At 61.2% G+C, this 57,671-nt stretch carries 49 protein-coding genes and 1 pseudogene (1 of these 50 running past the window's edge); 14 read left to right on the forward strand and 36 right to left on the reverse strand.

Translation table 11 applies throughout. From position 1 onward, the window contains the following. Positions 1-103 precede the first annotated feature (103 nt). Complete coding sequence (locus EU811_RS15005) at positions 104-2,497, reverse strand: ATP-binding cassette domain-containing protein (protein WP_187697205.1); 2,394 nt, start codon at positions 2,495-2,497, stop codon at positions 104-106. Between the two features lie 131 nt (positions 2,498-2,628). On the opposite strand from EU811_RS15005, the gene EU811_RS15010 reads away from it, so the two are divergent. From EU811_RS15010 to EU811_RS15020, 3 genes are read left to right on the forward strand one after another with little or no spacing between them, the layout of a single operon-like run. Beyond that, positions 2,629-3,765, forward strand: coding sequence for a type III polyketide synthase (locus tag EU811_RS15010; RefSeq protein ID WP_142939144.1), 1,137 nt, complete (start codon positions 2,629-2,631; stop codon positions 3,763-3,765). Next, positions 3,762-4,475 (forward strand): class I SAM-dependent methyltransferase, encoded by a 714-nt coding sequence (locus tag EU811_RS15015; protein WP_142939145.1) that lies wholly within the window; start codon positions 3,762-3,764, stop codon positions 4,473-4,475. Before EU811_RS15010 ends, EU811_RS15015 begins: the two co-directional genes overlap by 4 nt. Beyond that, positions 4,468-5,598 (forward strand): FAD-dependent oxidoreductase, encoded by a 1,131-nt coding sequence (locus EU811_RS15020; protein WP_142939146.1) that lies wholly within the window; start codon positions 4,468-4,470, stop codon positions 5,596-5,598. Before EU811_RS15015 ends, EU811_RS15020 begins: the two co-directional genes overlap by 8 nt. A 16-nt stretch (positions 5,599-5,614) precedes the next feature. Here the strand turns inward: EU811_RS15020 and EU811_RS15025 are convergent, their stop codons facing one another. Then, on the reverse strand, positions 5,615-6,022 hold the full coding sequence (locus EU811_RS15025; protein WP_142939147.1) for a nuclear transport factor 2 family protein: 408 nt from the start codon (positions 6,020-6,022) through the stop codon (positions 5,615-5,617). A 53-nt stretch (positions 6,023-6,075) separates the two neighbouring features. Here EU811_RS15025 and EU811_RS15030 point away from each other — a divergent pair, with 53 nt between their 5' ends. Continuing rightward, positions 6,076-6,750: a peptide deformylase gene (locus EU811_RS15030; protein ID WP_142939148.1), complete on the forward strand. Its 675-nt coding sequence runs from the start codon at positions 6,076-6,078 to the stop codon at positions 6,748-6,750. A gap of 6 nt (positions 6,751-6,756) precedes the next feature. Here EU811_RS15030 and EU811_RS15035 read toward each other — a convergent pair whose 3' ends face one another. Continuing rightward, complete coding sequence (locus tag EU811_RS15035) at positions 6,757-8,772, reverse strand: S9 family peptidase (RefSeq protein ID WP_142939149.1); 2,016 nt, start codon at positions 8,770-8,772, stop codon at positions 6,757-6,759. Positions 8,773-8,840: 68 nt separating this feature from the next. Between EU811_RS15035 and EU811_RS15040 the strand changes: the two genes are divergently transcribed. The 4 genes from EU811_RS15040 (at position 8,841) to EU811_RS15055 (ending at position 11,898) form a co-directional block, all read left to right on the forward strand. Then, positions 8,841-9,683, forward strand: coding sequence for a putative RNA methyltransferase (locus EU811_RS15040; protein ID WP_142939150.1), 843 nt, complete (start codon positions 8,841-8,843; stop codon positions 9,681-9,683). An 80-nt stretch (positions 9,684-9,763) separates the two neighbouring features. Next, complete coding sequence (locus EU811_RS15045) at positions 9,764-10,225, forward strand: NfeD family protein (protein WP_105691804.1); 462 nt, start codon at positions 9,764-9,766, stop codon at positions 10,223-10,225. A 91-nt stretch (positions 10,226-10,316) separates the two neighbouring features. After that, a complete protein-coding gene (locus tag EU811_RS15050; protein WP_142939151.1) occupies positions 10,317-11,294 on the forward strand; it encodes an SPFH domain-containing protein in 978 nt (325 codons plus the stop codon). 256 nt (positions 11,295-11,550) lie between these two features. Then, on the forward strand, positions 11,551-11,898 hold the full coding sequence (locus EU811_RS15055; RefSeq protein WP_011774875.1) for an RNA polymerase-binding protein RbpA: 348 nt from the start codon (positions 11,551-11,553) through the stop codon (positions 11,896-11,898). A 100-nt stretch (positions 11,899-11,998) separates the two neighbouring features. Here EU811_RS15055 and EU811_RS15060 read toward each other — a convergent pair whose 3' ends face one another. From EU811_RS15060 to EU811_RS15145, 18 genes and pseudogenes are all read right to left on the reverse strand, one after another. Further along, positions 11,999-12,742, reverse strand: coding sequence for a polyprenol monophosphomannose synthase (locus EU811_RS15060; RefSeq protein WP_142939152.1), 744 nt, complete (start codon positions 12,740-12,742; stop codon positions 11,999-12,001). A 149-nt stretch (positions 12,743-12,891) separates the two neighbouring features. Beyond that, a pseudogene (locus EU811_RS15065) lies at positions 12,892-14,539 on the reverse strand (amidohydrolase). Positions 14,540-14,586: 47 nt separating this feature from the next. Then, entirely contained in the window at positions 14,587-17,562 is a 2,976-nt protein-coding gene (locus tag EU811_RS15070; RefSeq protein WP_142939153.1) for a DEAD/DEAH box helicase, read from the reverse strand. Positions 17,563-17,586: 24 nt separating this feature from the next. Beyond that, positions 17,587-18,423, reverse strand: a complete 837-nt coding sequence (gene tatC / locus EU811_RS15075) for a twin-arginine translocase subunit TatC (RefSeq protein WP_142939154.1) — start codon at positions 18,421-18,423, stop codon at positions 17,587-17,589. A gap of 6 nt (positions 18,424-18,429) precedes the next feature. Beyond that, positions 18,430-18,699, reverse strand: coding sequence for a Sec-independent protein translocase subunit TatA (gene tatA, locus EU811_RS15080; RefSeq protein ID WP_142939155.1), 270 nt, complete (start codon positions 18,697-18,699; stop codon positions 18,430-18,432). A gap of 36 nt (positions 18,700-18,735) precedes the next feature. Continuing rightward, entirely contained in the window at positions 18,736-19,086 is a 351-nt protein-coding gene (locus EU811_RS15085; protein ID WP_142939156.1) for a hypothetical protein, read from the reverse strand. Positions 19,087-19,095: 9 nt separating this feature from the next. Beyond that, entirely contained in the window at positions 19,096-21,114 is a 2,019-nt protein-coding gene (locus EU811_RS15090) for a helix-turn-helix transcriptional regulator (RefSeq protein ID WP_187697207.1), read from the reverse strand. 97 nt (positions 21,115-21,211) lie between these two features. Beyond that, positions 21,212-21,607 (reverse strand): FKBP-type peptidyl-prolyl cis-trans isomerase, encoded by a 396-nt coding sequence (locus EU811_RS15095; RefSeq protein WP_017200957.1) that lies wholly within the window; start codon positions 21,605-21,607, stop codon positions 21,212-21,214. Between the two features lie 70 nt (positions 21,608-21,677). Further along, positions 21,678-22,610, reverse strand: a complete 933-nt coding sequence (locus EU811_RS15100) for an FKBP-type peptidyl-prolyl cis-trans isomerase (protein ID WP_238703419.1) — start codon at positions 22,608-22,610, stop codon at positions 21,678-21,680. Between the two features lie 129 nt (positions 22,611-22,739). Beyond that, entirely contained in the window at positions 22,740-24,104 is a 1,365-nt protein-coding gene (pafA, locus tag EU811_RS15105) for a Pup--protein ligase (protein WP_142939159.1), read from the reverse strand. A gap of 1 nt (position 24,105) precedes the next feature. Beyond that, on the reverse strand, positions 24,106-24,813 hold the full coding sequence (gene prcA / locus EU811_RS15110; RefSeq protein ID WP_142939160.1) for a proteasome subunit alpha: 708 nt from the start codon (positions 24,811-24,813) through the stop codon (positions 24,106-24,108). A 1-nt stretch (position 24,814) separates the two neighbouring features. Beyond that, a complete protein-coding gene (gene prcB, locus EU811_RS15115) occupies positions 24,815-25,624 on the reverse strand; it encodes a proteasome subunit beta (protein ID WP_142939161.1) in 810 nt (269 codons plus the stop codon). A 79-nt stretch (positions 25,625-25,703) separates the two neighbouring features. Continuing rightward, positions 25,704-25,907 carry a ubiquitin-like protein Pup gene (locus EU811_RS15120; protein ID WP_142939162.1) on the reverse strand — a complete coding sequence of 68 codons (204 nt, stop codon included), beginning with the start codon at positions 25,905-25,907 and terminating at the stop codon, positions 25,704-25,706. Positions 25,908-26,026: 119 nt separating this feature from the next. Next, positions 26,027-27,646: a depupylase/deamidase Dop gene (gene dop / locus EU811_RS15125; protein WP_142939248.1), complete on the reverse strand. Its 1,620-nt coding sequence runs from the start codon at positions 27,644-27,646 to the stop codon at positions 26,027-26,029. A gap of 50 nt (positions 27,647-27,696) precedes the next feature. Beyond that, on the reverse strand, positions 27,697-29,505 hold the full coding sequence (gene arc, locus EU811_RS15130; protein ID WP_187697209.1) for a proteasome ATPase: 1,809 nt from the start codon (positions 29,503-29,505) through the stop codon (positions 27,697-27,699). A 97-nt stretch (positions 29,506-29,602) separates the two neighbouring features. Continuing rightward, positions 29,603-30,667 (reverse strand): tRNA (adenine-N1)-methyltransferase, encoded by a 1,065-nt coding sequence (locus EU811_RS15135; RefSeq protein WP_142939163.1) that lies wholly within the window; start codon positions 30,665-30,667, stop codon positions 29,603-29,605. 118 nt (positions 30,668-30,785) lie between these two features. Continuing rightward, positions 30,786-31,952, reverse strand: coding sequence for a site-2 protease family protein (locus tag EU811_RS15140; RefSeq protein ID WP_142939164.1), 1,167 nt, complete (start codon positions 31,950-31,952; stop codon positions 30,786-30,788). Next, complete coding sequence (locus tag EU811_RS15145; RefSeq protein ID WP_142939165.1) at positions 31,953-32,765, reverse strand: HAD family hydrolase; 813 nt, start codon at positions 32,763-32,765, stop codon at positions 31,953-31,955. It lies immediately after the preceding gene. A 30-nt stretch (positions 32,766-32,795) separates the two neighbouring features. Here EU811_RS15145 and EU811_RS15150 point away from each other — a divergent pair, with 30 nt between their 5' ends. Then, a complete protein-coding gene (locus EU811_RS15150; protein WP_142939166.1) occupies positions 32,796-33,701 on the forward strand; it encodes a PAC2 family protein in 906 nt (301 codons plus the stop codon). Between the two features lie 74 nt (positions 33,702-33,775). Here the strand turns inward: EU811_RS15150 and mshC are convergent, their stop codons facing one another. Both mshC and EU811_RS15160 read right to left on the reverse strand, forming a co-directional pair. Beyond that, positions 33,776-35,053: a cysteine--1-D-myo-inosityl 2-amino-2-deoxy-alpha-D-glucopyranoside ligase gene (gene mshC / locus EU811_RS15155; protein ID WP_142939167.1), complete on the reverse strand. Its 1,278-nt coding sequence runs from the start codon at positions 35,051-35,053 to the stop codon at positions 33,776-33,778. 15 nt (positions 35,054-35,068) lie between these two features. Then, a complete protein-coding gene (locus EU811_RS15160; RefSeq protein ID WP_142939168.1) occupies positions 35,069-35,902 on the reverse strand; it encodes an undecaprenyl-diphosphate phosphatase in 834 nt (277 codons plus the stop codon). Between the two features lie 52 nt (positions 35,903-35,954). Here EU811_RS15160 and EU811_RS15165 point away from each other — a divergent pair, with 52 nt between their 5' ends. After that, the gene (locus EU811_RS15165; RefSeq protein ID WP_142939169.1) at positions 35,955-36,887 is read left to right on the forward strand and encodes an aldo/keto reductase; all 933 of its coding nucleotides are present in this window, start codon (positions 35,955-35,957) and stop codon (positions 36,885-36,887) included. A 6-nt stretch (positions 36,888-36,893) separates the two neighbouring features. Here the strand turns inward: EU811_RS15165 and rfbA are convergent, their stop codons facing one another. Further along, positions 36,894-37,760 carry a glucose-1-phosphate thymidylyltransferase RfbA gene (gene rfbA, locus EU811_RS15170; RefSeq protein ID WP_142939170.1) on the reverse strand — a complete coding sequence of 289 codons (867 nt, stop codon included), beginning with the start codon at positions 37,758-37,760 and terminating at the stop codon, positions 36,894-36,896. Positions 37,761-37,813: 53 nt separating this feature from the next. Here rfbA and rfbB point away from each other — a divergent pair, with 53 nt between their 5' ends. The 4 genes from rfbB (at position 37,814) to EU811_RS15190 (ending at position 43,148) form a co-directional block, all read left to right on the forward strand. Further along, entirely contained in the window at positions 37,814-38,812 is a 999-nt protein-coding gene (gene rfbB, locus EU811_RS15175; RefSeq protein ID WP_142939171.1) for a dTDP-glucose 4,6-dehydratase, read from the forward strand. Positions 38,813-38,815: 3 nt separating this feature from the next. Next, the gene (locus EU811_RS15180; RefSeq protein WP_142939172.1) at positions 38,816-40,225 is read left to right on the forward strand and encodes a sugar nucleotide-binding protein; all 1,410 of its coding nucleotides are present in this window, start codon (positions 38,816-38,818) and stop codon (positions 40,223-40,225) included. Between the two features lie 191 nt (positions 40,226-40,416). Next, entirely contained in the window at positions 40,417-42,315 is a 1,899-nt protein-coding gene (locus tag EU811_RS15185) for a WecB/TagA/CpsF family glycosyltransferase (RefSeq protein ID WP_238703427.1), read from the forward strand. Further along, complete coding sequence (locus EU811_RS15190; protein WP_142939174.1) at positions 42,312-43,148, forward strand: glycosyltransferase; 837 nt, start codon at positions 42,312-42,314, stop codon at positions 43,146-43,148. Before EU811_RS15185 ends, EU811_RS15190 begins: the two co-directional genes overlap by 4 nt. Here the strand turns inward: EU811_RS15190 and EU811_RS15195 are convergent, their stop codons facing one another. The 12 genes in view from EU811_RS15195 to EU811_RS15250 are tightly spaced (at most 58 nt apart) and all read right to left on the reverse strand, a layout consistent with a single transcriptional unit that may run on beyond the window. Then, entirely contained in the window at positions 43,149-44,483 is a 1,335-nt protein-coding gene (locus EU811_RS15195) for a hypothetical protein (protein ID WP_142939175.1), read from the reverse strand. It abuts the gene before it with no gap. Continuing rightward, positions 44,480-45,745, reverse strand: coding sequence for an exopolysaccharide biosynthesis GT4 family glycosyltransferase EpsE (epsE, locus tag EU811_RS15200; RefSeq protein WP_142939176.1), 1,266 nt, complete (start codon positions 45,743-45,745; stop codon positions 44,480-44,482). Before epsE ends, EU811_RS15195 begins: the two co-directional genes overlap by 4 nt. A gap of 58 nt (positions 45,746-45,803) precedes the next feature. Next, on the reverse strand, positions 45,804-46,682 hold the full coding sequence (locus EU811_RS15205; protein ID WP_142939177.1) for a chain-length determining protein: 879 nt from the start codon (positions 46,680-46,682) through the stop codon (positions 45,804-45,806). After that, entirely contained in the window at positions 46,670-48,118 is a 1,449-nt protein-coding gene (locus EU811_RS15210) for an O-antigen ligase family protein (protein WP_142939178.1), read from the reverse strand. Before EU811_RS15210 ends, EU811_RS15205 begins: the two co-directional genes overlap by 13 nt. Continuing rightward, a complete protein-coding gene (locus EU811_RS15215; RefSeq protein WP_142939179.1) occupies positions 48,115-49,362 on the reverse strand; it encodes a rhamnosyltransferase WsaF family glycosyltransferase in 1,248 nt (415 codons plus the stop codon). The genes EU811_RS15210 and EU811_RS15215 overlap by 4 nt, the downstream gene beginning before the upstream one ends. Next, positions 49,359-50,282, reverse strand: a complete 924-nt coding sequence (locus tag EU811_RS15220) for a DUF6492 family protein (protein WP_238703420.1) — start codon at positions 50,280-50,282, stop codon at positions 49,359-49,361. Before EU811_RS15220 ends, EU811_RS15215 begins: the two co-directional genes overlap by 4 nt. Beyond that, positions 50,275-52,830, reverse strand: coding sequence for an oligosaccharide flippase family protein (locus EU811_RS15225; RefSeq protein ID WP_142939180.1), 2,556 nt, complete (start codon positions 52,828-52,830; stop codon positions 50,275-50,277). The genes EU811_RS15220 and EU811_RS15225 overlap by 8 nt, the downstream gene beginning before the upstream one ends. After that, positions 52,827-54,017 carry a glycosyltransferase family 4 protein gene (locus EU811_RS15230; RefSeq protein WP_142939181.1) on the reverse strand — a complete coding sequence of 397 codons (1,191 nt, stop codon included), beginning with the start codon at positions 54,015-54,017 and terminating at the stop codon, positions 52,827-52,829. The genes EU811_RS15225 and EU811_RS15230 overlap by 4 nt, the downstream gene beginning before the upstream one ends. After that, complete coding sequence (locus EU811_RS15235; protein ID WP_142939182.1) at positions 54,014-54,676, reverse strand: acetyltransferase; 663 nt, start codon at positions 54,674-54,676, stop codon at positions 54,014-54,016. Before EU811_RS15235 ends, EU811_RS15230 begins: the two co-directional genes overlap by 4 nt. Then, the gene (locus EU811_RS15240) at positions 54,673-55,836 is read right to left on the reverse strand and encodes a DegT/DnrJ/EryC1/StrS family aminotransferase (protein WP_142939183.1); all 1,164 of its coding nucleotides are present in this window, start codon (positions 55,834-55,836) and stop codon (positions 54,673-54,675) included. Before EU811_RS15240 ends, EU811_RS15235 begins: the two co-directional genes overlap by 4 nt. Next, on the reverse strand, positions 55,833-56,852 hold the full coding sequence (locus tag EU811_RS15245; RefSeq protein WP_142939184.1) for an NAD-dependent epimerase/dehydratase family protein: 1,020 nt from the start codon (positions 56,850-56,852) through the stop codon (positions 55,833-55,835). The genes EU811_RS15240 and EU811_RS15245 overlap by 4 nt, the downstream gene beginning before the upstream one ends. Continuing rightward, a protein-coding gene (locus EU811_RS15250) for a Gfo/Idh/MocA family protein (protein WP_142939185.1) crosses the window boundary here: on the reverse strand, positions 56,849-57,671 show its 3' portion. 287 nt of this gene lie beyond the right edge of the window; only the last 823 of its 1,110 coding nucleotides appear in the window; its start codon lies off the right edge, out of view; it ends in the stop codon at positions 56,849-56,851. The genes EU811_RS15245 and EU811_RS15250 overlap by 4 nt, the downstream gene beginning before the upstream one ends.

The raw sequence follows: 57,671 nt of genomic DNA on the forward strand, positions 1-57,671 counted from the left end.
TCATTACAACGCGACATAATGTAGATTATCGGCGTTCAAAGCGCGGGAGTAGAAGTAGCTGCCGGCCAGCGGGTTCTATGCCAGCCGGCAGCTCGCGGAGGTGTCAGGCGCCTACGTACGCTGCCAGGTGTTTGCCGGTCAGCGTCGATTTCCCGGCCACAAGCTCTGCGGGCGTTCCGGCGAAAACGATCGTGCCGCCGTCGTGACCCGCGCCAGGTCCGAGATCTATGATCCAGTCCGCGTGTGCCATTACAGCTTGGTGGTGTTCGATCACAATCACTGATTTTCCCGACTCCACCAGTCGATCCAGCATGCCCAGCAGGTTCTGGACATCGGCCAGGTGCAAGCCGGTGGTTGGCTCGTCGAGAATGTAAATGTCACCTTTTTCAGACATTTGCGTGGCCAACTTGAGTCGCTGGCGCTCACCGCCGGACAGTGTGGTGAGGGGCTGGCCGAGTGTTAGGTAACCGAGCCCAACGTCGGCAAGGCGATCGAGAATTTTGTGGGCAGCCGGGGTTCGGGCCCCCCCCTCGCTGAAAAAGACTTCCGCCTCATCTACAGACATTGCAAGCACCTCTGCAATATTCCGGCCCCCCAACTGATACTCAAGAACAGCCGCCTGGAAGCGCTTTCCTTCACATTCTTCACAGGGTGATTCAACGGTGGCCATGACGCCGAGATCCGTGTAGATGACACCTGCACCATTGCACGTGGGGCAGGCGCCTTCGGAGTTCGAACTAAAGAGCGCCGGCTTAACGCCATTGGCTTTGGCGAATGCCTTTCGGATAGGTTCCAGCAGTCCGGTATACGTGGCGGGATTACTCCTGCGCGAGCCCCGAATGGCACCCTGATCGATCACGAGGACGCCGTCCCGCTTGGCTACGGAACCATGAATCAGGGAACTCTTGCCGGAGCCGGCCACCCCGGTGAGGACACAATGAACGCCAAGGGGGATGTCGACGTCGACGTTCTTGAGGTTGTTCGTTGAGGCGTCCCGGATTTCCATGTGGCCCGTAGCGGAACGAAAGCTGTCCTTGATGGCCGCCCGGTCGTCCAGATGGCGTCCCGTGATGGTGTCGCTCCCCCGCAATCCCTCGAGGTCGCCCTCAAAACATACTGTGCCGCCTCCGGTACCGGCACCGGGCCCAAGGTCAACCACGTGGTCGGCAATCGCGATCGTCTCCGGCTTGTGTTCGACCACCAGCACAGTGTTGCCCTTGTCCCGAAGCTGTAGCAGCAGTTGGTTCATGCGCTCGATGTCGTGGGGGTGAAGGCCTATGGTGGGTTCGTCAAAGACGTAAGTGATATCGGTGAGTGATGAACCCAGATGGCGGATCATCTTGGTCCGCTGGGCCTCTCCCCCGGACAACGTGCCGGCCGGCCGGTCAAGGGACAGATAACCCAAACCAATTCCGGTGAAGGAATCCAGAAGGTGCTGGAGGCCCTTCAGTAATGGAGCAACGGAGGGTTCATCCAGCGAGCGGACCCAGCCTGCGAGGTCGCTGATCTGCATAGTGCAGACGTCGGCGATGCTCTTGCCGTTGATCTTGGAGGACCGGGCTTCGGGGCTAAGGCGTGTACCTTCGCATTCCGGGCACGTGGTGAAGGTGATGGCACGCTCCACAAACGCGCGGATGTGGGGCTGCAGGGCGTCTACGTCCTTGCTGAGCATCGACTTCTGGATCTTGGGGATGACGCCTTCGTAGGTGAGGTTGATGCCCTCCACTTTGATCTTGGTGGGCTCCCGGTACAGGAGATCGTGGAGTTCCTTCTTGGTGAATTTGGCAATGGGTTTGTCCATGTTGAAGAACCCTGAGCCGCTGAAGATTCGCCCGTACCAGCCATCCATGGTGTATCCGGGAATGGTGAGCGCGCCTTCGCTCAAGGACTTGGAGTCGTCATAGAGGGCCGTGAGATCAAAGTCATTGACCGCCCCCATGCCCTCACATCGGGAACACATTCCGCCCAGGCGATTGAACGAGGCCTTCTCGGTCTTCGTTTTGCCTTCGCCGCGTTCGACGGTGATGGCGCCACTCGCCTTCACCGTGGGAACATTGAAAGAGTAGGCGTTGGGTGAGCCGATGTGGGGTTGGCCGAGGCGGCTGAACAGGATCCGCAGCATGGCATTGGCGTCTGTTGCGGTACCCACTGTGGAGCGCGGGTTGGAGCCCATCCGTTCCTGGTCCACAATGATCGCGGTGGTCAAACCTTCAAGGACATCGACGTCGGGGCGGGCCAGGGAGGGCATGAAACCCTGCACAAAGGCACTATAGGTTTCGTTGATCATGCGTTGTGACTCTGCCGCGATAGTGGCAAAAACCAGTGAACTCTTCCCGGAGCCGGAGACGCCTGTGAAGACAGTGAGCCGGCGCTTCGGGATTTCGATGCTGATGTCTTTGAGGTTGTTTTCACGTGCACCTTGGACCCGGATCAGATCGTGGGTATCCGCAACGTGGGACCCCGGAGATTGTGTGTCCGTGCTCGCGGCAATAGTCATGATTTCTCCATCTGTTAGGCGGCGCTGCAAAACAGTCCCTCGTCGGCGTCGCCTGGCTCACACTGACCAGCCTCGGCCAGTAGCTTCGATTCTGCCATTGTCTTCCAAGGTTTACTCGCTAAGAATGAAGCATGCCGGTATACATGAGGTCCCTTGAAACCGCAGTTCCGCAAACCATCCTTGTCCAGCAGCAAGCCCGAGACGTCTTCGCATCACAGCCCGGACTGACACGGCTGGGAACCCGACTAGTCAGCACATGCTTCGACTCAGCAGCCATAGACACCCGATACACCGCCGTAGCCGAACTCAGCCTAGATGCGCACCCCGAAAATCCGCAGTTTTTTGACCCCGAAACCAACCAGGTCCTCAGCCCCAGCACCAAGGTCCGGAATGAGATCTTCGCAACCGAAGCCACCAAGTTGTTCGTCGAGGCCGGCAAAGCTGCAGTGGCCCAGGCGCCGGGTATAGATCTTGATGACATCACCCACGTGATCACGGTGTCCTGCACCGGTTTCTTCAACCCCGGTCCTGACTACAAGGTGGTCCGCGCTTTAGGCCTCAATCCTGCCGTGCAGCGGTACCACCTGGGATTCATGGGCTGCTACGCGGCCTTCCCTGCCCTCAAAGCAGCCAAGCAGTTCTGCGTTGCAGACCCCACAGCGGTTGTCCTGGTGATCTGCGTAGAACTCTGTTCCCTGCATGTGAGGACGTCGAACGATCCCGACACCATCATGGGATCGGCGATTTTCGGTGATGGCGCGGCGGCCGCGGTCGTAAGTGCCCGGGAGCTGCAAGGGCCGGAACCGGCCATCCGGCTCGATCACTTCGAAACGGTCCTGACGCCGGTGGGCGAGGAAGCCATGGCCTGGAACATTGGGGACGAAGGATTCGAAATGGTCTTGGGATCGTACGTTCCGCACATCATTGAAGAACACATCACCGGTGCCTTGGCGCCACTGCTCGCCAAAGAGCCATCGTTGGATGGCTTGCCCTACCGAGATATTACCCACTGGGCCATACACCCTGGCGGCCGAAGCATCCTGGACAAAGTCGAGTCAAAACTGGAACTGACGCAGGAGCAGCTGGTCCCGGCCCGGGAGACTTTACGGGAATACGGCAACATGAGCAGCGCCACGGTGTTGTTCGTCCTCAAGTACATGTTGGAGAGGGCAGCAGCCGAACATGAGGAACGGATCTGCTCCATGGCATTCGGCCCGGGTCTGACGGTGGAAACGGGACTCTTCACGCTGGTCTCCCCTGCTCTGTGAGTCCATTTGGGTCCCTGCGGGTCAGGGATGTGAAAGCCGTCGAGGAGATGGACAGGGCCGATTGCGACCCCACACGCCTCTACAGGACTTATGCGCGCTTCCCGGTGGTGAACGCCTTGCTGTCGGGATGGCACGGGACGTATCGTCAACGTCTCCTTCCGTTGCTGGCCGAGCACAGTGCGGTTTCGGTGCTGGACATCGGGTGTGGCAGCGGCGACGTAGCCCGGAGCCTGGTTCGGTGGGCCCGGCGGGACGGATTCCGGCTTACGGTGACGGCAATCGATCCGGACGAGAGGGCCTTCACCTTTGCGTCCCGCAAGCCTCCAGTGGAGGGGGTCGTGTACCTCAATGCCCACAGTTCCGAGCTCGTCGCTGACGGCCGGAAGTTCGACGTCGTCATCTCCAACCACATCCTTCATCACCTCGACCCAGGGCAGCTTGCGGAGGTCCTTCACGATTCCGAGTCGCTGAGCCGGGGGCTGTGCCTGCATAACGATCTCAACCGAAGCAACATCGCATACATGCTGTTCATGGCAGGCTTCTGGCCTTTGGGTGTGGGCTCATACATCTGTGGTGATGGCTTGACGTCCATCAGGCGCAGTTACACCGCGGAGGAACTAAGAGCTGCCGTTCCGGCCTCGTGGTCGGTTGAGAGAAACGGCCCGTGGCACCACTTGCTCGTCCGTGCGCTCGAGGATGATCGTGACTGACGTCGTGATCGTTGGTGCCGGGCCGGTAGGGCTGTTCATGGGCGTGCTGTTGCTTCAGCAGGGGCATCAGGTCCGGATCCTTGAGCGCCGGAGCAGCAGGAGCAACCGTTCGCGGGCTATCGGAATTCACCCGCCGGCACTGGCGGAGCTGGCGCGCGCAGGTGTTGCGGACCATCTGATAGCAGCCGGTGTCCGCATCAATCGGGGTGTCGCTTACAGTCAGAGGCGCAGGGTGGCCGAACTCGGGTTCGACGGAGATGCCCGCTATCCCTACATTCTGGCTGTGCCGCAGACGGTCACTGAGGAGACGTTGGAGCTGGCGGTGCATGATCTGGACGTCGGAGCCATTGTCCGGGGTGCCCATGTTCGGGAGGTTGCGGAAGAACGCGGCTCCGTGCGTACCGTTGCGAATTGTCTTGGCGGCGTTCAGGAGTTCAGAAGCCAGCTGGTGGTGGCTGCCGACGGCGCGCACTCAGCCATTCGCCGCCATTACCTGCCGGGTTTGCAGGCACGGGGCTATCCGGACTGCTACATTATGGGCGATTTCCCGGATGCCACCGGCCATGGCTCCGATGCGGTGCTGTACTTGGAGCCTGCCGGAATCGTGGAGTCCTTCCCCCTGCCACAAGGTCTCCGCAGATGGGTGGTGAGGCTGGGCTCGCCGGAAAAGAACCCGACGGCGGATAAGCTGGCCGACTTGGTCCTGGCCAGGACCGGTGAGGTGCTCCATGTTCCCGGCAACTCGATGCTCAGCGCCTTCGAAGTACGGTCGCGCCTGGCTCAACTCATGGTTCACGGCAGAGTGGTGCTGTTGGGGGACGCAGCCCACGAAATCAGCCCCATCGGAGGGCAGGGCATGAACCTTGGCTGGTTGGATGCTGCGGCGCTGGCCCCGATCATCGATGCTTCTTTCCGCGGTGCCGACGTCGGGCCCGACCTAGCGGACTTTGAGAAGTCCCGCAGAAAGGCGGCGCGCCGCGCATCGCGCCAGGCTGGACTCAACATGGCTCTGGGAAGACCTCTCCCGCCTTACGTGATGTCAGTCAGGAATGCAGCTTTCGCAATGGCCTTGGACATGCCGGCAATTTCAGGGCTGGTGGAGCGACGCTTCACCATGCGTTAGGTGCTCCGGGGCTGGGCTATTCGGGGGTTGTGTAATAGCAGTCGTACGTATCCTGGCTGGTGATCAACCCGTCCCGAAGCTCAAAGACAGCAGTGCTCCTGGCTCGGATGGTATCGCCACGGTCCCAGTGTGGAAGGTCAAGCAGCAAGGTGGCAGACCAGTTCATTTCCAGCACCACACGGTTGTCCTGGCTCGTTGTCCGGACCACCTCAAACTTCTGATCGGAAACGATGTCCTTGCTGTGGTCGGCGCCGGCCAGGGTCTCGGCAAGGTTCCGCGTTGAGCCGGTTTTGGACAGAGCATGCGGCCACTCGGTGAGCTTGAAATCGTCCGCCAGGAAGGGTCGGATTTCAGCGGCCCCGCCGCCGGCTTCCACCGTTCGAACGAACCCGAGTACACAATCCAAAGGGGTGGAATCGATCATCCATTGAGCCTAGCCCAACTCGGGAACGCCTTGTGGAGCGTTAGGCTCACTGTATGACGCACCAACCTCATCCGGGGGCCACGAGCCCTGCCACGGACTACAACCCGATCCGCATTCGTGACGCTGTTCGCCGGTTGCTGGATACGGAGGGGCTTCCGCCCATTGTTCAGGCCGGACACCCCGTATTGCGTCAGCTGGCAGCGCCATACGAAGGCCAGCTCGACGATGCGGAGTTGGCGGCTTTCATTGAGCAGATGAGGGCTGTCATGCATGCCGCACCGGGAGTCGGTTTGGCAGCTCCCCAACTGGGCATCCCATTGCAAGTGGCCGTACTGGAGGACAAATACCCGGTGGAACCGGAGTCAGCTGCCGTGCGTCACCGGGAGCAGCTGGAATTCCTGGCCATCGTCAACCCGCAGTACCGCCCGCTCGGAACCGAGACCGCCTCGTTCTATGAGGGGTGCCTCTCGGTCAGCGGGTATCAGGCGGTAGTGACCCGTCACCGGAACGTGGAATTGCGCTACACCAGTCCAACGGGCGAGTCCACGGAAGCCTGGTATTCAGGGTGGCAGGCCCGCATTGTGCAGCACGAAACGGATCACCTTCACGGCATCCTTTACCTGGACCGGGCCGAACTGCGATCGTTATCCAGCAATGCCGAGCACTCGGCGCGCTGGTCTGCTCCGGAGATTGACGAGGCTCGCCGGGCGCTTGGATTCTTTCGCTGACTCCGGCTAGTCATCCAGGTTATTGACCTCGGTGGGGAGGTACCGTGCCCACCAGCGGAGGATGTGCTCGAAGCGTTGCCTTCGGTGATGGGGGGTGCCGGACCGTGACAACTCGTGATCCTCGCCGGGGAAGATCAGCAAGGAGGTGTCCACTCCCTTCGCCTTCAGATGCGAGTAGTAGCGCTGGCCCTGTTCGATGGGGCACCGAAGATCGTTCTCGCTGTGAATGACCAGGGTGGGTGTATCGACACTTGAGACTACGGCCATGGGACTTTGAGCCTCCATTTGTTCCGCTGTTCCTCCGGTGTATTCGGTCCCGAAGAACCAGCCGATGTCAGCTGAACCTGCAAAGCTGACGGGGTCCAGGAAACCGCGCTCCACGATCGCGCCTTTGAACCGGTGGTCGTGCGCGATGGTCCAGGCGGTGAGATAGCCGCCGTAGGAGCCACCCATGATTCCCACGCGTTCCTTATCCAAGGCGGCAAACGAGGCCAACGCTGAGTCCAGGAATGCCAGCACGTCCTGCATGTCCACAGTCCCCATGCGCTCCTTGACGGCACGGCCGTGGGCTTGTCCGTAGCCGGATGACCCGCGTGGATTACACATCACAACGGCGTAACCGGCAGCAGCATAGACCTGGGCTTCGTCAAAGAAAGCACCGGTGTATTGGGCGAAAGGGCCGCCGTGGATGGAGAGGAGGACGGGGTGGGGACCAGGTCCGTCAGGGAACACCACCCAACCGTGCACAGGGTGCCCATCGGCGGATTCGGCATCGAAATCCAAGGGCTCCACCACCCGGGAGTTGTTGCGCAAGGGTGCGGAGAAGTCCGTGAGGAGGCGGATCTCGCCGCGTTCCAGGGAGGCGACGTCCCCCACTGTGGAGGCGTCCGAGAAACTCACGGCCATTTCGCCGTTTGCCGCCACTGTGGCCCCGGTAACCACCTTGGCACCATGAACCAGGGGTGTGATCCCGCCAACTGCGGTGACATCGAGCAGCTCGACGCTTCCCAGCGCTGTATTCAGAACCAGAACGCTGTCGGGACCGCTGGGCTCCAGCGGTCCCGACACATCCAAATGCTCGACGTCGGTCAGCGCCACCGCTTCTCCCCCAGCAATGGGCATGGCGTACAGAACCGCGTTCCGGGCCACGAAGTCCTTGCCGGTGTCACCCAGGTCCTGCGCGGTGTAAAAGAGCCACTGGCCATCCGTGGAGGGGCGCACAGCCGTGACGGTCTGCAGGCTCTTGTTGGAAGGTTCGACGGCGGTTGGCTGGCCGCCGTCGGCGTCCACCCGATAGACGGAGGTGACAAGATCGTCGTCGTGTCCTTCATGGAGGGCGGCGACGAAGTAGAGGCGGGTGCCGTCGGCTGAAAAGCATGGTGACTCATGGTCTGAGTCACCAAAAGTGACCTGCCGTGCAGAGGGAAGTCCTGTCATCTCAAGTGCGGGCTGTTCGTGCGCAGCCCTACCCCTCGCAGCGACTGCCGGCTCGCCGCCCAGTTCCGGCACTTCGACCACAAACAACTGCTGGCGCTGGTCAGCGGTGTAGCCGATGCCGTTCATCCGGTACTGGTTGGCGGTGATCAATCGGGCGTCTTCTCCGCCGGAGGTGACCCCATCCATAGTTCCGTAGCGTCCTTGTTCCGGCACCCGGGATTGGAACACAATGCGGTGGGAATCAGGTGCCCACACGAACCCACCTACGCCCGCGTGCTGCTCGGTGATCTGCTGCGGCTCGCCACCTGCGGCTTCCACGACAAAGAGTTGCGGCTTACCGTCCGGATCGCACCTCAGGAAGGCAAGAACAAGGCCGTCCGGGGAGAACGCCGGGGAACTGTCCCTGAATCCTCGTGTGATGCGTCGCGAATACTTGGTGGTGTCCAAGGGAATGCTCCACAACTGACCCACATAACTGTCAGCATCAAAATCCGGCCGCGTGACGGAAACCACCGCCTTGGTGCCATCGGGGTGGATTGCCGGGGCGGATACGGAGTTCAGCAGATGCAGTTGCTCGGGTTTCACGATGGTGAGCCTAGCCCGGCACTTCGGCCCCAGGCCCTAGACACTCCGGCCGCCGTAGGATTGGAGCCATGTTGTCCGATGCCGTTGCTGCCCTCCGTTGTCCTGTTTGCCAAGGGGCGCTCCAGCTCAGTCAGGGCCACCAACAAACCCTCGTCTGTGAGGCCGGGCACCAGTTCGACGCCGCAAAACAGGGCTACTTCAACCTGCTGACGGGCAAAGGCACGGTCTTCGAAGCGGACTCGGCAGATATGGTTGCCGCGCGGTACAGGTTTCTGGACGCAGGGCACTACTCCGGACTCGCGCAGGCTGTAGCAGCAGCGGCTACCGGATCACTTCAGCGCCCCGGGGCCGTGGTTCTCGACGCAGGTACTGGCACAGGCCACTACCTGCGGGCGGTCCTTGAGCGGTCCGGGGCATCAGGAATCGGTGTGGACATCTCCAAATTCGCGCTGAGGCGTGCCGCCCGGCTCAATCCGGAAGCAGCCAACCTGGTATGGGACATCTGGCGTCCGCTGCCCATGATGGACAACACCGCGGACGTTGTCACGGTAGTTTTCGCACCGCGAAACCCCGCAGAGTTTGCCAGGGTGCTTCGGCCGGGCGGCTCGTTGATCGTTGTGACGCCCCGGCCCGGCCACCTTGCCGAGATCGCAGCCCGGGCAGGCATGCTCAGCATTGAGGATGGCAAAGAGGAGCGGCTGGTGGACTCCATGCGGGAATATTTCGACTCCGGCACCAGCCAAAACCTCGACCTTCCCCTGACACTGAGCGGCCCGGAGGTGGCCGACCTCGCCTACATGGGTCCGGCCGGACACCACGTGCAGCGCGAAGAGTTGGCGGAGTTGGCCGCTGTGGAAGGTTCAGTGGCCGCCACTGCGAAGTTCCGGATCAGCGAATTCGCCGTGTCCTGACGTGGGACGGAACGTCGGGCTAGGATGGAGGAACAGCGACTGTGATCCCGCCCGCGGGATCCGGGACCAAGGGGGAAATGATGTTCGAATGGCTCGGCGAGAATTGGTGGGCTCTCTGGCTCACAGTCTTCCTCGCGTTCGCAGTGGTGGAGATGCTTACCCTCGACCTCTTTTTCATCATGCTGGGCGGCGGAGCCCTGGCCGGGCTGATCGCCGACTTCGCGGGAGCCGATTTCTGGCTTCAGATCGTGATTTTCTCCGTGGTCTCCCTCCTGATGATTGTCTTTGTCCGGCCTGTTGCCATGAAGCACCTGCATAAGGGGCCTGCGGAACAGCGCAGCAATATCGACCGACTCATCGGTCAGTCCGCCCTCGTCATCGAAGCCGTGAGCGGAACCAGCGGACTGGTCAAGATCGGCGGCGACGTGTGGAGCGCCCGCAGCACGGCCGGCGTTCTTGATGCCGGTGCAACAGTCCAGGTCACACGGATTGACGGTGCGACGGCGGTAGTAGCCTCGCCCGCCGAGAACAGCCCGCGCTAAAGCGCGCCCATAAGTTCAGCGGTTGCCGATGCGGGCAGCCTGCCCGCGTTCAGCCGCATCAAACCACGCAATTGGGGAATGAAGGAGATGTATGGACGGCTTAGGAGGAACAGCAGCAGCAATTGTGCTGATTGTTCTCGTCATTTTTGTCATCATCGTGTTGGTCCGTTCGGTGAGGATCATCCCGCAGGCACGTGCCGGCGTCGTTGAACGCCTCGGCAAGTATCAGCGGACACTCAACCCGGGACTGACCATCCTGATCCCGTTCGTCGACCGGCTCCTGCCGTTGCTCGACCTCCGCGAGCAAGTAGTGTCGTTCCCGCCTCAGCCGGTCATCACCGAGGACAACTTGGTGGTCTCGATCGACACCGTTGTCTACTTCCAAGTTACCGATCCCCGGGCCGCAACCTACGAGATCGCCAACTACATCCAGGCTGTGGAACAGCTGACCACCACCACACTTCGTAATGTGGTGGGCGGGCTCAACCTTGAAGAAGCACTCACATCCCGCGATCAGATCAATGGTCAACTGCGTGGTGTCCTGGACGAAGCAACGGGTCGCTGGGGCATTCGCGTGTCCCGTGTGGAGTTGAAGGCGATTGATCCGCCCCACTCCATTCAGGACTCGATGGAAAAGCAGATGCGCGCTGAGCGTGATCGTCGTGCAGCCATCCTGACTGCCGAAGGCACCAAGCAGTCGCAGATCCTTACCGCCGAAGGCCAGCGGCAAGCTGCCATCCTCGCGGCTGAAGGTGATGCGAAGGCGGCCATCCTGAGGGCTGACGGTGAAGCCCAGGCCATTCAGAAGGTCTTCGATGCCATTCACAAGGGCAACCCGGACCAGAAGCTCCTTGCGTACCAGTACTTGCAGACGCTTCCCAAGATCGCTGAGGGAAGCTCGAACAAGCTCTGGATCATTCCCAGTGAAGTCGGCGAGGCACTCAAGGGCATCGGCGGTGCGCTTGGAGGTAACAACGGGGACTCCCCCGTCGGGCTCTTCGGCGGTGCTGAAGAGGCCAGGACGTCCGAGCCAGCGGGAACACCCCAGCAGCCACGGCCTGCTGAATAACGCCAATCGCAACGCCTCCGAGCGGTCAGCCATCCAGGCTGGCCGCTCGTTGTTTGTTCCTTCTTTTGAGTAGTGGGCGAAGATCCGCGTATAATGGGATATTTGTCCGGCTGGTTCAGCGTGGATGGAACATAAAAGCTTGGCCAGGCGTTGCAATTAGTGATGCAAGGTGTGCAGAAGTAGTCCGTAAGGGACGTGAAAACGGCTTACGGCTAGCGCGGGGTTCCTGCTCCGCGAACAGACAGAGGGAGTAATCATGAGCGATCGCAGCCTGCGGGGTATGCGTCTTGGCGCCCAAAGCATGGAAACAGAATCCGGCGTTGAACCGGCACCGCGCCAGCGGGTCGAGTACCGTTGCGAGGATGGCGAGCAGGTCTTCGTAACCTTCTCCTCCGAAGCCGAAATTCCCCCCGTTTGGGTATCCAAGACCGGCAAAGAAGCGCTGCTGGTTGATGGCGAGCGTCCTGTGGATGCCAACGAGAAAGCTGTCCGCACCCACTGGGACATGCTTCTGGAACGCCGCAGCCTTCCCGAGCTCGAACAGATCCTTGAGGATCGTCTGAACATCCTGCGTGAGCGCCGCGGAGAGCGCCGCTCCGCCTAGACGGTCACAGACTGTCAGCAGAAAGGCCGGGTCCGGAATCCCTCACGGGAGCCGGACCCGGCCTTTCTGTGTTCTGAAAGTGTGGAGTTGCGTGTTGGGGTTACTTAGCTTCTGCCGATGACTTGCGGGTGAGCTTTGCCCACCGGGCTGCGAGTCCCCATTTGGTGACGTTGATCATTGCCTCAACCACGATGTTGCCGCTCATCTTCGATGCACCGAGCTCTCGCTCGACAAACGTGATGGGGCGCTCTTCGATGCGGAGCCCAAGCTTGGCCACGCGCCATGCAAGATCCACCTGGAAGCCATAACCAACGGACTCCACCTCCTCCAGGTTCAACGCTTCCAGCGTGCTGCGTCGGAAGGCTCGGTAGCCCCCGGTGACGTCCTTGATCTTGACGCCCAGCATAATGCGGGCGTAGGTGCTGCCGATGCGGGAGATTGCCTGGCGGTAGAGCGGCCAGTTAACTACGCTGCCACCTGGAACCCACCGGGAGCCCATGGCAAGATCTGCCCCGTCCTCCACGGCCTTGAGCAGAAGAGGCAACTGCTCCGGCTTGTGCGAACCGTCGGCATCCATTTCCACCAGGACGTCATAGCCTGCGGCCAGTCCCCACTTGAAGCCTGCGATGTAGGCAGCTCCAAGGCCTTCCTTCCCTTTGCGGTGAAGGACATGCACCTGGCTGTCCTCTGCTGCGAAGTCGTCGGCAAGCTTTCCCGTGCCGTCAGGACTGTTGTCGTCGACCACCAGGACATCGGAGTGCGGCACTGCTGCGCGCAACCGTCCCAATGTCACGGGGAGCGATTCCAGCTCGTTGTAGGTGGGAATGATCGTCAAGACACGCAAGAAGAGGCCTTTCCTTGATGGAGCGGTCAGTGCGCCTGAGCAGCCTGGCGGCTTGCAATCTGGCGCAACTCTCCATTATAGGACGACGGCGGGGACGCATTTGGCGGCTGTGATGACAGACACAGGCCACGCTTTCGTCGCCGCGGACATCAGACCCGCAGTGACTCGTGGGCGAACAATTCGTGTCCCTCCCGGACGGTTTGTAGGCAACGGGGGTCGCTGCCGGTGTCCAGGGCCGGCAAGAGCGGCGTCCGAGCGCGGGGATCCGTGCTCCATGACTGCACCCGGCTATCAGCCACCTGGACCATCAGTTCATCCACTTCCCACACGGCGAAACTCGCCGGAGCGCCTGGTACCAGCTGCCCCATGAGGGGGTTCCGGTGCTTGGTAGCCCGCCACCCCGCCCGCGTGTGCCCCAGGAAAGCGGCACGAGCCGAAATTCTCTGTTCCGGGTTGCTGTGCTCCAAGCAGGCTCGAACGCTCGCCCACGGGCGGAGGGGGGTTACCGGGCTATCGCTTCCGAAGGCTATGGGGACGCCGCTCGCGTAAAAGGAAGCAAACGGATTCATCTTCTGGCTGCGGGCACCCAAACGCTGCTCGTAGAGACCACCTGCAGCACCCCATAAGGCGTCGAAAACAGGCTGAACACTGACCGACACGGAGTACTTGGCCAAACGATCGATGGCGGACTGGTCGGCCATTTCCACGTGTTCGAGTCTGTGGCCGGCTGCCCGGATACGCTGCTCCCCCACCTCGGCCGCTGCGGCGTCAAAGGCGTCCAGCACAGCGCCCAGACCGGCATCACCTATGACGTGGAAGCCGGCTTGGATCCCCAGCAGCGACGTGGCTACAAGGTGGTTGGCGGCCTCGTCCACTGAAAGGTACAAACTCCCGCGTTGACCGCCGGCATCGGAGTAATCCTCTGCGAGGGCCGCCGTGCGGGATCCGATTGAGCCGTCCATGTTGAGGTCACCAGCGAGGCCCAGCACCTTGGTGCCCAAGCTATCCAGAATGGCCTGCGCTTGCTCCTGTGAGGCGGCAAGCTCGCCCCAGTAAGGGAGAACCTCCGGCATGTTCGCGAGCTCGTTCCAGGACGTGGCCATTCTCAGGTCCTCAGGCCCGCAAATGTGAGGTGCGGACATCTCGGCCATGGCAACGTAGCCGTGGGAAGCTGCTTCCTGCAGCGCCGATTCCTGGTAGCTTCGCCGGTCCGGCTCCTGGAAATTCCTGGCAGTGAGGCGGGCGGCCGTATGTGCTGCCCGGACCACGCGGGCTTCCCCGGAAAAGCCGTCCAAGGTGGTAAGCCCAGCTGCCGCAGCAAGCGAGGCCGAAACGAGGGCTGAATGGACGTCGATGCGTGAGAGGTAGACGTGCCGTCCGCCGGCGNNCTTCCAACGTTGGGAGGCTGGGATCGTTCCACGTCGTTTCATCCCAACCATGGCCCAGCACTGGACCAGTGCCGCCGGCGGAGGCAACGACGTCGAGCAATTCCCTCGATGAGCGGACCGCGTCCAGCTGCAGTCCCGACAGGGCAAGGCCCGTCTCCGTCAGGTGTGCATGGGAGTCGACAAAGCCCGGAGCAAGGAGGGCGCCCCGGAGGTCGATGATCTCCATGGACGAGTCGGCAATGGACGTCGCGGCCTGCTCGGAGCCCACCCAGGCAACGGTATCGCCGTCCACCACCATGGCTGTGGCAAAGGGATCTGCCGCAGTATAGATCGAACCATTTCTGTACATAGTGACCTTGCGGCCCGTGGTGTTGCGGTCCGGGCCGGTTGGCGCGCCTGGCTGGTTCATGCGTTCTGCTCCTTGAACATGGAAAGCTGTCTTTCGGGGAAGGTGGGCTAAGCCACCGTGGAGTAGGCCACCACACCGCGGCGGACCACATCAATTGATTCCCGGCATATGCGTGCCACACGTGGGTCCAGCTGCGGGATCTTGGCCAGCTGGTCAAGGAGGTCCACCACTTGCTTGGCCCACCGTACAAAGTCTCCGGCTGCGAGGTCGGTGCCGCTCAGCACGTCCTGAAGGTGGCGGCCTCTGGCCCACTTGTACATGGGCCACACCAGTCCAAGTTCCGGTTCGCCGGTCAAAGGCAGCCTGTTGCGTTCCTCAGTATCTTCGAGTTGGGACCACTCGCGGATAACGATGTCGACGGCCGATTCCAGTGACACAGAAGGCATCTTGGGCCGCAGCCCGCGGTCTTCCCGTTTGGCCTGGTACACCAAGGTGCTCGCCAGAGCGGCCAGTTCAGCAGCGTCGAGGTCGTCGATGGCGCCGCGACGAACTGTCTGGGAAATGAGCAGGTCCTTCTCGCCGTAGATCCGGCGAAGCCTCTGTCCGTCGGCACTTATGGTGACGTGTCCGGCGTCGTTCGTTTCCAGGTATCCGTAAACCGAAAGAACATCGCACACACGGTCGAACGTCTTGGCAATAGTGTTGGTCCTGCTTTGGATTTGGCGGACCAGCCCGTCGGTCTCCCGGCGCAGCTTCCACCAACGCTCCGACCACCGTGCGTGGTCTTCGCGTTCGCTGCAGCCATGGCAAGGATGGGCCCTCAGCGCCCGCCGAAGATCCGCGATCTTCTTTTCCTGATCCGGCAGGCGGGCTCCGAGACCAAAGTCTTCGTGCCTGCTGTTACGCCGGCTGTGGGGAGCGTCTTCGCTGATGGCGTGCCGCATGGATGAAGCGAGGTCCCGGCGCGCCTTGGGAACCTTGGCGTTGAAGGACTTCGGGATGCGGATACGCGTCACCGGAGACACCGGGCCATCGAGGTCGTGGACGCCGATGCGTCGCAGCTGGTTGTCGGAGGTGAGCACCGAGGGCCGCGGTTCACGCGCATTCCGGTCCACCTCCAGCACCACAGCGTGTCCCGCGAGCCGGCCGCTGTAAATGCTGATCACATCGCCGGGAATTAATCGCGTGAGGGAATCAGCAACATGGGACTTCCGGGCGCGTTGGTGGTCGCGGGCGGCGAAATTCTCAGCATCGCTGAGTTCGCGCCGGAGCTTGCCGTATTCTGTGAAGTCGCCCAAGTGGCACTGCATGGATTTGGCGTAGCCTGCCAGCGACTCTTCACGCCCACGCACCTGCCGGGCAAGTCCAACAACGGATCGGTCAGCTTGGAACTGGGCAAAAGAGGATTCGAGGATCTCACGTGCCCGGACCCGTCCGAACTGGGCAATCAGGTTGATGCTCATGTTGTACGTAGGACGGAAACTGGAGTTCAACGGATAGGTGCGTCGGGAGGCCAGTCCGGCCACTGCGGCGGGGTCTGTACCCGGCTGCCAAAGCACCACGGCATGGCCTTCGACGTCGATGCCGCGACGTCCGGCACGCCCGGTGAGTTGGGTGTACTCCCCCGCCGTGATGTTGACGTGAGATTCCCCGTTGAACTTTTCCAGCTTTTCAAGCACCACGCAGCGCGCTGGCATGTTGACACCAAGAGCCAACGTTTCGGTGGCGAACACAGCCTTGACCAGGCCGTCGGCAAAGAGCTTCTCCACCACTTCCTTGAAGGTTGGAAGCATGCCCGCGTGGTGGGCAGCGAGGCCCCTGATGAGCCCGTCCCGCCAACCCCAGAACCCGAGGACATCGAGGTCGTCAGCCGGAATCTCGTGGCTGGCCTCGTCCACCCGCTGGGCGATGATCTGTTGTTCCTGCTCGGTGGTCAGCCAGAGGCCTGATGCTGCACACTGCGCTACGGCTGCGTCACAACCGGCCCTGGAGAAAATAAACGTGATGGCAGGCAAGAGGTCCTGGCGCCTGAGGCTCTCGATCACCTGGGGACGGCTTGCCTTGCGGACTGGACTACGCTGCTCTGACTGTTGCCGCTCGTCGCGATAGCGGTCCTGACGACGGCGGCTCCTGCCGCCGTGTCCAAACCGTCCATTCATGCTCATTCGGCTTTCCGAACGGGCCATGGCCAGCAGGTCCGGGTTGACCTCGAACTCGGGGCCGGTAACTGCCTGACGAGCCGTGACGGCTGATGAGCGCTTGGATGAGACGCGCCGGCGATCCGAGGTGGTGGGCTCGGCCATGACCTCTTCTGCATCGGAGAGGTCAGGCACCTCCGTTTCCTGTGCTCCCGGGGCTTGGGGCGCGATTTCGTCAAAAGAGGTGTCACCGGCAAAGAGATCCACTATCTCCCGTCCCACCATGACGTGCTGCCAGAGGGGCACAGGGCGGTGCTCGGAAACGATCACGTCTGTATCGCCCCGCACAGTGTCCAACCAGGCGCCGAACTCTTCGGCGTTGGACACTGTGGCACTCAGCGAGGCAACCTGCACTTCGCTGGGCAAATGGATGATGACCTCTTCCCACACTGCGCCGCGGAAACGGTCGGCCAGGTAGTGGACTTCGTCCATCACCACATAGCCCAGGTCTCCCAAAGTTTCAGAATCGGCGTAGAGCATGTTCCGAAGGACTTCGGTGGTCATAACCACCACAGGAGCTTCGCCATTGATGGTGGTGTCGCCCGTCAGCAGACCAACGTTGGCCGCACCGTATTTCGCGGCCAGTTCCGAGTACTTCTGGTTGCTTAATGCCTTGATGGGAGTGGTGTAAAAGGCTTTGAGTCCCCGTTCCAACGCCAAATAGATCGCAAACTCGCCAACGATCGTCTTTCCAGCGCCGGTGGGAGCTGCTACAAGGACGCCGCGGCCCTCCTGAAGCGACCTGCACGCTTCGCGTTGGAAGTCGTCCAGTTCGAAGTCCAGGGAGCGGGCGAACGCTCCAAGGTAAGTTTTTGACTCAGCCGCCCGCTGGGCTGCCGCCTGGTAACGGTCTGATGGAGATGAAGACCCGGAAATGGAGGACATGCATCAAGCCTAGTGGGCCAAGGTCTAGAGATTCTCCAGATCCGAGGCCGGGGTTGCGATGTCTGCCGTGGCTTCAGTCTCAGCGGCGCGCTTGATGGCCCTGCGCTCACGGCGCCTGTCATTCAGCACGCAAATACCGATTGCCGCGAAGAACAGGATCAGCATGGGGGCAGCGAGATAGAACATGCTCATAGCGTCGGCCCCCGGAGCGGCCATCGCAGCGAACAGGCACACCAGGAAAATAGTGATTCGCCAACTCTTGATGAGTTGCTTGCCCTTGATGATTCCAGCAAGGTTCAACCCCACCAGGACCACGGGTATAAGGAAGGCGATACCAAAGGCCAGCAGGAGCCGGAGGACAAAGGCCAAATAAATTTCAGCGCTGATGAAGTTTGAACCGCCCACCGGGGTGAAATCGGTCAGCACCCGCACGGCGTTGGGGAGCACAAGCCACGCAAGCAGCACACCACCGATGAACAGCGGTACCGCAGCTGCCACGAAGGACAGCGCAAGACGCCGCTCCTTCTTGTGGAGTCCGGGGACAATGAAGGCCCACAGCTGGTAGATCCAGACAGGGCTGGAAAGGATGACGCCGAGGAAGACCGAAACCTGGACCATGAGGTCGAAGGAACTGGCCACGCCATCAAAGTTCAGTGTGGCAGCCCGTCCCTCCTTTTCGTTGAGGTCCTTGATCGGCTTGATCAATGCTTCCAGGAGGGGCTGGTAGACGATGAAGCCCACCACGGTCCCCACGATGACGCCGATTGCAGCCTTGAAGAGCCGGTTGCGCAGCTCCTTGAGGTGATCCAGGAGCGCCATCCGGGCTTCGGGGTTGGCTTTGCGCCCCTTCGTTTCTACCACTTCTCTTTAGACGCGGTTGGAGGGCGGTACGTCAGTTTCGCCGTTGTTCTTGGCCTTGACGTCCGGGTGGCCTACAACCTTGCCTTCGACGGCGTCGGAAGCGTCCTGGGAGTCCTTTGCCTCCGGGGAACCATCCTTCTTCATCTCCCGGACTTCAGACTTGAAAATACGCATCGACTGCCCGATGCTGCGCGCCATGGACGGCAGCTTCGGCGCTGCAAAGAGCACCAGGGCGAGAACGATGATGATGATGAGATGCCAGCCTTCGAGCCTCATATGGGGAGGTCCTTTCCTTTTGGATACATCCTACGTCTATCTGAATTCAATGTCGTGCAGGGACTGCGGCTGACCCCGCTCGGCTTTGCGCTTGACGCGCCGTTGACGACGAACTTCCTGACGGAAGGCTTTGGCCGTCAGGTAATCATGACGCATCTGCTCCGGGGAGGCAAAAATTGCGGACCCCGGTTGAGGACGCGGTTCCGCTGCTTCAACGTCGGAGGTTTCCGGGGCAGGGGAAAGATTGCTGAAACGTTTACCCGCGGCACCCAACTCGTGAACAGTTGACATGAATTTTCTGTACAAGCGGTAACCCAGTGTCAGGTGAAGGAGCAACGAAAGGGCTATAAGCGCGATCCACAACAGGATCCAGAACCACCAAGGCATTTGAGTAGTCTAGCCAGCCTTGGTGCCCGACGGTGAGTTGTACTGAGCCAGGGCGGCGTCGATCCACTTCCGGGTTTCCTCCCGCACGGACAGCGGTTCGAGAATCCGGACCGCGCCGCCATGCTGGGATACAAACATGGGCAGCCACCCTGCGTCGCCAAACCTCACCTCGGCGAGCAGACCGCCGTCGGGCAGTTGTGCGGTTCTTTCGGCGTAGTAGTCATCGGCAAGGCCGGCACCTTGGCGGGTCAGTTGGAGGGTCACCAGGACGTCGTCGTCACCGGGCGTGAACAACCGGGCCGGGAAGTCCTGCCCGGCAGTTGCAGCCACGGAGACAGCCCGGCCATTGGCCTCCAGGGCTTCCACCCTGTCCAACCGGAAGTTTCTGATGTCGGCCTTGCTGTGGCAGTAGGCCTCGAAGTACCAGGTATTGTCCAGGGAGTAGAGCCTCAGGGGGTCGACGTCGCGCTCGGTCACTTCGTCGCGTTGCAGCGAGAAGTAGCTGAGCCGCAGCTGCCTGCCTTCCCTGATTGCTTGGGTTATCGCGGCAAAGGCTTGTGATTGCTCTGGCGCCACGGATTGGCCGGATACGGAGCCGGCCAGTCTCGCTGCCTGCCCCGCAGCACCTGTCAGCTTGATGGTGACTGACTCCAGCGCACTGGCTGACTCGTCCTGGGGCATGCCTGCCAAGGCAGGCAGGTCTCCCAGCATGGCCAGTCCGGTCAGCAACGCTGCGGCTTCGTCTTCACTGAAACGCACGGGACGATTCAGATCCAGGTGTTCGGAAATGTACACGTGATCGTTTTCCCATTGGATGTCCAGAAGATCGTCCGGATACCCCTCGGGCAGGCCGGAGCAGATCAGGATCTTCAGGTCGTCGATCAACGCCTTGCGGCTGATGCCAAAGTGATCAGCGACCTGTTGGATATGCAGGCCCTGATGGTGGACCAGGAACGGCACCAGTTGCAGCATGCGGGCAAGTTGATCTTCGGACGTGCGCTTCCGTGCCCGGGGCGTACGGCCCGCTTCAGGAAATTCAACAGGCACTGGCGGAGCGTCATCAAAGTCTGCGGCAGCTTGGAGGCGGCGGACGACGGCGGAGCGCAGTTCGGCGGGTCCCTCCACCTTGAGGTGGGGGCCATAGGATGCCAGCTCTTCTGCCAGTTGCTCCGGATCCCTAAAATCCACCACTATGCGGTCACGGTCACTGTGCTCCGGGGACCCTTCGGCGGGAGCAGACCTCTTGCGCAGGGCAAGCAACCTGTTCTTTTCGACATCCAAGGTGGCTTGCCGGATAGGGAGCTCGTTGAGTTCGTCCAGCTCAGCCCGGGCGTCGAAGCCTTCCGGGGGGTGGAAGGTGCTGGTGGCGACCACGCTAACTGCGGTGGTCATCCGCGATAGCCTGAAGAGCCTCTTGGCTCCCCTCCCCCGGTCCAGGCCCACGAGGTACCACTGGCCGAAGCGGCTGCCCAAGCCCCAAGGCTCCACTTCCCGGACTTCCTCCAGCCCCGTGCTGACCGCAAGGTAGCCGAAGCGGACCGGGTGCTTGCCGTGCATGGCCGCAACGACGTCGTCGAAGGCTTGTCCAGCGGGTTTGATCCGTGGCTGAACTCCAGCAGGGAGATCCACGTCCGTGAAGCCTCCTGCGGCCTGCAGCTTGCGGACGGCGTTGGCCGCTGCCGTTCCCAGCGCGGCCCGTTCCCACAGCTGTGCAGCAAGCAAGAGCACGGTGCTCTCCGCAGGCGTCAGGTTCACATCAGGTAGCCGGTTGGAGTCCTTGCCGATGCGGTAACGCGCAGAGGCGGGGTCGTCCGCGCCGAAGTTTCGCGGATCCATCAAAGTCTCGATCTCGAAGCCAAACTGTTTGAGATCCACTTTGTCGCGCTCGAACATCCGTCCAAAGGCGACGTCATTCTCAGCTGAATCGTGGTACACCTTTTCACGCAGCACGGCACGTGGAAGGCCAACTTTGGTGTTGAGCAAAGCAAGGAGAAGGTTCAGGAGGCGTTCAGTGCGGGATGCGGACACCCTTGCTACGTTACTAAAAACCAGCCGGAAAGCAGCAAGGCGCGTCACCGCCCGGCAAAACCGGAAGGTAACGCGCCCTGCGAAAAACCGATAAGTCCTAGCGGACAGCCACGAGGTCGACGACGAAAATCAAGGCCTCGTTGGGCTTGATGGCTCCACCGGCGCCACGTGAGCCGTAGGCAAGTTCCGAGGGGATCTCCAAGCGACGGCGGCCGCCGACCTTCATGCCGAGCAGGCCCTGGTCCCAGCCCTGAATGACCTGGCCGACGCCCACGCGGAAGTCCAGAGGAGCGCCGCGGCCCCAGGAAGCGTCAAATTCTTCTCCCGTGGACCAGGCAACGCCCACGTAGTGAGTGGACACGGTGTCCCCTGCCTTGGCTTCGGGACCAGTGCCCTCGATCAGGTCAGTGATGACGAGGTCTGTGGGGACGTCGCCTTCCGGGAAGTCGATTTCGGGCTTGGTGCGGTCAAAGTCGCGCTGACCAAATGACATGGTTGCTCCTTAGGTTATGGGGGCGGAGAGAGATTTCAGGAACCAGCTTAGCCAGAACCCGCGCGGGGTTTTACTTCTTAGCGGTGATCTCAACGACGAACACCAGCGGGCCCGCAGGCTTGCCCTGGGCAGCAGCGCTTGCACCGTACGCAAGATCAGTGGGAATCGTCAGGAGAACCTTGGAGCCGACCTTCTGGCCTGTAAGTCCAAGCGTCCAGCCCTTGATGACCTGGTTCAAGCCGAACGTAGCGGCCTCGCCCCGATCATAGCTGGAGTCAAACTTGGTGCTGTCTTCCCAGCGCCAGCCAGTGTAGTTGGCATCGATCGTGTCAGTGTCTTTCAGTTCCTCACCCGTACCCTCGGAGAGGACCTTAACAGAAAGGCCTGCCGGGGCATCAGTCTTGGGAATTTCCACCGAGGGTGCGCCCTTGTCATCGAAGGTCACCTTGGGAAGTTTGCCGTCCTTGTCCAGCTGATCGGTCTCCTCCTTGCTGAGAAGACCAGGCGCGTTCTTGGCTGAGGCAATCTTGAAGACCACCAGCTGGGAGGAGGCAGGCGCCGAAGCAGAGGAGTTGCCCGGAGCAGCGATGGCTACATGACTGCCCACTTTGGCGCCGATGATGGCGTCAAAGATGAGTTCATTGCCGCTTTTCATCTGTTCGGAAAGTTCGATCGCCTGGGGCCCCTTGGCGTAACCGTCCTCAAGTGTCTTGCCATCGGTACCATCGACCGCGATGAACACCAGTTCAGCGATTTGACCCATCTTGACCGGCTCGCCGTCACCTTCTTTGACCACCTTGACGGTGGGTCCAGTCACGGCCAGAGGCTTGGAGAATTCAATGCCGGGCGCTTTGTCATTGCCGTTGTCCGTGATCTTTAGGGAGTCGAGCTTGGAGACGTCACCTACTGACTTGCTGGTGGGCTCAGTAGCCGGGGTGTCTCCACCTCCGCACGCGGTCATGAGCAACAGGGCGGGCAGGAGAATTGCTAGGAGTCGGCGCACAAAAAGACACTTTCGTCGGGGCAAAGGGACACTCGGAAAGGCGCATAGCGCATCCAAGCAGGGTGTATCTCGGTAAGAGACCACTATCCAGAGTAGCCCGTGAAGCTGGGAGTCAGCTTACAAAGCCCTTTAGCCCATGGAATCCAGGAGGGCATCCACCCGCTCATCAACGTTCCGGAACGGATCTTTGCACAAGATGGTTTGGTGTGCGCGATCGTTCAGTTTCAGGTGCACCCAGTCCACCGTGTAGTCGCGGCCCAGCTCCTGTGCTCGTCGCACAAAATCTCCCCGCAGTTTCGCGCGCGTTGTCTGTGGTGGAGCGTCCACGGCATCTTTGACATCGGTTTCGGTGACCAGCCTGCGTGCTGCACCACGGGCCTGCAGCAGGAAAAAGATGCCGCGTTGCCGAGAGATGTCATGGTAGGTGAGGTCCAGCTGGGCAATGCGCGGTGAGTCGAGGCTGAGGTCGTGCCGCCGCATGTAACCGTCCATGAGCTTCTTTTTGATGGCCCAGTCCACTTCGGTATCAATGGTGCTGGTATCGCCGCTTTCAATGGCGTTCAAGGTTCGCTCCCACAAGTCCAGGATGAGTGGAACGTGGGCGTTGTGGGCACCATTGGCGGCTACGAACTCGGTGACCTTGTTGAGGTACTCGCGCTGGATATCCAACGCAGTCAGCTGCCGGCCGTTGGCCAAGCGGACCAAGGCCCGGCCGCTGAGGTCGTGGGAGATTTCGCGGATGCTGCGGATGGGATTCTCCATGCGCATGTCGCGCATGATGACGCCCGCCTCGATCATGCGAAGGATGAGGTCCACCGTTCCGACCTTCAGCAAAGCCGAGGTTTCGGACATATTGGAGTCCCCCACAATCACATGCAGGCGACGGTAAAACTCGGCATCTGCGTGAGGCTCATCGCGGGTGTTGATAATGGGCCTGGACCTGGTGGTGGCGGAGGACACGCCTTCCCAGATGTGGTCGGCGCGCTGGGAGAAAGCGAACGTGGCACCGTGGGGTGTCTTTAGTACCTTGCCGGCACCGGCTATCAATTGACGTGTCACCAGGAAGGGAATCAATATTTCGGCAAGGCGGGAGAACTCCCCGCGCCGCGGTATGAGGTAGTTCTCATGGCTGCCGTAGGAATTGCCCGCAGAATCGGTGTTGTTCTTGAAGAGGTACACAGTTCCGTTGAAACCCTCCGCGGCGAGCCTTGCCTGAGCCTCATCCACGAGGTCGTCAAGGATCAGTTCACCGGCCCTGTCATGGGCGATCAGCTGTGCGAGGTCGTCACACTCTGCGGTGGCATACTCCGGGTGCGACCCCACATCAAGGTAAAGCCGTGAACCGTTGGTAAGGAAAACGTTGGAGGACCTGCCCCAACTGACCACCTTGCGAAAGAGGTACCGTGCAACTTCCTCGGGGGCCAAAGGGCGGGAATCAGGGCTGGAATAGGAAATTCCGAACTCCGTTTCGATGCCAAATATCCGCTTATCCATCTCAGCTCTCCTCTGTGAGCAACCGGGTCATGTCTTCCGGCAACAGCCGCCTGAACGCCCTGCGTGATCCGCGATTGCTTTCGGAAGCGCGGTACAGCACGGCAGCTTCGACGGCGGTGGCGGGCAGCTCGTCGATTTCCTTGTTGGTGGCCAGGGCACGCAGAGCCAGTCGCATGGCCCCCGCCAAGGTGAGTTCCGGCTCCCACTCCCCGCTGACGACGTCGGAAATCTGGTCAGCGAGTCCGCCCATCACCACGAACCCGTTTTCATCGGCGATTGATCCATCGAAGGTCAAACGGTAGAGGTGGTCCTCCTCCCGGGTGAGACCAACCTCGGCCACCGCCAATTCCACCTCAAACGGTTTTTGCTCGGCGGTAAACACCGCTCCGAGGCTCTGAGCGTAGACACTTGCCAGGCCGCGGGCAGTCACGTCCTCACGGTCGTAGGAGTAGCCGCGGACGTCTGCATAGCGGACTCCTGCTTGCCTGAGGCTTTCAAATTCGTTGTACTTGCCCACCGCAGCGAAGGCGATTTTGTCGTAGATTTCACCGATCTTGTGAAGCGAAGGTGAAGGGTTTTCGGCGATCAGCGCGATGCCATCGGAGCAGCTGATGACCACAACAGAGCGCCCACGCGCTATGCCCTTCCGTGCGAAGTCCGCACGGTCCTTCATTAACTGCTCGGGAGAGACGTAGAACTGCTGTGTCATATCAGGCCTCCCGTCCGGCGGCAGCCCGCGATTCAACAATTGCGCCGGCAACCGCGGCCAGATCCCGGTCAGGGACCCGCCGGTTGCCGGATCGATCGACGGTATAAACCACCGGCCACAATTGGCGGACGGGGTCGGGCCCGCCAGTGGCGGAGTCGTCATCTGCGGCGTCATAGAGTGCCTCAACAGCTACTGCTACGGCGTTTTCCGCAGACAAATTAGGCTTCCAGAGCTTCTTGAGCGCGCCGCGGGCGAACACGGAACCGGAACCGACGGAGTGATGCTCCTGTTCTTCGTACCGGCCGCCTGTGACGTCGTAGGAGAACAAACGGCCCACACCGGAGCTGTGGTCGAAGCCTGCAAACAAGGGAACGACTGCCATCCCCTGCATCGCCATGGGCAGGTTTCCGCGGATCATGGCGCCCAGGCGGTTGGCCTTGCCGACCAGGCTGAGGAGCGTGCCCTCGATCTTTTCGTAATGCTCCAGCTCAACCTGGAAGAGCCGCGTGATGTCAATTGCCAGGCCGGCCGTACCAGCTATGCCGAGGACTGAATACTCGTCCGCCGGAAACACTTTCTCGATGTGCCGGCTGGCGATGATGTTGCCCATGGTCGCGCGCCGGTCCCCCGCCATCAGCACTCCACCTGCGTACGTCAAGGCAACGATGGTGGTGGCGTGCGGGGACGACGGCACCATGCCGGCGGGTAACGATTGATTAAAGGGAAGGAGTTCGGGACGCGAGCGTTGAAGATGCTCCGTGAAAGAAGACGTTGCCTGGGTGGCCAGGGGGCCGGTTGATGGGTCCTGCATTGCTGCACTCCTTCGACTCTGCATTCCGATGCCCGGCGGCCTTACGCCGACCGGGCAGTACATCCTCTGGCGGGTCCGCCTACTGTCCGCCCTTTTGGACAAACGCCCTGACGAACTCTTCGGCGTTGGATTCCAAAACGCCGTCAATTTCGTCGAGAAGGTCATCCACTCCTTGCGTCGCGTCCGACGCCTGTGCCTCCGGTGCTGCCGGGGGCGCTTCGGGTGCGTCCACTTCGGTCTCGGTTTCCCGCGACTGTGGTTGTTGCTGCTCCTGTGCTGCCATTTTCTTTCTCCCTACTGTCAGTCCCCTGTTGACGGAGACTTCCTACTGCCATAGTGCCACGCCGACCGATGCTGCGGACGGCTTTAACCAACGGCGAATAATCCTGTGGCGGGCATCCATCAGCTCCTGGCCGGTGGCGGCGTCTGACCCAACAATTCGGCCAGGAAAGAAGCAGCATCCGGGTGACGGTCAAAGAGGGCGCCGGTCAAAGCCCGGGTTCCCCTCAAAGGCTCCCGGGTAGGCACCCGCTGCAGTTTCCCCAGCCCCGGAACATCAAAAATCACCGAGTCCCAACTGGCGCCTACAACATCTTTTCCGAATCTGGAGACGCACCGCCCGCGGAAATAAGCGCGGGTGTCCGACGGCGGTTCGGTCACCGCCCGGGTGATGTCGCCTTCGTCCACGACGCGCATCATCCGGTTCCTGGAGAGCAGCCTGTAGTAGAGGCCCTTCTCAGGCCGGATATCAGACCATTGAAGATCCACCAAGCCGAGCCTGGCGTCGTCCCATGCCAACCCGTCGCGGTTTCGGTAGCCCTCGAGTAGTGACTTCTTGGCCACCCACTCGACTGTAGAGGCAGCGGCATCAGGATCAATCCCCAGCGTTGTCAGCGTGGACTCCCACTGGGACAGGACCTGGTGCGTGTGGCCATCTCCGGTGACGGAATCCGCCACCCCTGTCTCTTGGGCCAGCTTGGAAGCTGCCTCGAAATACATCCACTGCAGATCGAGGGCTGTTACCCGCCTTCCGTCGAGGAGCCTGACGGTTGCGGCCAGCGTGGTGTCGTGGCTGACGGCTTGGAGCGCCTGGACGGGTTCGTGAACCTCGATCCTGGGAGCCTGCCCCGCTTCAATGAGGCTAAGAACCATGGCCGTGGTGCCAAACTTCAAAAAGTTGGAGGCCTGGCTGAGGTTTGCGTCCCCAATGATCACATGGAGGCGACGGTACTTGTCCGCTGTCGCGTGGGGCTCGTCCCTGGTATTGATGATGGGCCGGCGGATGGTTGTCTCCAGTCCCACTTCTGCTTCGAAGAAGTCTGCCCGCTGGCTGATCTGGTAACCGGGCGTGGAGCTATCCTGCCCCAGCCCCACCCGGCCCGCGCCACAGATGACCTGGCGGGAGACGAAGAAAGGCGTGAGCCCGCGGATGATGTCCCCGAAGGGCACCGAGCGTGGCATGAGGTAGTTCTCATGCGAGCCATAGGACACGGACTTGTTGTCAGTGTTGTTCTTGTACAGGTTGATCGCCGGGAGCGAGGCGTCGGCAGCTACCTTCCGTACCGTGGCCAGGGCCACCAGATCCCCGGCGGCGTCCCATGCCACGGCGTCGCGTGGGTTGGTGACCTCCGGACTGGAGTATTCAGGATGCGCGTGGTCCACGTAAAGGCGTGCACCATTGCCGAGGACCATGTTCATCAACAGTGAACCGGACTCGTCTGCGCCGTCCAGCTCCAGCTCCTGGCGGCCATAAGCCAAGGCGACCGCTTCGGCGTCGAGCACTGGCGGTTGATCCGTCAGTTGGCTGGGATCCGCCGCTGCCCTGTTCACGGTCCAACCGCGGGCGTCGTGCAGCGGTTCCTCATCCGTGTAGTCCCACCGGGTCTCAGCCCCGCCAGCCGCCCGTTGCCGGGTCACGGTGGCGTAGGCCTGAATGATCCGGGCGGACATCATGGTGGCGTTGGCCCCCGGAGCTGACGGCGCATGGATCCCATATTCAGTTTCCGAGCCCATGACGCGCATGGCGCCGCCTGCGGGAAGCTTCTCTGCGGGTGAACCTTCGGGCCTTGCTGTCACAGGTACTGACCCGTGTTGGCAGTGGTTTCGATGGACTTGCCAGGCTCCTGGCCTGCCTTGCCCTGGACGATGGTCCTAATGTAGGTGATCCTTTCGCCCTTCTTACCGGAAATCCTTGCCCAGTCATCCGGGTTGGTGGTGTTGGGCATGTCCTCATGCTCACGGAATTCATCCACCACGGCGCGGAGCAAGTGATCGATCCGAAGACCCTTCTGCTGTGAGGTCAGCAAGTCCTTGATGGCGTATTTCTTGGCACGGTCCACCACGTTTTGCACCACCGCGCCGGAGTTGAAGTCCTTGAAGTACAGCATCTCCGTATCTCCGTTGGCGTACGTCACCTCAAGGTACTCATTGGACTTCTCAGTGGAGTACATGGCCTCCACTGTGCGCTGGACCATGGCATCCACCGTGGCCTGCACATCGCCGCCGTACTCGGCCAAATCCTGGGGGTGGAAGGGCAGGTCAGTGGTGATGTACTTTGCGAAGATGTCGGCTGCAGCTTCGGCGTCGGGCCGTTGGATCTTGACCTTCACGTCGAGGCGACCTGGACGCAGGATGGCAGGATCAATCATGTCCTCACGGTTGGAGGCACCAATGACGATGACGTTGTCCAAACGCTCCACGCCGTCGATTTCACTGAGCAGCTGAGGCACGATGGTGGTCTCAACGTCCGAAGAAACGCCGGTGCCGCGGGTGCGGAACAGCGAGTCCATCTCGTCGAAAAAGACCACCACGGGGCTGCCATCTGAAGCCTTCTCGCGGGCACGGGAGAAGATCAAGCGGATGTGGCGCTCAGTCTCACCCACGTACTTGTCCAGGAGTTCTGGACCTTTGATGTTGAGGAAGTAGCTCTTGAGATCGGTATTGCCGGCACGCTCTGCTGCCCTGGCGGCAAGGGAATTCGCTACTGCCTTGGCGATCAGGGTTTTGCCGCATCCTGGAGGGCCGTAGAGCAAAATGCCCTTAGGCGCTTTGAGCCCATGCTCGCGGTAGAGGTCCGGATGGAGGAACGGCAACTCCACGGCGTCCCGGATCTGCTCGATCTGCGGGCTAAGGCCACCGATATCCTGGTAGGTGATGTCCGGAACTTCTTCAAGGACGAGGTTCTCCACCTCGGCGCGCGGTACCTTCTCCAACGCGTAGCCCGTCCGTGAATCCAGTGACAAGGCGTCGCCCACCTTCAGGTGAAGGCCTTGGAGCGCCCCGGACAACCGGACCACCCGCTCTTCATCGGCGCGGCCAACCACCAGCGCACGGTCCTTGCCAAGCATTTCCTTGAGCGTGACCAATTCGCCGGCGCGTTCGTAGCCGAGGCCTGCCACCACCAGCAGCGCTTCGTTAAGCAGGACTTCCTGCCCCACCGCAAGCTGGTTGAGGTTCACGAGCGGGCTGACACCTACACGCATCTTGCGCCCGGCATTGAAGATGTCCACGGACTCTTCGGTAGCTGCCTGCCCTGAACTGCCAGGGGCGGGCTGCTTCCGCGGGTTGATCTGCACCACGGTCCCAAAGCTGTAAGGAGGTTGACCCTCCTGCTCCAGAGCGCCCTTCAAGCGAAGAATCTCAGCTTTGGCTGTTTCCAGCATGCTGACGAGCTTGCTGTTGTTCTGGGTCGCGGCTGCCAACTGGCGGTCGATGTGGCGAAGCTTGTCCCGAAGGATATTGATTTGCCGTTCGGCAACCGTCAGTTCACCCGAGGTCTCCGGCGGTTGAACGGCGCTGAACCTCCGGCCTGCCGTAGTCTCCGCTTCGCCGTTTGCATCGTCCGGCGTCGGCCGTCCAAGGTCGTTGTTTGACGTATCCACGATTCATCAGCCCCTTCCTGCGCTTAACAAGACCTTAGTCCCGAAAAGCTCAGGGCGCCGGGTGACATTCGGAATGCGAACCCTATTGTGACCTTTGTCAGGTTGTGACTGGAGGGTCATCCTGAACATTGGTCCCTGCGATTGCGTCACGTGCTGCGCGCCGAAGTTTCTTGTCAGACACGGAGCGCTCCCCCACCGCTGCAGGGGTCCACGCGTTGAGGTCCTCTTCGCTGAACTCGGTCTTGGATGGACGGCGCTTCACGGTAATTCCGGTGACACCGTCAGCAAGACGGCGTGTGACCAGCAGGAATCCGGTGTGGGCGACCATGCGGTGATCCGGACGGACCGCGAGGCCCTCGAGGTGCCAACCACGAACCATCGATTCCCAGGCATCCGGTTCGGTGAAGCGGCCGTCCGCGCGGATTGCTTCGGCGGTGCGGGACAGCTGGGTGACGGTGGCGACATAGTTGATCCAAACCCCGCCCGGAGCCAGGACAGTGGCTACCGCGTCCAAGCACTCCCATGGTGCGAGCATGTCCAGGACAACCCTGTCCACGGAGCCCGGAGCTTCGGCTTTGATGACCTCTTCCTGGAAATCGCCCAAGGAGATCTGCCATGCGGGATGGGGGCCGCCAAAGATGGTTTCTACGTTTCCCCGGGCGATGTCCGCGAATTCCTCGCGGCGCTCGAAGGAATGCAGGTAGCCCCCGTCCCCGACTGCGCGCAACAAGGAAATGGACAGAGCGCCCGAACCCACACCGGCTTCGACAACCCGCGCGCCGGGGAAGATGTCCGCCATGGTAACAATCTGGGCGGCATCCTTGGGGTAAACCACAGCAGCGCCCCGGGGCATGGACAGCACGAAATCAGAGAGCAGCGGACGCAACGTCTGGTACTGCTGACCGACGTTGTTGCTGACCACGGAACCATCAACTTTCCCGATGATTTCATCGTGGTTCAGGAAACCGCGGTGGGTGTGGAAAGCGCCGCCTACTTCCAGTGTGATGGTGTTCATCCGGCCACGCTCGTCCGTGAGCTGGACCCGCTCGCCCACACGGAAAGGCCCGCGGCGTCGTGCAGCGCCCGTCGGCTGTACAGCCGAGCCGATGGCTGACTGGTCAGTGCCTGTGCTTGCTGCGGGGGCGGCGGTTTCGCTGCTCATGTGGTGTTCCTCGCTCCTGTACGGCTTGGCCGCGGTGTGTGACCGGCTGGTGGGCGCCAAAAAATCATTGGCTCTTGTTATGCATATCGGCCGGCAAGTAACTCTACCGGCAAGACAGTCAGGCGCGCCCGCTCCTGCGTGCTTCCTTACCTGTTATGGCGGTCACTACTGCCTGCTGTCGAAGCAGCCCGGTGACGATTCCATTGTGGTCCACCACAGCGTATTCGCCGCCGTCCAGGCGAGCCAGGTACTGGATCAATTCCTGGCCCTTCGACCATTCCGGGACGTAAGCCCCGGCGGCCAGGGCATGAGCCACGGCGGTGACCGGCGTCGTCGTCGCATGTGCGGCCGGTACAGCGAGCGTTGCACCGAAATCCACCACACCCTGTGGCTTGCCGTCAGGACCGCAAATCACGACGGCGGGACTTCCGGTCGGTGAAATGTCCAGGACGTCAGCCACGGATGCCGAGTTCGGCACACCTACTGCCGGCTCAGCGAGGCCGGCAGCACTGACCAGGTAGAGGCGGCTGCGGAGCTTAGCGTGGTGGATGGAGCTGGAGGCGCCCATCCAGAGGAAACCGCAGACAAGCACGGTGACGGTGGTGTACGTCAGATCCGGCCATTGCCCCCTCAGGAAAGGGACCACGATGAACCAGATAACAAGTGCCACCACAATGATCCGGCCGGACCATCCTGCTGCAATGGTGCCCTTGTCCTGGCTGCCCGTAGCTTTCCAAACCGCAGATTCAACCAATCGACCCCCGTCCAGCGGCATCCCCGGGAGAATGTTGAAGATTCCAATCAGCAGATTGGCCATCACCACTATGTCTGTCAGCGTCCCGGCAACTCCCTTGAACTGGGCAACGGAGTCGATCGAGAACATCACTGCGGCTACCACGAAGTTGGATGCCGGGCCGGCCAACGCCACAACCACGGAACGCCCCGGAGAGGCGGTGAAGTTCTCGAACTGTGTGTGGCCGCCCCAAAGGTTGATGACGATTTTCTCGGTGGGCCAGTGGAAGACTTTCGCACTGAGGGCATGGGCGAGTTCATGGATAAGAACTGATAACGCCAGGAGTAACGCGACCGCCAACCCAACGAGGTAAGCCCAGTTGCCCAGTCCTGGTATGAAATCCATGATGAACGGACCGTAGAAGACCACGGTGATGGCTGCTATGACAAACCATGAGTACGCGAGGTAGACCGGCACGCCGGCAATCTTCCCCAGAGGGATGCCGTCACGTTTTTTGCTTTGCGAATGGTGCGGTGTGGACGGGCTGGTCACCTAGCTGGCCCCTTCAAGCAAGTCCGCTGCTGCGAAACGGTCAGCTACCAGCTCTTGCAGATCGGGAGCGGCACGGCCAACCAAAGTGGGCCACATGATCATTCGTGGATCTTCCGGAAGGGGCACCTGATGGGGAATTCCCACAGTAATCACCCCCGAAGCAATGGCTGCCGTTGCGCCTGGGATGGAATCTTCGAGCGCGACGCAGTGGTGGATGCTCACGGACGGATCGTCCAGCTTGAGCCGTTCAACTGCCGTGAGATAGGCCTCCGGGTGCGGTTTTCCGTGGGTGACAGTATCGCCGGTGACCATGAACTCGAAGTAGGGCTTGGGTAGGCTTTCCACCACCACACCGGCCAGGGGCCCTTCGGACATGGTCACCAGTGCGCAGCGAATGCCTGCCTCGTGGAGTTCATCCAGCAGCTCGCGGGCGCCTGGCCGCCAGGGAACCTCTTTGCGGACCTGGGCGATCACTTGTGCACTCAAGGTGTCTACGATTTCGCGGGCCTCCAACCTGACGCCTGCGGCCTGCAGGACGGCTGCCGAGTGCAGTAAGGACTGTCCCACCAACTGCATGGCCTGCTGGTGGGACCAGGTCCCGCCGTGGGACTCCACCAGCGCACGCTCGGCCGCTATCCAATAGGGTTCGGTGTCCACGAGTGTGCCATCCATATCCCAGAGCACGGCTTTGAGGAGGGGCTGGCTGGGTGAGGAATGCATGGTTTCCAGTCTACGTGGAACCAAGCGCGCGGCCGTCCGCGGGTTGCGCTGTGGGCGAATCGCGGACACGCTTCGGGGTGAAATGCCATGCATCCACAAGGGTCTTGGACGTAGGGTGAGTGGATGAACAGTGTGGACGGGACCCCCGAAGGACAGGACATCACCGCGGAGCCCGAGCGTTTCCTCAAGGAACCCGCGGACGGCCGGCGTGTCACCGTAATGCTTGCCGCGTTTGAGGGCTGGAACGATGCCGGTGAGGCCGCCAGCGATGCTCTGCACTACTTGAACAAGCTCTGGGACGGCAAGAAGGTGGCCACCGTGGACGCCGAGGAGTACTACGACTTCCAGTTCACGCGGCCCACGGTGCGCCGGACGTCCTCAGGCGCCCGAAAGGTGAAATGGCCGTCAACCCGGATTTACAAGGCTGAAGTTCCGGACAGCAACGTGGATGTGGTCCTGGTTCTCGGCACCGAACCCTCATACCGCTGGCGTGCTTACACCACAGAATTGCTGGTCCATGCGGAAGCGCTCAAAGTGGACTCCGTTATTTTGGTGGGCGCACTGCTGGCCGATGTCCCCCACAGCCGTCCGATTCCGGTGAGTACTACCACCGAGGACAGTTCACTGCGGGAGCGCCTGAACCTGGAGGCATCCCAATACGAGGGACCAGTGGGCATTGTGGGTGTGCTCGCAGAGTTTGCAATGCTGGCAGGGCTGCCCACAGTCTCATTGTGGGCAGCAGTACCTCATTATGTCGCCCAGCCGCCCTCCCCCAAAGCACAGCTGGCCATTCTGCACAGGATCGAGGACCTCCTCCAAGTTCCTTTGGACAGCCAGCCATTGGCTGAAGAATCTGAGGCATGGGAACGCGGAGTAGACGAGCTTGCAACAGAAGACCCTGAGATTGCCGCCTATGTGCGGCAGCTGGAAGAAGCGAAAGATACAGCTGACCTGCCGGAGGCCTCAGGCGAATCCATTGCCCGAGAATTCGAGCGGTACCTGAAACGGCGCGGTAAAGAACGTCCCTAAGAGGACAAACCCCTCAAACAAGCAACGGCCCTGGCATGATGTCAGGGCCGTTGTTGGTTTTTCTTGGGAGTCGCTTAGAGCTCAACCCCGAGCAGAGCATCAATGGCGTCAGCAACAAGGGCGGCATCCGTAGCCGAGCTGACCGCGTCGGCGCGAATCGCTTCCCCTGCCCAATGGTCGACGACGGCGATGGCACCCGGGGCGTTGAGGTCGTTGGCCAGTTCACCGCGCATGGCCGCTGTCAAGGCCGCAGCAGATCCAGCAGGGGCGTGATCCACGGCTATGCGCCACCGCTTGAGACGGTCTTTGGCTTCTGCAAACCCGGCATCGGTCCATGACCAGTCGGAGCGGTAGTGATGGGCCAGGATTGCCAGACGTATTGCCGCGGGTTCCTCACCGGCAGCGCGAAGTTTTGAGACAAGAACCAGGTTGCCTTTGGACTTGCTCATCTTCTCTCCGTCCAGCCCCACCATTCCGGCGTGCGCATAATGGCGCGCAAGCGGAACTCCGGAGAGTGAATAAGCATGGCCGGCGCCCATTTCATGGTGCGGGAACACCAAGTCGGAGCCGCCACCCTGAACGGTGAAGGGTGCAGGAAGATACTTTTGCGCGATCACCGTACATTCGATGTGCCAGCCGGGACGGCCGTCGCCGAGGGTGGCGCCGGGCCAGCTCGGCTCGCCCTCACGGGCAACCCGCCACAGCAAAGGATCCAAGGCGTGGCGTTTGCCCGCCCGGGCCGGGTCTCCACCGCGTTCAGCGAACAATTCCAGCATGTCCTTCTCACCCAGGCCGGAAACATCGCCCAGCGTCCAGGCGTCTGTGGCGTCTGAGCGCTTGCCGGCGGTCTCGACGTCGTAGTAAACATCGCCGTCGGGCTCTCCTTCGGAGCCGGCAACCCGGTAGGCAACGCCGTCGGCGATCAGTTGCTCAATGGCCGGAACAATGTCCGGGATGGCCTCCACAGCGCCGATGTAGTGGTTCGGCGCGAGGACGTTCAAGGCGTCCATATCTGTCTGGAACAGCTCGATTTGGCTCTGGGCCAAGTCACGCCAATCCACTCCGGTAGCTGTAGCCCGCTCCAAGAGGGGGTCATCAATATCCGTGACGTTTTGGACGTAGGAGACCCGGACGCCGGAATCGCGCCAAGCGCGGTTCAGGAGATCAAACGCCACATAACTGGCTGCGTGTCCCATATGAGTCGCGTCATACGGGGTGATACCGCAGACATACATCGACTGCTCCGGCTGCTTCTCAACGTCCACCACCCGCCCAAGGGCTGTGTCATACAGCCGTAGTTGCGGCAGGCTGCCGGGCAGCTCAGGTACAGGGCGGGAGGTCCACGATTTCACGACTTAACCTTAGTGCTAGGCGCTGATCACGCCGAAACCGAGGAGGACATACAAGGCCAGACCCAGGAGGATCCGGTACCAAACGAACAGGCGGTAGCTGCGGGTGGAGACGAATTTCAGGAACCAGCCGATGATGATGTAACCCACCACGAAGGCGATGACCGTGGCCAGCGCAGTCTCCGGGAGGCCGTAGGGCCCGCCCAAGCCTTCGTTTGAAACCGTTTTGTAGAGCTGGTACAGGCCACTGCCGAACACTGCCGGTATGGCCAGGAGGAAGGAGTACCTGGCGGCGGCTTCACGGGTGTACCCCATCAGGAGGCCGGCGGTGATGGTGCCGCCCGAGCGTGACACGCCGGGGATCAAGGCCATCGCTTGGGCGAAGCCGTAAAGAATGCCGTGCATATAGCTCAGTTGGGTGAGATCCCTCTCCTGCCGGCCAATGGCATCGGCTACAGCAAGGATCATGCCGAACACGATCAGCATGGTGGCCACAATCCACATGCTGCGCAGCACTGACTCGATCTGGTCCTGGAACAACAGGCCGAGGATGATGATCGGCAGGCTGCCGATGATCACCAGCCAGCCCATCCGGGCATCCGGGTTGTTCCGCTCTACCTTCCCTGTGAGGGAGCCGAACCAGGCCCGGACGATCCTTACGATGTCGCGCCAGAAGTAGACAATCACGGCGGTTTCAGTTCCCAGCTGCGTAATCGCCGTGAAGGCAGCGCCGGGGTCTGAGGCATTGGGAAGGAACGAGCCGACAATCCGCAGGTGTGCGCTCGAGGAAATCGGGAGGAATTCGGTGAGGCCCTGCACCAGGCCCAGCAAGGCTGCTTCTATCCAGTTCACGTGAATAGACCCTACGTCATGAAGTCCTCTAACTCCCCGTAAGCTAACTGCTATGCAGCAGCGTTATGTCGGAAACAGCGGATTCCGTGTGTCCTCATTGTCCCTCGGAACCATGTCCTGGGCACAGGAGACCGACGAACAGGACGCTGCTGAACTCCTCCACGCATTCGTTGCCGGGGGCGGCACCGTGGTGGACACAGCAGCGTCCTACGCGCAAGGGCGGGCAGAAGCCATGTTGGGATCCATGCTGGGCGATGTAGTGGCCCGGTCCGAGATTGTGATCTCCACCAAAGCCGGCGTGTCGTCAGCAGACTCCAGGCGAAGCGTCAACGCATCGCGGGGTGCACTGCTGTCCGCCCTTGATGCCAGCCTGGCCAGGCTGGGCACTGATTACATTGATATCTGGTTCGCTCACGAGTGGGATCCGAATGTACCACTGGACGAAACTCTCTCTGCCTTGGAACTAGCCCAGCGAAGCGGACGTGCCCGCTACGTTGGGATATCCAACTACAACAGCTGGCAGACAGCCAAGGCAGCGGCCGTGGCCGGTTTTACCCTGGTGGCAAACCAGTCCGAATACTCCCTCGTCCAACGCAAAGCCGAGGAAGAGCTCATCCCTGCCGTGGAAGACGCCGGACTGGGTCTGATGGCCTGGGCGCCTTTGGGCCGTGGTGTGCTGTCCGGTAAATATCGTGGACAAATACCTGCCGATTCCCGTGCCGCACAAAGCCGCCTTGCCGGTTACATTGAGCCCTATCTGGAATCGCGGGCGTCGCGCGTGGTTGAAGCAGTGGCGATGGCAGCCCGCGGACTGGGCCGCACTCCCCTGGACGTGTCCCTCAGCTGGTTGCTCGCCCGGCCGGGGGTAGCCACCGCAATCGTTGGCCCCAGGAACGCTGTTCAGCTCAAGGAACTGCTGGACGCGCAACTGACGGTTCTGCCGGCTGAGATTGCCCGCGCCCTGGAGGACGTTTCAGCAGCGTAGCTGGGTCTACTGGCGGTCCAGAATGTCCAGCAAGTAGCTTCCATAGCCGCTTTTTGCGAGCTTTGCAGCCTGCTGGCGGAGTCCGTCGTCGCTCAGGTATCCCATGCGCCAAGCCACCTCTTCGGGAGCCCCGATCTTCAAACCCTGCCGGTTCTCCGTGGTCCGGACGTAGTTTGAAGCGTCATTGAGGTCGCTGAAGGTGCCGGTGTCCAGCCAGGCAGTGCCCCGTGGAAACTTCTGCACATGCAAGCGGCCAAGTTCCATGTATTTCCGGTTGATATCCGTGATCTCCAGTTCCCCGCGCGGCGACGGTTGCAGGTCTTTCGCCATGGCAACAACGTTGTTGTCATAAAAGTAGAGCCCTGGAACGGCATAGTTGCTTTTGGGGACTGCGGGCTTTTCTTCAATGGAGACGGCCATTCCATGATCGTCGAACTCCACCACGCCGTACGCGGACGGATCCTTGACCCAGTAGCCGAAGATCGCACCGCCGTGGACGTCGGTGTAGTGCCTCAGCTGGTTGCCCATGCCGGGTCCATTGAAGATGTTGTCACCCAGGATCAGCGCCACGTTGCCGTTTCCGATGTGGTCCTCGCCCAGGATGAACGCCTGGGCAAGGCCGTCCGGGGTGGGCTGCTCTGCGTAGCTGAGATTGATGCCGAACTGTGAACCATCTCCGAGGAGCCGCTGGAACTGCGCGGCATCGCCGGGCGTGGTGATGACAAGAATGTCGCGAATTCCCGCCAGCATCAGCGTGCACAGAGGATAATAGATCATCGGCTTGTCGAACACCGGAACCAGCTGCTTACTGATTCCGAGCGTGATGGGATGAAGCCTTGAACCCGTTCCACCTGCAAGAACAATTCCTCGCAAACCTGCCGTCCTCACCTGTGCCCAGTATTGCCGCTGGCGGTTACTCTAGGGCCATGCAGAGAATCCTTGTCACCGGCGGGGCCGGATTCATCGGATGCAACTTTGTCCACTACATCATGGAGCACACCGGGCTTCATGTCACGGTATTGGACAAACTGACGTATGCCGGGAACATCGAATCTCTCTCCGGGCTGCCGCCGGAGCGCTTCACCTTCGTCAAGGGAGACATTTGCGATGCAGTGTTGGTTGACAAGCTGACGGAATCCGTTGAAGCGGTGGTGCATTTCGCAGCAGAGTCCCATAACGACAATTCGCTGCAGGATCCCCGACCCTTTCTTGATACAAATCTTGCGGGAACGTTCACCATGATCGAAGCCGCACGAACGCACGGCACGCGATTCCATCACATTTCCACCGATGAGGTCTATGGCGACTTGGCGCTGGACGATCCCCACCGCTTTACGGAGAATTCCGTGTATCGGCCAACGAGTCCCTATTCGGCAACGAAAGCCGGCTCGGATATGTTGGTGCGCGCGTGGGTGCGCTCATTCGGCCTCAAAGCAACCATTAGCAATTGCTCCAACAATTACGGCCCGTACCAGCACGTGGAGAAATTCATACCGCGGCAGATAACCAACATCCTGGACGGGAACCGGCCACATCTTTACGGCAGCGGGCGGAATATTCGTGACTGGATCCACGTGGAAGACCATTCCTCCGCAGTCTTGGCAATTTTGGAGGGCGGACGCGTGGGCGAAACCTATTTGATAGGCGCAGACGGCGAAAGGTCCAACCGGGAGGTGGTTGAGATGCTGCTCTCCCTCGCAGGACGGCCGCGCGAAGCATATGACCTGGTCACGGACAGGCCAGGTCATGATCTGCGGTACGCCATCGATTCGGGCAAACTTCGGCGTGAGCTCGGTTGGGCGCCCCGCTATTCGGACTTCGACGCCGGACTGGCTGACACCGTCCAGTGGTACAAGGACAACGAACAGTGGTGGAGACCGCAGAAAGCGGCCACGGAATCCAAGTACGCAGGTCAAGGGCACTAAGGCGTGGAACAGGGACGCCAGCTACGTTCACGGGCCACGCCCATCCCCGGACTGCTGCTGTTTGAGCTTCCTGTTCATGGGGATGGCAGAGGATGGTTCAAAGAGAACTGGCACCGGGGCAAGATGCTTGATGCCGGGTTGCCGGACTTTGGCCCGGTGCAGAACAACATCTCCTTCAACGCAGTTCGTGGAACGGTTCGCGGTATCCATGCGGAGCCTTGGGACAAGTTCGTTTCACTGGCCTCCGGACGGATCTTCGGCGCGTGGGTGGACTTGCGGGAGGGGCCAACGTTCGGGACGCTGTTCACCGCAGAACTGACCCCCGGCGAGGCCATCTACGTCCCCCGCGGCGTGGGCAACGCATTCCAGACCCTGGAGGACGACACCGCCTACACGTACCTGGTCAACGACCATTGGAGCACGGAGGCACAGAAGGACTACACGTTCCTTAACCTCGCCGACGAGGATGTGGCAGTTCCCTGGCCGATCCCCTTGGATCATTGCGTAATCTCCGCGCCGGACCAGAAGCACCCACGGCTGGCAAACGTCGTGCCAGTGCCCAGGCGGCGCACTCTGGTCCTTGGAGCGGACGGCCAGTTGGGCACTGGCCTTCGGAGTGCCTTCGCGGGTGATTCCACAGTGGAGTTCGCGGGCCGCGCGCGGTTCGACATCACCTCCGAGGACTCCCATCGGGCTGTGAACTGGCGCGAATATTCCGCCATCATCAACGCCGCCGCGTTCACCGCGGTAGATGTCGCCGAAACACCGGAAGGCCGGGCTGCTGCCTGGAGCATCAACGCCGCCGCCGTTTCCCGCTTGGCGCGTACCGCCGTCGAGCATTCACTAACTCTTGTCCACATCTCCAGTGACTACGTTTTCGACGGCACAGCAGAGGTTCACCTCGAGGATGAGCTTCCAGCTCCCCTGGGGGTCTACGGCCAAAGCAAGGCTGCCGGCGACCTCGCGGCGGGCATCGCGCCAAGGCATTACATCGTCAGGACTAGTTGGGTAGTGGGCAGCGGCAGGAACTTTGTTCGAACCATGGCGGCGTTGGCCGCGAAGGGTGCCTCGCCAACGGTGGTGAATGACCAATGGGGGCGATTGAGTTTCGCGTCCGACATCGCAGCGGGCATTCGTCACCTGCTCCTCAACAAAGCCCCGTACGGGACGTACAACCTCAGCAACGGTGGCAACCCCCAGACCTGGTTTGAGCTGGCCCGCGATGTCTACCGCCTTGTGGGCGCCGATCCGAATCTGGTGCGTCCGATCGGCACCGCCGACTACGCAGGACCCCGCACTGCTCCAAGGCCGCGCAGCAGCGTCCTGGATTTGTCCGGTATCCGCGCGACCGGATTCGATCCACCCCCGGCAGCACAGCGTCTGGCCGAGTACATCAAAGGCCTGGAACTCTAGCGGAGTCCTGCGAAACGTCCTAAAGTAGCCGTACGGCAGCCTCTTGCAGGAGGCCGGGAGACAACTCAAATAAACATGTTGACACGGCGGCACTGGTCCGCCACCGACGATCCAGGCAGTGCAGCAGCCTCGGATCGTCGGCCACATGGTGATGCCTTGAGTTGGAGCCGAGAATGCTGCTACCGAAAATCATGCCCGTGGGAGATCTCCTCCACAGGGCAGTCCCCCACTTTTACCCGCGTCGCGGCGTCCCCGCCGGCGTACCCCAGGGCGAGGACCACCACAGTGTGGCCGCTTCCGCAGAGACGGTGGCTAAGGCTCCTTGGGTGAATCTGGGCGGGGTCCCCGTCAAGCTCATGGAGGCTGAGGGCGCGCTTCGGGAAATTTTGGATCGCGCCGGCTCCCCCGATGCTCCCCCTCTGGGCGTCTGCTCCGCAAACCTGGACCATATCCGACACTTCGGAACCGGAAGCCGCTGGATAGGCACTTTGGACCCGCCCGCACCTGTTGAATGGTTAACCCTGATTGACGGCGCCCCCCTGGCCACCCAGGCTCGGCGCCTGACGTCAAAGACATGGCCCCGGCTTGCCGGCAGCGACCTCATTCACCCCTTCCTGGCAGGAGCAGCGGCACGCGGCTTGCGCCTGGGCTTTCTGGGAGGTTCGGAAGAGACCCAAAAACTGATCGCAAGCAAGTTCGTAACCGAGCGGCCTGAGCTGAAGGTAGTTGGTTGGTGGGCTCCCGCCAGGTCCACGCTGGGAGACGCAGCAGCCTCCCGCAGGCTCGCCCGGGAGATACGGGCGGCATCGCCCGATGTCCTGATTGTTTGCTTGGGAAAACCCCGACAGGAACTGTGGATAGCCGAGTACGGTCACCTGACCGGCGCCAAGGTCCTGCTGGCATTCGGTGCCGTGGTCGATTTCCTGGCGGGGAACGTCCGGCGGGCTCCCTCCTGGGCCAGTTCGCACAGCCTTGAGTGGGCATGGCGCCTGATGCTGGAGCCACGCCGCTTGGCACGCCGTTATTTGGTGGAGGGGCCGGAGGCATACGTGAAGTTGCGGACCGCCAGCAGTTCCGACGTCGAGCCAAGAAAGCTGCTTTCCAGCGCCGCATACGCTGTCCCGGAACCCGTGCCCAGCCGGGCTCCGGGATCGTTCGTCCCGGCCACCGAAGCGGCCGACGTCGCCGTCGTGGTTGTCACCTACAACAACGCTGACGACGTCGGGCCGCTGGTGGCGAGCCTGCGCAAGGAAGCAGCCGATGTTTCCATCAAAGTGGTGGTGGCGGACAACTCCCCGGATGAGAGCACGCTGCGTGAGCTCGCACACCACCCCGACATCACAGCAGTGCGAACGGGCGGAAACCTCGGCTATGCGGGCGGAATCAACGCTGCGTTCTCTGTTGCAGGGGAAGCAGGAAGCTACCTCATCCTGAACCCGGACCTCCGCGTGGAACCAGGCGCGGTGGCCGCCATGCTCCAGCGGATGGATGAGCAGGGAGCCGGCATGGTGGTACCGGTCCTGTTGGACGATGACGGAAGCATCTACCCGTCGCTACGCCGTGAACCGGGCGTTCTGCGAGCGCTGGGTGATGCTGCTTTGGGTAGCCATGCGAAGGGCAGGCCGGGTTGGTTGTCGGAGATGGACTTTGACACTGAGAGCTATTTGCACGGGCACCGGGTTGATTGGGCCACGGGTGCGGCTCTGCTGATTAGCTCTGCGGCGTCGGAGGCGGTGGGTGCTTGGGATGAGCAGTTCTTTTTGTATTCGGAGGAGACGGACTATTGCCATCGGGTGAGGTCGGCGGGTTTCTCCATTTGGTTCGAACCCGCTGCCCGGATGTGGCATGAACGTGGTGGTTCGGGGTCATCTCCGCAGTTGACTGCTTTGATGTCGGTCAACAGGGTGCGGTATGCAGAGAAGTATCTTGGACGTGGGCGGGCGTTGGCATTCCGTGGTGCTGTGTTGGCTGCGGAAATTGCGCGGTTGAACAAAGCCGGGCATCGGGATGCTGCATTGGCGGTCCTTATGCAGCGGCGTTGGGAGAGGCTCCCGCACGCGACGCGGACCACGACGGCAGCCACGCCATGACTGTTACCCATCCTTCCGGTGCGGTGATCATCCCGGCGCATAATGAGGCCGGTGTTATCAGCAGGACGCTTGAGGCGTTGAGTGAGGTCATCGCGTGGGGCACAGTTGATGTGGTGGTGGCATGTAACGGGTGTAAGGATGCCACGGAGGCTATCGCGTCGAGGTACGGGGGTGTTCAGGTGCTTCACGTGCCGGAGGCTTCCAAGACTGCGGCGTTGAACGCTGCCGATCAGGCAACGCAGCGATGGCCGCGCGTGTACCTGGATGCCGATATTGAAGTCAGTGCCCCTGCGCTTCATGCAGTTTTTGTTGCTTTGGAGGATGGGACTTTGCTGGCTGCCCGTCCGGCTTTTCGCTATGACACCGAGGGCGCTTCGGTATTGGTGCGCTCGTATTACCGTGCCCGTTCCCGTATACCGGGCAATGCCGAGGCGCTTTGGGGTGCGGGTGCTTATGGGTTGAGTTTCAGCGGGCATGAGCGGCTGGGGTCTTTTCCTCCTCTTACTGGTGATGACTACTATGTGGATCGGCTCTTCTCTGCCCATGAGAAGGCGGTGTTGGCTACGGTTCCTGTGGTGGTGCGGACGCCCCGAACGTGCAAGGCGTTGATGTCTGTTCTTAGGCGCACGTATCGGGGCAATGCGGAGCAGGATCGCGTATCCGGCGGTGCCTCCACGGCGAGGACTGTTCGGCAGTTGCTTGCCTCCGTCAGGGGGCCGCTGAGCGTTTTCGATGCCGCCGTTTACGTCGTGTTCGCCGGTGCGGGCCGCCGTCGTGCGCTGTTTGGCCCTCAGACGCTGCCTGGTTGGGAGCGGGACGATACCAGCCGTTAGTCAGAAGCCGCAGCTGCCCCCGCCTTCAATGCTGTAAAGGTGGACGGCGTTGCCGTCGGCGAAAGTGTCGGTGAAGGTTCCGGCCACTATGGGGATGGTGCGGTTTTCGTCGATGACGACGGCGGTGCTGCCGCCGCATTTCAGCGTGAAGGTCGCTGCGCCGCCGGTGTTCTTGTTCGCTCCCGCGAAGATGTAGACGTGGCCGTTGTGGAGTTTGGTGGCGAGGTCTACGGGGCCCGTGGCTGTGGCGGCGCCGTCAAGGAAGGGGGCGTTGAGGACGGGTGCGAGGTCTGTGATTTGCTTGTTCACGGTAGTGAGTGTGGGCACTATGTCTTTGCCGCAGTCCCTGATGACGTGTTGGGTGACGCATGGGCCGCCGAAATTGTGGTTGAAATAGATGATTCCCCGGGCGCCGTGGATGAGGCTGCTCCAGACTGCGGCCTTGAGTTCAGGGCCGGTGATTGTTTTAGTCCCCGCTACGTCACCCGATGGATGACCGTTCTCGATAAAGGCCCAGACGGGAATCATCGCAGATGGGTCCTGGAGCCCACGCAGCCGGTCTATGGTCCAGCCATAGTTTGCTGCGAGCCGGCACTCGTCGGGGTTCAGGTCCCGGGTGTAGTCGACGATGGCTCCGCCCTCGCCTTTTCCGCAGATATTGGGATCCGTGAACCAGTAGTTATCTGCGGACACCACGTCCTGGAGGCCTCTGACAAACTTTCCCGCTACCGTGTCGGATTCCCAGAATGTAACGCCTTTGCCGTAGTTGGCGTAGAGCATGGCTTCTTTGGGGGCCAGGGCACGGCGGTCCCTCTGGATCGTGTAGCCGCACGGCGTCCCGTCCGGTGAACAGACGGGTCCCTCGCCAGGGTAGTTGCCTGTCCACTGCGCGTCGCCCGGGCCCGCCCACATGTCCACTTCGTCGCTGAGCGTGTAGCCGGCAGCGGCTTCATGCGGGAAGGAAGGCAGTGCGAACATGCCGGAGTCCTGGATCAATTGAACGTTCGAGTTGGCGGTGAGCTCCACGTAGGTGTTGATTCCGGCATCGGAATCCATGGACACGTTTCCCTTGTCCAAGACACTTTCCAGCCACACACCGATGGGAAAGAATGAATCCTCAGCGGGAAGGCCAGCCCTGAACTGGGCGTAGTAGGCCTGTCCGCCGTCTACTTGCCGAAGGGCTACCGGCGCCGCGGTGACATTCTGCGTCGGCGAGGCGCTGGATGCGCTGGTCCCGTGTGGTGAAGGCGGAATAGCGCCGCCAGCCGCAGCAACAGCTAGGACAATGCTCGCAATGGCAACGACACCCAGGACCCATGCTGTTTGCGGCTTCATGCTCTGCCTCTCCGTCTTTTCGATTCCATCAGTTCAGCCAGTACGAGCGCGCTTGTTCTGACATCGAAAGCCTCTTCAATCCTGGAACGCCCTTGTTCAGCGATTGATACGGCTTTGTTGGGATGCCGGAGGAGTTCGATAATTTCCTCCGCGAGCCGGCCGGGATTGTGGGGTTCCACCAGAATTCCGCTTTCACCCCCCCTTACCAGTTCCCGGACACCACCCGCGGCTGTCACCACGACGGGCACCCCCATGGCCATGGCTTCCATGATGGCGACTCCGAGCGGTTCTGAGTGACTCGCCAAGGCAAATAGATGCGCAGTGGCAAGTTCTTCTTGGACTTTGTGTTCCGGGACCGCGCCCAAAAGACGCACGTTGCGTTCCAAACCGAGCTCGCGGACCTGACGCTCAAGCTCCTGTCGGTAACCAGAACCACCGAGCTCGTCCTCACCGGCCATTGTCAGGTGCAGATCAACGCCGGAACGCATAACTATGTTGATTGCTTTGAGTAGATCCGAATGACCCTTGCTTCGATTCAGCCGTGCGCAACAGAAGATTCGAGCTTGGCCCTGGCCTGACCAAGGTTTGTACGGGGCCACCCGTGTAAAGGTGTTCAAGTCCACACCCATGGGCGCTACCCGGATTTCTCCCGGCAGATGGCCGTCCAATGCTTCCCTGACTTCGGCCAGAAGCCGTGCCGTAATCACCACCGAGAACTCGGCGTTTTGCCATTTATGTAGCTGGTTGGGCCCGTAGTCGCTCAGAGGGCCGTGCAGGGTCAGGCTGTAGGGTATGCCCGAGATGGCATGTGCGAAGAGAGCTACTTGTGCGGCGTCTGCACATGAGTGCACATGGATGTGGTCCCACTGACGTGTCTCCGCGTGTCGAGCAAGTGCCCCGCCAGCCCAGAGCAGGGCCACGGTGCGTGCAACGGCGTTGCCCAGCCGCGGGTTACCAAGCTCCCTGGAAGACTCGTAGGGACTGGCCGAGCTGCCGACGATGGCGCCCAGGCGGCCTCCAGTCACCGCGCGAAATGCTCTTACGCCCCCGCCCACGGCGGTTTTGATGTTGGGCGGTGTCAAATAGTGGGTTGCAGCCACTTCTTTGCCTGCCCACTCCGGCATGAGAGCCAATTGGCGGGGCGGCCGGGTTGAGACGGGTTCCGGCTCAAGTCCCAACTGCTTGAGCGCCCGAAGCTCACGCCAAAAGAAGCCGTGTGTTTGTCCTGGGAACTCAGGCACGAAGTACCCGAATCGAACCATGTCCCGCCCTTCTGAGCCTCGGTCGTTCGTTGGTTGCAGTGTTCAGTAGCGTTGGTGGTCACACAGTCGTTCTCTTGTTGGGAGCATTATGGTCAACGTCGGCATTGAGGATGTCCTGAAGGGGGTTACGTTGCCGGAGCAGTTCTTGCTTCGGTGAGGGCGCATCCAGCTCCACCAGCGTTTCCAGTTCGGAGAGCGTGTCTGCGCGGGAAGAAGCGGCGCGTTTATCCTCCGGATTCTGTGCTTCACCTGTGCGCCTTTTACGGCCCTTCCTGGTCAGAGCGGAGGTTGTGCGTTCTGTTCTGGCCCGTTCGCGTGCTGATTCCACCGATCGTGCCAGTGATACCGCCCCCAGCGTGAGGACCAGGCCGGCCACCACCACCACGATGAGCGATCTCAGACGGCTTGAGAACTGTTCAGTTGCTTTATCAGGCACAGCGACCACCAATGAGGTGAACAGGTACCGGTCAGAAGCGCCATTGACCGTCTGGATTGTGTGGAGTTCCTGTTCCAACCGTGTTCCAAGGGCACGCACAGTGTCCAACGCGATGTCTTCGCTATCTGAAACGGCACTGATTTCCACCAGGAACGCCGCGGAGGGACGTTCTACCTTGTAGTCGGTGGCCAGGCCGGCCTTGTCCAGCGCTTCGCTTGTCGAGGCGTCATTCAGCCTGGTGGTGATGACTTGGGTTATCAATGATGAATCGGCCGACCGCAGATAGGGATTATCGGTATTGAGGGCACCCAGGGCGGGGTCCTTTTCTATTTCCTGGGATGACGGGATCTTTGGATTTACAATCGCGTAGGTCGTCAGGGCCTCATATGATCGGGGCGCGTAGGAGTACATGTAGACGGCTGCGAATGCGGTCAGGAACAGCACTGGCAGGACAAAGACTTTGTGGTGCCACAGGGTCTTGAGTACTGCTATTGGATCCATATCTCCCCCTTGGGAGTTTTGGGTGCTGGTCCCGCCGGCACCGGGCTGTTGCCAATTATCGATGGCACTTTTTTTCGGAGTTCCAGTTCCCGTCCAACCATGATCCATGCCCCTCCTGCTAACCCAACGATGAAGGGGTACATCAAAGCAAAGACGGGGAAAGACATCGAATCAAAGGTCAGGGAGCAAACGGCCGCGATGACACCGGCCGCGGAGACAGCGCCGGTAAAGCACCGGAGGGCCGGAATCCGGGACGCCCGGGCGGCCAGCAGGCTTGAGAGGCCGGGTATGGCCAGATAGGCAATAAGCCCGATCAGTCCGACGACGCCGATGGTGACCAAAGAATTCAGATACTGGTTATCCAAGATGTAGATGGCGTTGGTGGGCATGTAATTCCCGGGACCCACCCCAAAATAGGGGTGTTCGGCGACCATGGCGGCCACCCTCGGATAGTTGTTGGTTCGCGTAGTGATTGAAGGGTCGTCTTCGCCCGCCGTAAACGAGGCTGTCAAGGTGCCGACCAGCCCCGGTACGCCCAGGAACAGCACGGCTATGACGGCGGGTGTTGCCACCAAAGCCCACCGCCGGGCGATTCGTGGAAGAAACGGTATGAAGACGAGAAGCCCGGTGACCAATCCAAGGATGCCGGACCTGGATACCGTGGATGCTATGGCAAAGACCAAGAGGGACGTTCCCACCCAATGGAGCCACTTTCGTCCACTCTTGTCATAGACCGCTCTCCATATGGAGAGCGGCAAAAGCATGGAAGCAACCACGGCCAGTTCAATGGAATGAAAAGTGCTGCCAGAGACGCGCATCATGAAGCCGCGCATCTGAAAGGGCGTGTTTCCTCCGTTGTCTGTGAACCCTGGCATTGCGGCCTGCACCCACTCCATGGGGTTGATCCTGAAGAAGAATTGAATGACAGCCACCACACAGCAGAAGAATGCTCCTGCCAGTATTGCCCGGGACAGGGACATTGCATCGTTGAGTGTCCGCACGGCCTCGGCTGTGACGAGAATGATGCCGGCGCTCGCAAGGAGCAAGATGAGCCAGCGGTCCGCGGCCGCCCGCGCAGTTACAGAACTACCGCCTGTGTAACCCGAATACAATGCTGCGTAGGAAGCGCAGGTTCCGACCCACAGCAGGACCAGCCCGATACGTCCCGGGTGACGCGGGCTCAGAGGGTTCTGCAAGCCGAATAGGACGGAACACAGCCACACCGCCAGAACTAGAAGGGCCAGAAGCAGGGGCACTGTCCCGATGGCGCCCAACGGCTTCACCACCATGTTGGATGGGAAGAAGAAGATTCCAAAGGCCGCAATCCTCAGCAGGAAACCAACGCGCCTGCCAGGACTCGGGGTGAGGTCCAAATCCACCAGCTGGACCTCGTGCCTGGGCGGAAGGACGTTGAACGGGCGGATTCTGCGCTTCATGTCATTTCCCACCGTTGGTGTCTGGTGCAGCGCGACTCAACAATTCCGGCGAATGCTGCTTGGGAATGCGACCAGTCCGGGCGCGGCCGCTGTGCGATTCGCTGTGCGCGCTCATGAATGTCAGAGGCGCTGACCACCCTTGCGAGCGCTGCGGCGAGCCGGTGGGGTGATACCGGCACCCATACGACGTCAGGATCTGTCAGTTCCTGGGAGGAAAAAAGGGATTCATTGAGAACGGGCACGTTCCCGGCCGCCAGGAGCTCGCCGGGCACCAGCGAGATGTTGGTGAACGATATTGCGAGGCCGGCTATGGTTTGGTTGTACAGTTCGTTGAGTTGCTGCGGTGCTAGATTCCCGTGATTCGTGACGGGAATGTTCCAACCGGACGTCTTGTCACCGTAGACGTGAACTTCCTGATCGGGCCGTAATGAGTGGAATTTTTCAAGGGCCATTTTGGCGATGAGGTATCCCCGGCGGTCTACCGACTTCTTTGCGTAGAAGACCACTCCACTGCGTATAGGGCGCCCTGACTGGTTTGGGATCAGATTGTAGATGTCCGTGTCGCAGCCAAATGGAACCGTGGCCGCTGGCACTTGACCAAGTTCGGCCTTAAGGACACCGCCGATCATGTCACCCAGCGCTATAGTGCTGAACCCGAATCGATAGCTGTCCTCCGCCAGTGTGTAGAGGGCGCCCCGCGGGTAGAAATAGGGTTCGTAATCCTGGACGAAATAGAAACGGTGGGCGCTGTGGTGGGAGCGCGCTGCTATGACGTGCGCCGTTGACCATGAACTCGCCACGACGGCATCGATACCGTCCATACCCTGCGTCGCGCTGCGAATTTCCGCGCGCATCAGGGGCCAGTGTCGGCGGATGACCGCTTCGTGCCGGGATACGTCGTCGTCGTTCCGGTCGTAGAGGAAAAGGATGCAGTGATGCCCGCGATCCTCCAGCGCACGGACCATACGGAACAACGTAGTGTGGCCTCCAGATCCGGGGCCGGGTGGGGTGCACACCCACCCAACTGTCAAGGGACCCGTCCTGAGGGGGACATCGTTTGGATACACAAGCCCTGCCGGGTCGGTGATGTCTTCATCGCGCAGGGGGAAATCCGGTTCGGCGAGGCTCCACCTTTCGAGCGCTGCGCGTGCTCCTTTCCTTACGGCCTGCCTTCCCATCGAGGACCAGCCGTCCCGCCTGAGCCGGGACAGGATATGGGCTGCGGTTGATTGGCTGACGTTCATGGCTGCGCCGTCCTGCCCATCTCGCTGACGTGGTCTGTGAACTCCCTGAGTGCACGCCGCCTTGTTTCCAACGGAATGCCGGCTTTGGCCGACAGCATGACTGCAAGGGCGTCGTGCGGTCCTGAATGGAGCAACTGCTGGATCTCTGCCTCGCTCAGCGCTACTTCTGCGGAGTGGACTGTTCCCTTCATCGTTGTGGAGGTTGCCCGTTTTCCGCCCAGGACTTCGTCTACGAAGATCCCATAAAGCATCATTTCGGACAATCGCAACTGGCTCGCCACGGCTGTGCTCCAGGCCGACCCGGTTGTGCTTTCGATGTGCAGGAGCATCTGCCGCACTATTTGTGGTTCCCACAGGCAAGGCCAGCAAATGTAATCGGTGAGGTCGCCGTCGGAGGGCGGCTGTATTCCGAGCAGCCTTCGGGCCGAATAGTGCCATAGTCGGTGACCCGGCAGTGTATGGTCGACCCCTTCTGGTTTTCGATACATGCAAACTTCGCCTTCCACGCTGAAGGCGTCCAGGGTGGTGGGTCGGACCAGTACGCTGTCTGAATCCATGAGCAACACTCCCCTTGCATCGAGTGTGGCCACGACGGCAAGTTTGATGATTTGCTGGCATATCCACCCACGAACCGGCGGCCATGGCCGTGCGGCGTTGACCCACATGTTGAGCCACGGGAGTTTGAGGAATGAAAGTGGCAGGTATTCCCGGGCATCGTGAACTTCTGTGCGTGGTCCGGCCAGGCTTTGAAACTCGTTCAAGTCGGTCCGCGGCACAATGATGTGGTGGACCACATCCATGGCAGTCATTGTCAAGACCGAGCGGTTCAAGTCCTTGCAGAGTCCCAGATCGGGGCCGTAGCTGGGCGTGACCACGGCGAGCTTCCCGCTGATAGGGTCGGTTCGGAGGTTATTAGACACCACTGTTATGCCACCTCCGCCTCTGCATTTTGTGTCGGATTCTGCGGGCCAGCCTCGGAGGTCCGGACCACAAAGGTTGGCTGGCCAGAGCCGGTCCCAGCGCACGTCTTCTGGCGTATCTGTTCCAAGCCTCAAGTTCTGTGGGGTTATCCACGAGTTCAGCGGCGAGTGCTACGAAGGCCTCGGCCTTGGGGGCTGTGCCACTCCCCCGGTCGTATTCGTGGCAAGCCCGGGTTAGTGCATCGTTCGCCAGGGCACGCCTGGCTTCGGCTTTGAACTCCGGCGCCTCAGGAATATTGGCCGTAGGACCGGAGAACAGGACGTCGAAGGCGTCCCGACGTGCCTTAAGGTCCTCCAGTTCGTCAATCCCTGTGGCCGACAGGCTGTCCGCGTGTTCACGGTGCCAGGCCTGGTCCGCGCCATGTATGTAGGCGACATCGGCAAAGGCAGCGATCCTGAGCCACATCTCCATATCGTGCGTGTGCTTGAGGTGTGCCTGGTATCCGATAGTTTGGAGGACGGATCGTCGCATCAGAGCTTCAGGTGACGTAATGACGTTTACTCCACTCCGGCACCTCTCCCGGAGCCATTCCCGTCCCGGCCACACAGTCCATGCCTTTGCCGCTTGCCGGGGAGCTGGAAGCTCATTGGCCTCAAAGTGCAAGGGATGTCCATAGACGAGTCCAACGGACGGATAGGCGCGCGCGACGTCCACGGCGCGTCGCAGGGAACCGGGTGTCAACATGTCATCAGCGTCGAGCCGGACCATGAACTCGCCCCGTGCACCTGCGGCTCCATCATTGAACGAAATTACGGGTCCGCGATTACTCTGGTGGCGCAGTACTTTGACCCTGTGGGACATCGCAGCCAGTTCCAGGGCTACATCATGGCTGTTGTCCGTGGATGCGTCATCAACCACGATCACATCCGCTGTGACACCGTTCTGGGTGAGGGCGCTCTCAATTGCCTGCCGGAGGAACCGGCCATAGTTGTAGCACGTGATGACCACAGTGACCGTGTCGGCTTGTGCAGGAGCAAAGCTTGCCGGCTGACTGATTTTAGTCTTCACCAACAGTGGACCGGGAGCGTGGCTTCCGCTCACCGGACCATTTTCATCGTTGCCGAGCATGGTCCGCACCTCGCCGAGACGGCGGAGGAACCAACGCCACAGCAGCAACGCGTAGGTTCCCGCGCCGGCGGTGCCCCCGGCCAGGAGCCCCTCCACTGGGCCATCGAAAGGCATAGCGGCCGCCACGGCGGCTACTGCAGCAGGTACTGCCGCGAAGCATGGGGTCCACAGACTGCGGAACGCCGCACGTAAGTCCGCCCCGTTCCGGTGAAGAGCGAAGGCATAAGCAGGACCGACGACGATGAACGACACCATCAAGTGGGCCGCCGCTGCTCCGGCAATCCCGCCAATGATGACGCCGAACGTCAGCGCTGGAATGAGTACGGCGATCCAGACGACTTGGACGTAAAGGGTTGCCCGGGCAGCACCGTGCGCAAGTAGGTACGAGGCGGCGAGATCAAATCCAACGCGCAAAGAACTGAACAACCCGAGCCAAACCAGTACGGCGGCCGACGGCAGCCAACGCGCCCCGTACACGAATTCTATGAGCTGGGCAGAAAGCAGGGCGAGCATGGTTCCGGCCAGCAATGCGACGGCCCACACGGGTCCGAGAAATATCGCAAAACTCAGTTTTCGCATGGTGCCGGAAATCCGGGCGAAGGCCGGCAGCGCAACGGAACGCACCACTTGGCCCAAGGCACTCATGGGCCATGTCGAAATATTGAAGGCCAGAAAGTAATAGCCCAATGCCACCGGACCCGCCAGCCGCGAGATGGCCACGTTGTCCACGTTCAATAGCGCCCATGACAAGAGGTTGGCGCCTGCTACGGGAACGCCGAAGGCAACCACTGACGGCGCGATGGATTTGTCGAACCCCAAACGGAACGGCGTCCGAGCCAGCCTGAATTGCACTAGAAGGGACACAGCTTGAGAGATCAGGCGTCCGGCTGCGAGCGCCATAACACCCCAACCGAACGTGATCAGGAGCAGGACCAGGGCCGTTCCAACGGTGAAATCAACCAGCGCGACGATGAAAAGTTTCCGCTGGGCAAAGTCGCGTTGCAAAGTTGCGTATGGCACCACGCCCACGCCGGCGAGGAGCAGTGAGAAAGACATGACGGCGATGACAGGACCGGCCGCAGGGCTGCCGAGGAGTTCCGCTGTGCCCTGAGCCGAAAAGGCCATAGTGGCTGCAAGCGTTGTCCCAGCCACTACGCCCAATGTTGCGATGGTTGGCGCTTTCCGTGCCGGTTCCTCGGACCGGATGAGATCCGCGCTCATGCCCAGGTCTGCCATGGTCATCAGCACCGTCTGTACGGTGAGCGCCACGGCGAACACCCCAAATTGTTCCGGGCTGAGGAGACGGGCAAGGGCTATGCCCACTGCCAAGCTCCCCAGACGCAGGACGATGTTACTGATGCTGCTCCATGCTAGTCCACGCCTGACTTGCAGTCCGAGTTCAGATTGAGTCTGCGTCATGTCACAGACCCCGTTGTTGCTTTGGCCAGTGCTAAAGCCTGCCGTCTCATGGATGCCCTGAATTTTGCTACCTCGAAGCTTGTGCGCAGATAGTCGGCGGTGCGCCCCGACCGCGGCTTCCGGCGGTCTCCATATTCGTACACAGCCATCATCCGGCGGGCCGCTGCGCCCAAACTGAAGTTCTCTTCTACCAGCGTCCTGCCGTGGGCGCCCAGTGCGATCCGCAATCTGCGGTCGGCCAAGAGCCCGGCCAGGGTGCGCTCAAGGTCCTCTTGAATCCCGTGCCCGTATAAGCCGTCCTGCAGGAAGCGCGCTGTTGTGCCCGGAGTGCAAAGACACCAGAACCCGTCGGCACCCTGCACAACTACAGGTTTGCGAAAAGACATCCCACGCAGCGCTGAGCTGCCCATGCCGAGGATGACGTCAGCGGCGTCGTAGATCATCCGCGGATCAAGGACCAAACCTTCGACACGGATAACCACTCTTCCGTGCCGGAGGTTAACCGCCGATGCAGAAGACCTGACCTCCTGAAGACCAGGGCCATCACCAGCGACTATAAGCATGGCCGGATACTTCTCTGCGATCCTGTCCACAACGCTTATAGCCGATAGGACACCCTGCACTTTTCCAAGGTCACTGGTCAGCCGGCCTACCACGGCAACTACCAGTGCGTGATCCTCGATCCCCAGCTGCCGCCGCGCCGGAAGCGTCCCACGGGACGCGTTGAAGTCAGTATCCACGGGTGGTTCCATGAGGTGCACGAAGGGCCGGACTTTGGATTGCTCATCGGCCAGGCCCTTTGTTCCCACAATCAGCGGAACATTCCTGGGCAGAAAGCCCGGAACGTCCATGGAGAGCACAGTCATCACCTGTGGGGTACCGCGTAACAATGCCGGCCCGAAGAACGCGTCCAAGGATGGAGCCCACTCGTAGCTGTGGATGAGGTCGATGCCCCGCTGGTCCACTGCCTGTATCAGGCGGCGGACAGTTCCGGGGTCCACGCTGTGTCTTCTGGCGGGAGCTTCAAGGAAGTCGAGTCCCAGCTCTCCAACCTTGTCCAAGAGGACCCCCGGGGTTGCGAACACCACCACCTCATGGCCGAGGTCACGGACCGCGGCCGCTAATTCAATAGCATTGATCTGACTGCCACCCATGGCCAACTCGTGGGGATATACCAGCAGCCTCACTTCACGCCCTCCAACTCAGGAGAATTACCCCGCCGAATCACCCGGGCCGGCACACCCGCCCAGGTTTCATCCTCAGGAACATCGGCAAGGACAGCGGCCCCCATGCCGATGGTCGCTTTCGCCCCAATGCTCAGGCGCTCGCGGACACTGGCGTTCATTCCGAGGTATGCCGCCCTGCCGATGTGGACGTTTCCTCCGAGCGAGACGCCGGAGGCCAACGTGGCATAGTCGCCGATCACGTCGTCGTGGGTGAAGGTAACCCCCGGCATGGCAACAACATGGTTGCCGATGGTCACGGACGCCGTCATGCTCACGTGGGCGAGGATGATGCTTCCCCGGCCAATCACGCAGCCCTCGGGAACATGCACCGACGGATCTATCGCCGTGGCATAGCGGTCTTCAGCCAAGCCCAAAGCACGGAGCCTCAGCACGACGCTTTCCCGGCCGCTCCCCGTTCCAATGCAAATCAGCAGCAATGCGTGGGGGTAATTCATGGCCTCACGGATCGGACCGAGCACGTGGGCGCCGTCCACGACGCGGCCCAGCTTGTCCTCGTCGTCGTCCAGGATCCCTACGACGTCGAACGGCCCGCTGCTGCGGACCATGGCAAGCACCTCCCGGGCGAGGCCGCTTGCAGCAATGAGAAGTAGCTCGCTCATGGCTGTCCCGCCGCGCGCAGTACGGAGTCGATGACCCTAACTTGGTCGTGCAGTGCAAGTTCGTGGTAAAGCGGGAGGATCAGGGTGTGGTCGGACAACCATTCAGTGACTCCCAGTTCAGCGGCACCTGTATCGGCGCCTGCATAGGCAGGTTGCCGGTGCGCGGCCATGATCCCGCGACGGGCAGATATCCCGTCCGAGGCCAAATGTGCCATCAGAACCTCGCGTCCGACGGGGAAGGCGGGGCCCACCTCAAGCCAGCACGACTGGAAGTTGCTCATGCCGTACTCCGGATCGCTCACCAGGCGGAGACCTTCCACGCCGGCAAAGGCTTGGGCGTAGGTCGCTGCGAGTTCGCGGCGACGCCGGACAACCGCTTCGAGGCGGCTGAGTTGGACGATTCCGACGGCGGCCTGAAGATCGGTCATGCGGTAGTTGAACCCGATTTCGAGGTACTCCTCCGGGGCGGCGAGGAGGCTGGCGTGCCGGTCGGCGGCGGAAACGCTCATTGCATGTTCACGAAGTCGCCGTGCCCTGTCACCGAAGTCCTGGCGCGCAGTGGTGAGCATGCCGCCCTCTCCGGTGGTGAGGATTTTCCGCGGGTGGAATGACCACGCTGACAGCTCCGCCGTGGAACCCACCGGTTGTCCGCGGTAGAGGGAGCCGATGGCGCACGCCGCGTCCTCCACCACAATGATTCCGAGAGGATCGCAGAGTGCCCGGATGGGTTCCAAGTCAACCGGGACTCCGCCCTGGTCAACGGCTATGACCGCTTTGGTGGCAGGAGTCAGTGCAGCTTTGATGGTCGCAGCGGTGACGCAGCCTGTATGAAGATCGACATCGGCAAAAACCGGCCTGGCGCCGACGTATGCAGCAGCATTGGCGGTAGCAATGAAGGAGAAGGACGGCACCACGACGTCGTCACCGGCTCCTACGCCGGCAACAACAAGGGCCAGGTGCAGTGCGGAGGTACAACTCGAGGTTGCGATGGCGAATCCGGCATGCTGGCCAGCTGCAAAAGCGTCCTCGAATTCCCGCACCTTGGGGCCTTGGGCTACCCAGCCGGAGGCGACAACTTCAGCAAGCGCCTGCGCCTCTGCCTCGCCCAACCATGGCTTCATGACATCAATACGGCCCAGCTGGGTTTCGGAGATAGTCATCGCACACCCACTGCCGGAGCCGTGGGGCGGGCTACCGCGCGGCCTGCGGCGATCTCTTCCCGCAGCGGACGCCACCAGGAGACCAGCGAGCGCAGCCCGTCTTCCAACGCTACGGCGGCCTCGAAGCCCAGGTCTTCGCGTGCTGCCGTGACGTCTGCGAGGCGTCTGGCAACTCCGTTGACAGTCCGTTCCGGGCCGTGTTCCACATCAAGGGGTGAGTCCATGACTTTGAGCAGCGTTTGAGCCAGTTCCGCCAGGCTGGTTTCGGTACCGCTGGCTACGTTGTAGACGCCCTCGCGTACGTTGCAGACGGCAGCAAGGACATTGGCCCTGGCAACGTCCTCGGTATGGATGAAGTCCATGGTTTGGTCTCCGCTGCCGAAAATCATAGGGGGCAGGCCATCGACTATTCGCTCCATCCAGCGGACGAGTACCTCGGTGTAGAGGCCGTGGACGTCCATGCGGGGCCCGTAGACGTTGAAGTACCTCAGGAGGACGTAGTTCAGGCCTGACATGGCGCGGAAACTCCTGGCCATTCCTTCGTTGAAGGACTTTGCCGCGCCGTAGAAGGTGTCGTTGTTGTGATGATGGTGGGTTTCCTTGGTGGGAAATGCCTCGGCCATGCCGTAAACGGAGGCACTTGATGCTGAGATGAGTTTGTCCACTTTGTGTGTTGCAGCAGCCTCGTAGACGTTGAAGGTCCCGTCTACCAGGACCTCCAGGGCAAGCCGTGGTTCTTCCGCGCATTGGGTGATGCGGATGGCCGCTTGATGGAAGAGGAGGTCCTTGCCCCGGGTGAGATCGTGGACGAGGTCGCGGTCGCGCAGGTCTCCTTCGATCAGCTGCACCCTGCCAGTGGCGAGGGCGTCGCCGAGGTTTGCACGGCGGCCGCGGACGAGGTTGTCGAGCACGTCGACGTGCGCCGCGCCGGCGTCGAGCAGTTGGTCAACCAGCGTCGATCCGATGGTCCCGGCGCCTCCGGTAACCAGCACGTGTGCACCTGGAAGCTCTTTCACCGTACAACCTGGAGGGAGACTTCATTCCCGGCGACAATGGTTGATTGTCCGTCAGTGCTCAAGCTTCGGGTGACGGCTTCGAGGACGGACAGGACGCGGAGCCCGGATTCACCGCTGGTCCGTGGTGTTGTCCGGTTGCGGATGGAGGAGGCAAGCTCGCTTACTACTTGGCCCAAGGGTTCCCGTTCCTGCAGGGCCGGGGACCACGTGTCCCCCAGCCGGTAGGAAATGGCTGAGGTTCGTTTGTCTGCGGCAGACCTGGGTTGGTGCTCCAGGCTGACCCCGCGGTCGTAGACGCTGAGGCGCTGTTGGGGGTTGAGGTCGTCCCACACCAGGGTCCTCTTTGACCCTCCGATGACCATTTGCCGGATTTTGGTGGGACTGAGCCAGTTCACGTGGATATGGACCATGGCGTCGTTGGGCAGACCGAAGGTCAGGTGTCCAACGCAGTCCCTGCCGGTTCCCAGCGGATCCGCGCCGTGGGCGGAAATCTCCGTGGGATGCAGCCCGCCGGGCAGGACGAAGTCCAGGATGGACAGGTCATGCGGTGCCAGGTCCCAGAAAACGTTGACATCCGGTTGGACGAGGCCGAGGTTGATGCGGACGGAGTCGACATACAGGATGTCGCCCAAGGCGCCACTGGCCACCAGCTCCTGAATCTTGAGGACCGCTGGAGTGAAGCAGTAGGTGTGGTCTGCCATGAGGACCAATCCCCGCGCCTTTGCCTCTTCCACCATTTCCAGGCCCTTGGTGCGGCTGTCGGCAAGTGGCTTCTCCACCAGGACGTGTTTGCCTGCGCGCAGGGCTGTCATCACCACT

The sequence above is a fragment of the Arthrobacter sp. TS-15 genome, assembly GCF_006964045.1.
Classification (GTDB): domain Bacteria; phylum Actinomycetota; class Actinomycetes; order Actinomycetales; family Micrococcaceae; genus Arthrobacter.

Coding starts and splice junctions, on each gene's coding strand:
- EU811_RS15045 (WP_105691804.1), top strand. CDS start 9,764: ATGTTCGAATGGCTCGGCGAGAATTGGTGGGCTCTCTGGCTCACAGTC.
- EU811_RS15085 (WP_142939156.1), bottom strand. CDS start 19,086: ATGCCTTGGTGGTTCTGGATCCTGTTGTGGATCGCGCTTATAGCCCTT.
- EU811_RS15050 (WP_142939151.1), top strand. CDS start 10,317: ATGGACGGCTTAGGAGGAACAGCAGCAGCAATTGTGCTGATTGTTCTC.
- tatA (WP_142939155.1), bottom strand. CDS start 18,699: ATGAGGCTCGAAGGCTGGCATCTCATCATCATCATCGTTCTCGCCCTG.
- EU811_RS15185 (WP_238703427.1), top strand. CDS start 40,417: ATGCCCGTGGGAGATCTCCTCCACAGGGCAGTCCCCCACTTTTACCCG.
- prcB (WP_142939161.1), bottom strand. CDS start 25,624: ATGCAGGACCCATCAACCGGCCCCCTGGCCACCCAGGCAACGTCTTCT.
- dop (WP_142939248.1), bottom strand. CDS start 27,646: ATGCGCGTCATGGGCTCGGAAACTGAATATGGGATCCATGCGCCGTCA.
- EU811_RS15030 (WP_142939148.1), top strand. CDS start 6,076: ATGACGCACCAACCTCATCCGGGGGCCACGAGCCCTGCCACGGACTAC.
- EU811_RS15240 (WP_142939183.1), bottom strand. CDS start 55,836: ATGACTATCTCCGAAACCCAGCTGGGCCGTATTGATGTCATGAAGCCA.
- EU811_RS15005 (WP_187697205.1), bottom strand. CDS start 2,497: ATGACTATTGCCGCGAGCACGGACACACAATCTCCGGGGTCCCACGTT.
- EU811_RS15055 (WP_011774875.1), top strand. CDS start 11,551: ATGAGCGATCGCAGCCTGCGGGGTATGCGTCTTGGCGCCCAAAGCATG.
- EU811_RS15215 (WP_142939179.1), bottom strand. CDS start 49,362: ATGAACGTCAGCCAATCAACCGCAGCCCATATCCTGTCCCGGCTCAGG.
- EU811_RS15205 (WP_142939177.1), bottom strand. CDS start 46,682: ATGGATCCAATAGCAGTACTCAAGACCCTGTGGCACCACAAAGTCTTT.
- prcA (WP_142939160.1), bottom strand. CDS start 24,813: ATGACACAGCAGTTCTACGTCTCTCCCGAGCAGTTAATGAAGGACCGT.
- EU811_RS15010 (WP_142939144.1), top strand. CDS start 2,629: ATGCCGGTATACATGAGGTCCCTTGAAACCGCAGTTCCGCAAACCATC.
- EU811_RS15225 (WP_142939180.1), bottom strand. CDS start 52,830: ATGACGCAGACTCAATCTGAACTCGGACTGCAAGTCAGGCGTGGACTA.
- EU811_RS15040 (WP_142939150.1), top strand. CDS start 8,841: ATGTTGTCCGATGCCGTTGCTGCCCTCCGTTGTCCTGTTTGCCAAGGG.
- EU811_RS15210 (WP_142939178.1), bottom strand. CDS start 48,118: ATGAAGCGCAGAATCCGCCCGTTCAACGTCCTTCCGCCCAGGCACGAG.
- EU811_RS15135 (WP_142939163.1), bottom strand. CDS start 30,667: ATGAGCAGCGAAACCGCCGCCCCCGCAGCAAGCACAGGCACTGACCAG.
- EU811_RS15195 (WP_142939175.1), bottom strand. CDS start 44,483: ATGAAGCCGCAAACAGCATGGGTCCTGGGTGTCGTTGCCATTGCGAGC.
- EU811_RS15120 (WP_142939162.1), bottom strand. CDS start 25,907: ATGGCAGCACAGGAGCAGCAACAACCACAGTCGCGGGAAACCGAGACC.
- EU811_RS15235 (WP_142939182.1), bottom strand. CDS start 54,676: ATGAGCGAGCTACTTCTCATTGCTGCAAGCGGCCTCGCCCGGGAGGTG.
- EU811_RS15190 (WP_142939174.1), top strand. CDS start 42,312: ATGACTGTTACCCATCCTTCCGGTGCGGTGATCATCCCGGCGCATAAT.
- EU811_RS15150 (WP_142939166.1), top strand. CDS start 32,796: ATGAACAGTGTGGACGGGACCCCCGAAGGACAGGACATCACCGCGGAG.
- EU811_RS15070 (WP_142939153.1), bottom strand. CDS start 17,562: ATGTCCTCCATTTCCGGGTCTTCATCTCCATCAGACCGTTACCAGGCG.
- pafA (WP_142939159.1), bottom strand. CDS start 24,104: ATGGATAAGCGGATATTTGGCATCGAAACGGAGTTCGGAATTTCCTAT.
- epsE (WP_142939176.1), bottom strand. CDS start 45,745: ATGGTTCGATTCGGGTACTTCGTGCCTGAGTTCCCAGGACAAACACAC.
- EU811_RS15025 (WP_142939147.1), bottom strand. CDS start 6,022: ATGATCGATTCCACCCCTTTGGATTGTGTACTCGGGTTCGTTCGAACG.
- EU811_RS15165 (WP_142939169.1), top strand. CDS start 35,955: ATGCAGCAGCGTTATGTCGGAAACAGCGGATTCCGTGTGTCCTCATTG.
- rfbB (WP_142939171.1), top strand. CDS start 37,814: ATGCAGAGAATCCTTGTCACCGGCGGGGCCGGATTCATCGGATGCAAC.
- EU811_RS15095 (WP_017200957.1), bottom strand. CDS start 21,607: ATGTCATTTGGTCAGCGCGACTTTGACCGCACCAAGCCCGAAATCGAC.
- EU811_RS15145 (WP_142939165.1), bottom strand. CDS start 32,765: ATGCATGGCATTTCACCCCGAAGCGTGTCCGCGATTCGCCCACAGCGC.